General features: G+C 39.8%; 45 protein-coding genes and 1 riboswitch (2 of these 46 running past the window's edge). Of the genes, 37 read left to right on the forward strand and 8 right to left on the reverse strand.

What is annotated here, in order from left to right; all coding sequences use genetic code 11:
* The 7 genes from LC455_RS07590 to LC455_RS07620 form a co-directional block, all read left to right on the forward strand.
* Nucleotides 1-376, forward strand: the 3' portion of a protein-coding gene (locus LC455_RS07590) for an SIS domain-containing protein (protein WP_223589535.1). It extends 791 nt beyond the left edge of the window; 376 of the gene's 1,167 nt are visible here — the last part of the coding sequence; its start codon lies beyond the left edge, outside the window; it ends in the stop codon at nucleotides 374-376.
* 51 nt (nucleotides 377-427) lie between these two features.
* Nucleotides 428-1,606: an N-acetylglucosamine-6-phosphate deacetylase gene (gene nagA, locus LC455_RS07595; RefSeq protein WP_223589536.1), complete on the forward strand. Its 1,179-nt coding sequence runs from the start codon at nucleotides 428-430 to the stop codon at nucleotides 1,604-1,606.
* Nucleotides 1,603-2,538 carry a tagatose-6-phosphate kinase gene (lacC, locus tag LC455_RS07600; protein WP_223589538.1) on the forward strand — a complete coding sequence of 312 codons (936 nt, stop codon included), beginning with the start codon at nucleotides 1,603-1,605 and terminating at the stop codon, nucleotides 2,536-2,538. The genes nagA and lacC overlap by 4 nt, the downstream gene beginning before the upstream one ends.
* Before the next feature lie 15 nt (nucleotides 2,539-2,553).
* Nucleotides 2,554-3,540, forward strand: a complete 987-nt coding sequence (lacD, locus tag LC455_RS07605) for a tagatose-bisphosphate aldolase (RefSeq protein WP_223589540.1) — start codon at nucleotides 2,554-2,556, stop codon at nucleotides 3,538-3,540.
* Nucleotides 3,541-3,775: 235 nt separating this feature from the next.
* The gene (locus LC455_RS07610) at nucleotides 3,776-8,179 is read left to right on the forward strand and encodes an endo-alpha-N-acetylgalactosaminidase family protein (RefSeq protein ID WP_223589541.1); all 4,404 of its coding nucleotides are present in this window, start codon (nucleotides 3,776-3,778) and stop codon (nucleotides 8,177-8,179) included.
* 301 nt (nucleotides 8,180-8,480) lie between these two features.
* On the forward strand, nucleotides 8,481-11,237 hold the full coding sequence (locus LC455_RS07615) for a dynamin family protein (protein ID WP_223589543.1): 2,757 nt from the start codon (nucleotides 8,481-8,483) through the stop codon (nucleotides 11,235-11,237).
* A gap of 168 nt (nucleotides 11,238-11,405) precedes the next feature.
* Nucleotides 11,406-12,632: an RtcB family protein gene (locus LC455_RS07620; RefSeq protein WP_223589544.1), complete on the forward strand. Its 1,227-nt coding sequence runs from the start codon at nucleotides 11,406-11,408 to the stop codon at nucleotides 12,630-12,632.
* Nucleotides 12,633-12,666: 34 nt separating this feature from the next.
* Here the strand turns inward: LC455_RS07620 and LC455_RS07625 are convergent, their stop codons facing one another.
* Nucleotides 12,667-13,599: a glycerophosphodiester phosphodiesterase gene (locus tag LC455_RS07625; protein WP_223589546.1), complete on the reverse strand. Its 933-nt coding sequence runs from the start codon at nucleotides 13,597-13,599 to the stop codon at nucleotides 12,667-12,669.
* A gap of 15 nt (nucleotides 13,600-13,614) precedes the next feature.
* Nucleotides 13,615-14,571: a D-2-hydroxyacid dehydrogenase gene (locus LC455_RS07630; protein WP_223589855.1), complete on the reverse strand. Its 957-nt coding sequence runs from the start codon at nucleotides 14,569-14,571 to the stop codon at nucleotides 13,615-13,617.
* Between the two features lie 207 nt (nucleotides 14,572-14,778).
* Here LC455_RS07630 and LC455_RS07635 point away from each other — a divergent pair, with 207 nt between their 5' ends.
* The 10 genes from LC455_RS07635 (at nucleotide 14,779) to LC455_RS07680 (ending at nucleotide 29,071) form a co-directional block, all read left to right on the forward strand.
* Nucleotides 14,779-15,546, forward strand: coding sequence for a 3-hydroxyacyl-CoA dehydrogenase (locus tag LC455_RS07635; RefSeq protein ID WP_223589547.1), 768 nt, complete (start codon nucleotides 14,779-14,781; stop codon nucleotides 15,544-15,546).
* A gap of 114 nt (nucleotides 15,547-15,660) precedes the next feature.
* A complete protein-coding gene (locus tag LC455_RS07640; protein WP_223589549.1) occupies nucleotides 15,661-17,406 on the forward strand; it encodes a sigma-54-dependent Fis family transcriptional regulator in 1,746 nt (581 codons plus the stop codon).
* Between the two features lie 155 nt (nucleotides 17,407-17,561).
* The gene (locus LC455_RS07645; RefSeq protein ID WP_223589551.1) at nucleotides 17,562-19,085 is read left to right on the forward strand and encodes an acyl-CoA synthetase; all 1,524 of its coding nucleotides are present in this window, start codon (nucleotides 17,562-17,564) and stop codon (nucleotides 19,083-19,085) included.
* Nucleotides 19,086-19,123: 38 nt separating this feature from the next.
* A complete protein-coding gene (locus LC455_RS07650; RefSeq protein ID WP_223589553.1) occupies nucleotides 19,124-20,269 on the forward strand; it encodes an acyl-CoA dehydrogenase family protein in 1,146 nt (381 codons plus the stop codon).
* 18 nt (nucleotides 20,270-20,287) lie between these two features.
* Nucleotides 20,288-21,445, forward strand: a complete 1,158-nt coding sequence (locus LC455_RS07655) for a thiolase family protein (protein ID WP_223589555.1) — start codon at nucleotides 20,288-20,290, stop codon at nucleotides 21,443-21,445.
* 171 nt (nucleotides 21,446-21,616) lie between these two features.
* On the forward strand, nucleotides 21,617-23,191 hold the full coding sequence (locus LC455_RS07660) for a fatty acid--CoA ligase (protein ID WP_223589557.1): 1,575 nt from the start codon (nucleotides 21,617-21,619) through the stop codon (nucleotides 23,189-23,191).
* 15 nt (nucleotides 23,192-23,206) lie between these two features.
* On the forward strand, nucleotides 23,207-24,301 hold the full coding sequence (locus tag LC455_RS07665) for a CaiB/BaiF CoA transferase family protein (protein ID WP_223589558.1): 1,095 nt from the start codon (nucleotides 23,207-23,209) through the stop codon (nucleotides 24,299-24,301).
* Nucleotides 24,302-24,520: 219 nt separating this feature from the next.
* Complete coding sequence (gene recQ, locus LC455_RS07670) at nucleotides 24,521-26,650, forward strand: DNA helicase RecQ (RefSeq protein WP_223589560.1); 2,130 nt, start codon at nucleotides 24,521-24,523, stop codon at nucleotides 26,648-26,650.
* Nucleotides 26,651-26,951: 301 nt separating this feature from the next.
* On the forward strand, nucleotides 26,952-28,070 hold the full coding sequence (gene yfkAB, locus LC455_RS07675; protein ID WP_223589562.1) for a radical SAM/CxCxxxxC motif protein YfkAB: 1,119 nt from the start codon (nucleotides 26,952-26,954) through the stop codon (nucleotides 28,068-28,070).
* Between the two features lie 83 nt (nucleotides 28,071-28,153).
* Nucleotides 28,154-29,071 (forward strand): ketopantoate reductase family protein, encoded by a 918-nt coding sequence (locus LC455_RS07680; RefSeq protein ID WP_223589564.1) that lies wholly within the window; start codon nucleotides 28,154-28,156, stop codon nucleotides 29,069-29,071.
* A 40-nt stretch (nucleotides 29,072-29,111) separates the two neighbouring features.
* Here the strand turns inward: LC455_RS07680 and LC455_RS07685 are convergent, their stop codons facing one another.
* Entirely contained in the window at nucleotides 29,112-30,326 is a 1,215-nt protein-coding gene (locus LC455_RS07685) for an MFS transporter (RefSeq protein WP_223589566.1), read from the reverse strand.
* Between the two features lie 194 nt (nucleotides 30,327-30,520).
* A riboswitch (SAM riboswitch) is annotated at nucleotides 30,521-30,628 on the forward strand.
* Between the two features lie 122 nt (nucleotides 30,629-30,750).
* Between LC455_RS07685 and LC455_RS07690 the strand changes: the two genes are divergently transcribed.
* The 8 genes from LC455_RS07690 (at nucleotide 30,751) to LC455_RS07725 (ending at nucleotide 38,041) form a co-directional block, all read left to right on the forward strand.
* A complete protein-coding gene (locus LC455_RS07690) occupies nucleotides 30,751-31,866 on the forward strand; it encodes a sugar ABC transporter substrate-binding protein (protein ID WP_223589568.1) in 1,116 nt (371 codons plus the stop codon).
* Between the two features lie 83 nt (nucleotides 31,867-31,949).
* Entirely contained in the window at nucleotides 31,950-33,434 is a 1,485-nt protein-coding gene (locus LC455_RS07695; RefSeq protein WP_223589857.1) for a sugar ABC transporter ATP-binding protein, read from the forward strand.
* A 1-nt stretch (nucleotide 33,435) separates the two neighbouring features.
* Nucleotides 33,436-34,437: an ABC transporter permease gene (locus LC455_RS07700; protein ID WP_223589569.1), complete on the forward strand. Its 1,002-nt coding sequence runs from the start codon at nucleotides 33,436-33,438 to the stop codon at nucleotides 34,435-34,437.
* 505 nt (nucleotides 34,438-34,942) lie between these two features.
* Nucleotides 34,943-35,686 carry an alpha/beta hydrolase gene (locus LC455_RS07705; protein ID WP_223589571.1) on the forward strand — a complete coding sequence of 248 codons (744 nt, stop codon included), beginning with the start codon at nucleotides 34,943-34,945 and terminating at the stop codon, nucleotides 35,684-35,686.
* Nucleotides 35,687-35,750: 64 nt separating this feature from the next.
* Nucleotides 35,751-35,981, forward strand: coding sequence for a hypothetical protein (locus LC455_RS07710; RefSeq protein ID WP_223589572.1), 231 nt, complete (start codon nucleotides 35,751-35,753; stop codon nucleotides 35,979-35,981).
* 150 nt (nucleotides 35,982-36,131) lie between these two features.
* A complete protein-coding gene (locus tag LC455_RS07715; protein ID WP_223589574.1) occupies nucleotides 36,132-36,737 on the forward strand; it encodes a TetR/AcrR family transcriptional regulator in 606 nt (201 codons plus the stop codon).
* A 14-nt stretch (nucleotides 36,738-36,751) separates the two neighbouring features.
* Nucleotides 36,752-37,411 carry a DUF2306 domain-containing protein gene (locus tag LC455_RS07720; RefSeq protein ID WP_223589576.1) on the forward strand — a complete coding sequence of 220 codons (660 nt, stop codon included), beginning with the start codon at nucleotides 36,752-36,754 and terminating at the stop codon, nucleotides 37,409-37,411.
* A 291-nt stretch (nucleotides 37,412-37,702) separates the two neighbouring features.
* Nucleotides 37,703-38,041: a YrdB family protein gene (locus LC455_RS07725; protein ID WP_223589578.1), complete on the forward strand. Its 339-nt coding sequence runs from the start codon at nucleotides 37,703-37,705 to the stop codon at nucleotides 38,039-38,041.
* A 42-nt stretch (nucleotides 38,042-38,083) separates the two neighbouring features.
* Here LC455_RS07725 and LC455_RS07730 read toward each other — a convergent pair whose 3' ends face one another.
* Both LC455_RS07730 and LC455_RS07735 read right to left on the reverse strand, forming a co-directional pair.
* Nucleotides 38,084-38,287, reverse strand: coding sequence for a YbdD/YjiX family protein (locus tag LC455_RS07730; RefSeq protein ID WP_223589579.1), 204 nt, complete (start codon nucleotides 38,285-38,287; stop codon nucleotides 38,084-38,086).
* Nucleotides 38,280-40,355 (reverse strand): carbon starvation CstA family protein, encoded by a 2,076-nt coding sequence (locus tag LC455_RS07735; RefSeq protein WP_223589581.1) that lies wholly within the window; start codon nucleotides 40,353-40,355, stop codon nucleotides 38,280-38,282. Before LC455_RS07735 ends, LC455_RS07730 begins: the two co-directional genes overlap by 8 nt.
* 179 nt (nucleotides 40,356-40,534) lie before the next feature.
* On the opposite strand from LC455_RS07735, the gene LC455_RS07740 reads away from it, so the two are divergent.
* The 4 genes from LC455_RS07740 to LC455_RS07755 all read left to right on the forward strand — a co-directional run bounded on the left by LC455_RS07740 (nucleotide 40,535) and on the right by LC455_RS07755 (nucleotide 44,411).
* A complete protein-coding gene (locus LC455_RS07740; RefSeq protein WP_223589583.1) occupies nucleotides 40,535-41,296 on the forward strand; it encodes a threonine/serine exporter family protein in 762 nt (253 codons plus the stop codon).
* A 12-nt stretch (nucleotides 41,297-41,308) separates the two neighbouring features.
* Nucleotides 41,309-41,755 carry a threonine/serine exporter family protein gene (locus LC455_RS07745; protein WP_223589585.1) on the forward strand — a complete coding sequence of 149 codons (447 nt, stop codon included), beginning with the start codon at nucleotides 41,309-41,311 and terminating at the stop codon, nucleotides 41,753-41,755.
* Nucleotides 41,756-41,944: 189 nt separating this feature from the next.
* Nucleotides 41,945-42,691 (forward strand): C39 family peptidase, encoded by a 747-nt coding sequence (locus LC455_RS07750; RefSeq protein ID WP_223589587.1) that lies wholly within the window; start codon nucleotides 41,945-41,947, stop codon nucleotides 42,689-42,691.
* A 691-nt stretch (nucleotides 42,692-43,382) separates the two neighbouring features.
* Complete coding sequence (locus tag LC455_RS07755; protein WP_223589858.1) at nucleotides 43,383-44,411, forward strand: potassium channel family protein; 1,029 nt, start codon at nucleotides 43,383-43,385, stop codon at nucleotides 44,409-44,411.
* Between the two features lie 375 nt (nucleotides 44,412-44,786).
* Here LC455_RS07755 and LC455_RS07760 read toward each other — a convergent pair whose 3' ends face one another.
* From LC455_RS07760 to LC455_RS07770, 3 genes are read right to left on the reverse strand one after another with little or no spacing between them, the layout of a single operon-like run.
* On the reverse strand, nucleotides 44,787-45,173 hold the full coding sequence (locus tag LC455_RS07760) for a DUF350 domain-containing protein (protein WP_223589589.1): 387 nt from the start codon (nucleotides 45,171-45,173) through the stop codon (nucleotides 44,787-44,789).
* 12 nt (nucleotides 45,174-45,185) lie between these two features.
* Nucleotides 45,186-46,406 carry a glutathionylspermidine synthase family protein gene (locus LC455_RS07765; RefSeq protein ID WP_223589590.1) on the reverse strand — a complete coding sequence of 407 codons (1,221 nt, stop codon included), beginning with the start codon at nucleotides 46,404-46,406 and terminating at the stop codon, nucleotides 45,186-45,188.
* 2 nt (nucleotides 46,407-46,408) lie between these two features.
* Nucleotides 46,409-46,675, reverse strand: coding sequence for a hypothetical protein (locus LC455_RS07770; RefSeq protein ID WP_263297723.1), 267 nt, complete (start codon nucleotides 46,673-46,675; stop codon nucleotides 46,409-46,411).
* A gap of 137 nt (nucleotides 46,676-46,812) precedes the next feature.
* On the opposite strand from LC455_RS07770, the gene LC455_RS07775 reads away from it, so the two are divergent.
* The 8 genes from LC455_RS07775 to LC455_RS07810 all read left to right on the forward strand — a co-directional run.
* Complete coding sequence (locus LC455_RS07775) at nucleotides 46,813-47,259, forward strand: hypothetical protein (protein ID WP_223589593.1); 447 nt, start codon at nucleotides 46,813-46,815, stop codon at nucleotides 47,257-47,259.
* A gap of 94 nt (nucleotides 47,260-47,353) precedes the next feature.
* Nucleotides 47,354-48,625 carry an ATP-binding protein gene (locus LC455_RS07780; RefSeq protein WP_223589595.1) on the forward strand — a complete coding sequence of 424 codons (1,272 nt, stop codon included), beginning with the start codon at nucleotides 47,354-47,356 and terminating at the stop codon, nucleotides 48,623-48,625.
* Between the two features lie 90 nt (nucleotides 48,626-48,715).
* Nucleotides 48,716-50,491, forward strand: coding sequence for a sensor histidine kinase (locus LC455_RS07785; RefSeq protein WP_223589597.1), 1,776 nt, complete (start codon nucleotides 48,716-48,718; stop codon nucleotides 50,489-50,491).
* On the forward strand, nucleotides 50,469-51,215 hold the full coding sequence (locus LC455_RS07790; RefSeq protein ID WP_223589599.1) for a LytR/AlgR family response regulator transcription factor: 747 nt from the start codon (nucleotides 50,469-50,471) through the stop codon (nucleotides 51,213-51,215). Before LC455_RS07785 ends, LC455_RS07790 begins: the two co-directional genes overlap by 23 nt.
* A gap of 136 nt (nucleotides 51,216-51,351) precedes the next feature.
* Nucleotides 51,352-53,145 carry a carbon starvation protein CstA gene (cstA, locus tag LC455_RS07795; protein ID WP_223589601.1) on the forward strand — a complete coding sequence of 598 codons (1,794 nt, stop codon included), beginning with the start codon at nucleotides 51,352-51,354 and terminating at the stop codon, nucleotides 53,143-53,145.
* 310 nt (nucleotides 53,146-53,455) lie between these two features.
* Entirely contained in the window at nucleotides 53,456-54,871 is a 1,416-nt protein-coding gene (locus tag LC455_RS07800) for an amino acid permease (RefSeq protein WP_223589603.1), read from the forward strand.
* A 174-nt stretch (nucleotides 54,872-55,045) separates the two neighbouring features.
* A complete protein-coding gene (locus LC455_RS07805) occupies nucleotides 55,046-56,281 on the forward strand; it encodes an ATP-binding protein (protein ID WP_223589604.1) in 1,236 nt (411 codons plus the stop codon).
* 216 nt (nucleotides 56,282-56,497) lie between these two features.
* A protein-coding gene (locus LC455_RS07810; RefSeq protein WP_223589606.1) for an HD-GYP domain-containing protein crosses the window boundary here: on the forward strand, nucleotides 56,498-57,671 show its 5' portion. It continues 14 nt past the right edge of the window; only the first 1,174 of its 1,188 coding nucleotides appear in the window; it begins with the start codon at nucleotides 56,498-56,500; the stop codon falls past the right edge of the window.

Here is a 57,671-nt window from a genome sequence, read left to right on the forward strand (position 1 = left end):
TTCATCACTTGGATTCCGCCATGGCCCTAAATCATTTGTGAACGAAAAAGCCATTGTATTTGTGTTTGTTTCGAACCAACCGTATACACGCCAATATGATTTGGATATGTTAAATGAATTGCGACAGGATCAAATTGCCGGCTATATTTGTGCAATCGCCGTGGACGGAGAGACCAATTATGCTGGTGATACGTTCTTATTCGACAGCGACGCCCGCAACATACCGGATGCCTACTTATCACTGCCGTATGTCATGGTTGGACAAACGCTCGCTCTTTTATCTTCAATTAAGGTAGGAAATAAACCGGATACCCCTTCACCTAGTGGAACGGTAAATCGTGTTGTACAGGGTGTAACGATACATGAATACAAGTAAATTAAGGGATAGGAATGCATCTGATTCCCATTCCTAAACAGAGGTGCAGCTATGGAGCAATTTGTGTTTGCAGACAGATTTTTTCTTGAAGATGGGGTGTCAGGCCCCGGTTATTTGGAAATCACAAAGGGAAAGTTTGGTTCCTTTTTTGTGACCTTGCCGACTGAATCGGCTGATGTCATCGATTATGCGGGAAAATGGATTGCCCCTGGTTTAGTTGACACTCACATTCATGGCTTTAAAAATCACGATATCATGGACAACGACCTTGAGGGTTTGATGGAGATTTCTGAAGGGCTGCTTTCGTGCGGCGTGACTTCTTTTTTGCCAACCACGCTAACTTCTTCGCCCAATCTATTAAACGAAGTAGTGGCGATGATTGGGAAAAATTATACAAAAGTGAAAGGTGCCAAAATAAAAGGAATCTTTTTAGAAGGCCCATTTTTTACAGAAAAACACAAAGGTGCCCAAAACACAAAGTATTTTTGTGATCCTTCAATAGAAATGCTGGAATCGTGGCAAAAGTATTCCAATCATTTTATTAAAAAGATTGCACTAGCTCCCGAAAGGAAAGGGGCAATGGAATTTATTGAACATGCAGTTAACGATCAGGTAACGGTGGCACTGGCGCATAGTGATGCGACGTATGCTGTGGCGAAAGATGCTGTCGAGAAGGGTGCTTCGATTTTTGTCCATACATTTAATGGCATGAGCGGGCTGCATCATCGTGAGCCAGGTATGGTTGGAGCCGCGATGAGTCTGCCGGAAGTGTTTGCCGAAATCATTTGTGACGGTCACCATGTTCATCCTGCTGCCGCTAATATTTTAATGAATGCCCGCGGCAGGAAGGAGACGGTTATGGTAACTGATTGCATGATGGCAGGCGGTATGCCGGAAGGCCGCTATCAGCTCGGAGAATTCCCTGTCGAGGTGAAGAACGGGGCTGCCCGGTTGGAGACTGGCAGTTTAGCAGGAAGTATTTTGCAATTAAAAGAGGCTGTCAAAAATGCCGTTGATTGGGGAATTGCGGCACCCGAGGAAGCCATCTATATGGCCAGTACAGCGCCAGCTAAAAGTGTTGGGATCGATGGGGAATGCGGCATGATTGCGACTGGATATGATGCCGATTTTATCGTTCTGACACCTGAGCTTGAATTAACGGCCACGTATCTTGATGGTGTTTGCCGGTTTCAAGCTGAAAACTTTATGGGAAAAGAGGGAGTCCGATGATTTTAGCAGTCACGATGAATCCTTCCGTTGATATTTCCTATCCTATTCATGATTTCAAGCTGGATGATGTTAATCGTGTTGAAAATGTTCGTAAAACCGCCGGTGGAAAAGGATTAAATGTGGCCAGAGTCGTCAAACAGATGGGGGAGGATGTTTTGGCGACAGGAGTAATTGGCGGAACCATTGGCGATTACATTATTCAGGAATTGACGAAAAGTGATATCAGGAATCATTTTTTTAAAATTAATCAAGAATCAAGAAACTGTATCGCGATCCTCCATGATGGCAAGCAGACAGAAATCCTTGAATCCGGACCAATCTTATCGGAGGAAGAAGGAGCCAACTTTTTAAAAGTTTATCGGGAACTACTGTCCGAAGTTTCCCTTGTTACCCTTTCGGGGAGCCTGCCGAAAGGGCTTGAATCTGGATTTTACCGGCAGATGGTTGAAATTTCCTGGGAGAAGGGAATTCCCGTGATTGTGGATACATCAGGGGAGCCGCTCCGCCAAGTTTTGACTCATGATGTAAAACCTTTCGCTATCAAACCGAATATCTCTGAGTTATCCCAGCTTCTTGGCATAGAAGCGGAAGAGAGCATAAGCAGCTTAAAGCTATTGCTAACAAATGAGTTATTTCATGGAATTGAATGGATTGTCGTTTCGATGGGCGGGACCGGCGCGTTTATAAAGAATGGTGGAGATTTTTACCGGGTTACCATTCCTGCTATCAACGTCGTGAACCCTGTTGGCTCCGGTGATGCCGCTGTTGCAGGATTAGCGTTTGCCCTGAAACGAAAGCAACCCGTTTCGGACATCCTGAAAACCGCAATGACGACGGGAATGCTCAATGCGATGGGGGCGGAAACCGGTTATATAGATCATAAGAAGTTCGGTCAATTTTTTGAAATGGTAGAAGTTATCAAAATAGATTAATAGAGGTGATTTTCGTTGTTAGAATTAACAGAAAGTAAAGTAGCAGCTCTAAAGCGTTTGTCGGATGAAAATGGGATTATCGGGGCTTTAGCAATTGATCAGCGCGGTTCATTAAAGAAAATGATTGCAGCAGGAAGTTCTAGTTCTATTGGAGATGAAGGCATCATCCGCTTTAAAGAATTGGTTTCTGAAGAATTGACACCCTATTCAACTGCTATTCTATTAGATCCAGAATATGGACTGCCCGCTGCAAAGGTTCGCAGCAAGGAGGCTGGTTTATTGGTTGCTTATGAAAAGACCGGGTACGATGCAAAAGCACTAGGACGTTTGCCTGATTTATTGCCAGAGTGGTCCGTGAAACGATTGAAGAACGCCGGTGCAGATGCCGTTAAATTTTTACTGTACTATGATGTGGATGAAGACGAAAAAATTAACGAATATAAGCATGTTTATATGGAACGAGTCGGGTCCGAGTGTGTGGCAGAAGACATTCCATTCTTCCTTGAAATTGTGTCTTACGATGCCAAAAATGATAATGTGAAAAGTAAAGAGTATGCAAAAGTGAAACCGCATAAAGTAATTGAAGCAATGAAGGAATTCTCCCAACCAAAGTATCATGTCGATGTATTAAAAGTAGAAGTTCCAGTGGATATGAAATTTGTTGAAGGCTTCACGGAAGGAGAGATAGTCTATAGTAAGGAAGAGGCAGCTTCCTTTTTCAAAAAGCAAAGTGAAGCTACTGAGCTGCCGTTTATCTTCTTGAGTGCGGGAGTAAGCGCGAAACTATTCCAAGAAACATTGAAGTTTGCCAAAGAATCTGGCTCTACCTTTAATGGCGTGTTATGTGGAAGGGCAACTTGGAAAGACGGCGTCGCACCTTTTGCTGAAAATGGGGAACAAGCGGGTCGTGACTGGTTAAAAGATACAGGTATAAGGAATATTGAAGAATTGAATGCTGTGTTGAAAGAGACCGCCAGCTCCTGGTTCGCTAAAGCGAATTGACAAGACTGCTATTTTTGAAAATTACCAAAATTGGATAATCTTTTTAAGCGAACAGTGCCGGGTTCTGTTCGTTTTTTTTATGCAATTCACTAAAAAACAATATAACTAAAAATTTGGACAATATCTTTGTTGTGGAAGCGTTTTAATAAAAGTAAGCTAGATTACATGTAGAGGGTGGTGTTTTATGTTAGTCATCTTCTTCTATAAAAATAGTAAATTCAAAGGAGGAGAGGAATTGAGCAGGAACAATTACAAGAGATTTAGCTATACACTGCTTGCAATTGTGTTATTTTTGCCAACGTTCTTGACGGGATTTATTCCGCCGTTACATGCGATTGCAGAGGTGACGAATCCATGGGTCACGATTTCTGCTGGCGGAAATGAAGTAAATGAAATGACCGCCCAGAATGGGAAGGCCTATGCAAGGCTTGGAGCTGGTGCAGGAAATGACAACGGTGCAAAAGCTGCCATTTTTCAAGAAAAAAATAAGACAGCTCTAGAAAAAGGAACGATGGAATATACCTTTATTCCACAATTGCAAGGAGCAGATACCAGATTTGGATTCTATCCTCATTATATTGACCCTAACAACTTTGTATTTGTAGGTTATGACTCATTTGGGTGGTTCTATGAATACAAATATAAAGGCACCGGAACCTGGTTAAACACTAGACCAAGCGTATCATTACCTGAAGCAGGATCTAAACATTCTATTAAAATTGATTATAGCGGAACCACTTTCAATGTTACTTTAGATGGCCAAGATTTATTTGGACCTGTTACTTTACCAAATGATGTAAATAATCTGCTTGCAGGTAAGGAAGCGGTTAAACTTGGTGCTTTTGGAGGAAAAAACAGCCAAGTCCTCATTGAATTGGGAGATGCTCCAGGAGAAGCAGGACCAAGCCCAGGTGACCGTGAACTTGTTGACATTACGGATAACCAACTGACAGAAGGAGATTTTAAAATTATCTCTGGTGACGGAGGTATTACCTATAATGAAGATGGTTCAGCAACCTTCAAGGTTACCTCAACCCAAAAGAATCGAATTGTCTACAATAAAATGGATGGAATAAAGAATGGTATTTTTGAAGCGGATATTACTCCAGCAACTAGCACCATGAACCGCTTTGGTCTCATCTACCGTGTTCAAAATCCATCTGCCTACACGTATGTGGGAACGGGAGATCAGAACAATCAGTATTTTGGCGAGATCTTTGGCCCTGCTAACCGTTGGACGGATATGACCTCAGATGTGCCATTGGAAGCCAATAAAACTTATCATCTACGCCTGAAATTCATAGATGATTCAGCAACCCTTTACATTAATGATAAAAAGGTAAATACTTGGTCATTGGCAGGCGGTGTCGATAAAGCAGGTTTACTTGGATTTGAAAAAAGCCGCGGGGCAGCTAACATTACGATTTCAAACATTAAAATTAAGGAATATGTTCCACCTAAAGCACCAAATACTCCACCAGTTGAAGATACTATAAAGTCAGACTATTTGGATGTCATAATTGACCAAGTATTCCCACGTGTCATCGAATACCGGGTTGGCAATAAGGTTATGGGAGGACAGAAATCCCCTGTTTACGGATTGAAAGTGAACGGTACGCTTTACTATCCTGAAGTAAGTTTTGAAAAACTGAGCGAAAGTGAAGCACTGTATACTTTAAAAGTGAAGGATGAAATTGAAAACCTTGATGCTGTTTTCAAAGTTTCATTAAAAGTCAACAAAAATAAAGTAATTTATACTTTTGAGGATATTACCAATGACGGAAGTGCAAAAATTGAAACGGTGGAATTTGCTGATCTAAACTTTATCTCCGTCAATTCTTCTCAACCGAATGCGAAAGCAAAATTAACAAATCTTAGCGGTGATGTTACGAAACCGGGGGATGTTGATGTCACTGTCGATTCATCGATGGGGGGCATTGGGTCATCAGAAAGCTACTATACTGGTTTCCTATCAACGGATCAATTGAGTGCAGGTGTATGGTCCAGTTCCGAAGTCAATGGCTACCGCAACCTAGTAGCTAATCGTTATCAAAATGAAGATGGCACGAAATCGATTGGGATTGGTTCAAGTTTGCTTTATTATCAAAGAGAATTTATGCCGAAACCGCAAGTAGTAAAACCTACTGTGAAAATTGCAATTGCTGACGATTTGAATCACGACAATGAAATTGACTGGCAGGACGGTGCGATTGCTTACCGTGAAATCATGCAGGACATAAAAGGATCAGAAAATGTAAACAACCTTGTCGGCACACGCATTGCCATGAATTTTGGATCACAAGCACAGCAGCCATTCTTAAAAACATTGGATAATGTTAAAAAGGTAGCACTCGCTACAGATGGATTGGGTCAGTCCGTTCTGTTAAAAGGATATTCGAATGAAGGTCATGATAGTGGGCACCCGGATTATGGCGATGCAGGTGAACGGATTGGCGGCGCTGAAGATTTAAAAACTCTTATTCGTGAAGGCCATAAGTACAATTCTGAATTTGGTGTCCATATAAATGCCCAAGAAACGTATCCTGAAGCCAAAGCTTTTAATGAGGATTTTATTGATAGTCCAAATTCCAAGGGCTGGGGTTGGTTAGATCAATCCTATACTATTAATAAATTAAAAGATTTATATTCTGGGACGCGTGCCAAAAGGCTGGATGAATTAAAAACTGCTGCACCAGGTCTTGACTTTATTTATTTGGATGTATGGTATCAAGATCAGTGGGAATCAGATCGAATTGCAGAGCAATTTATGAATAGAGGCTGGCGAGTCTCAACTGAGTTTGGTACTTCAGTGGCCAATTATTCTACTTGGCAGCACTGGGCTACAGATAAGAACTACGGTGGACCAACAAGCAAAGGAATCAACTCTGAAGTCCTTCGCTTTATAAGTAATCACCAAAAAGATTCCTGGGTGTTGAATTGGCCTGAAGCAGGCGGAACGGCTGATCACCCACTACTTGGTGGTTTTGAATTAGCCGGTTTCGAAGGATGGCAGTCGGATAAGAACTTTGACCAGTTTATCCGCATGACCTTCGATACCAATCTGCCGACTAAATTTTTACAAAAGTATTATGTTACCGATTGGACGGATGTACAAGGTGACAAAACCAAAACCAACTTGGAAAAGGAAATTAAATTGGAAGACCCAAGTAATGGGGATGAAGTTGTTGTAACTAGAAAAGACAATTCTAGAGAACGAGTGATTACACTTAATGGAAATGTGGTCCTTGATGAACATTCGTATTTAATTCCTTGGGTGGAACAGGATTTTGAAAATCCTACTCCTGCTGCTGAAAAATTGTATCATTGGAATTTGGAAGGTGGTACTACAACCTGGACATTGCCTGATGGATATGTTGGTCCATCTAAAAAGGTTTACGTGTACAAAGTGACTGATAAAGGCCGAACTGATGTGCAGAAAGTCGAAGTGGTCAACAATCAGGTAACCTTAACAGCTGAGGCAGCAACGCCATATGTAGTTATTCCGGACAAAAAGGGGAAGGGCTTACAGGTCGACGATTGGAGCAAGGGAGCTCATATCTATGACACAGGATTCAATTCTGGAACAGTCAAAGATGAAAATACAAAAGTTGCTGGAGACAAGGATGCCGTCAGTGTTATGAGAACGAATCAAACTAGAAATGCCCGTAATTTGAGCAGCGGTGACTATTATTTGAATATGGAAAGTCCATCAAAGAATACAACCGTTTCCCGTACCATTACTAACCTGGTGCCAGGTAAAGATTATGTGGCAGAAGTCTACGTAGAAAACAATAGTGATGTAAAAGCCGGAATCAAAGTAACCGACGGGGAAAAGGATGCAAGCAATTACACATTACGCAGCCTGCAAAAGAATTATGTAAAAGCAGACTCACATGCTTCAAATGATGGCTACACTAGCAAAATGCAAAGAATGCAAGTAAGCTTTACGGCTGCATCTAAAAAGGCTGAACTCATTCTCAGCCGCGAGGCCGGAGAAGGAATAACCAAATTTGACGATATTCGCATCGTTCAAAAATCCGTGAATAATAAAGTATCGTCTAACGTATTTGAGCAGAATTTTGAATCGGTCGTGCAAGGAATTTACCCATTTGTTATAGGGAATACGGAAGGGGTAGAAGACAACCGAATTCACTTGTCTGAATTACATGCACCGTATACACAAAAAGGATGGGCCGGCAAAAAATTAGTAGATGATGTTATCGCAGGAAATTGGTCTGTTAAAGTCAATACTGGAAACAACGGCTTAGTGTATCGCACCATTCCTCAGCACTTTCGCTTTGAACCGGGAGTAACCTATAGAGTAACCTTTGACTATCAAACCACTGCTTATGCTTATCGCTTTATCTCAGGTGATCAAGAAATTGATTATCATGATATTGCGGATGCAAAGGGACTGAGTTTGAATAATACACTTCCAGCTTCTACCGATACAAAAAGGGCTGAGTTTACTATTACTGGTTCGGCGAACGGGCAAACATATATTGGAATTTTTAGTGATGGAACGAGTTTGAATGGAGATACTGGAGCAGGAACATTTATTTTAGATAACCTACGGATTGAACAGGTCAGCAACGGAACATTGCCTAAGATTGATAGTCCGTATACTATGGAAAAATAGAAAAGAGAAGAGAAACCAGCACGGATTAATTTAAAGTCAATCCAAGCTGGTTTATTTTATTTTAAGGAATTCGGAGGTAGATGTGCAGGAAAAAAACTCCATGTGAAGTGATGCCCCCTGAACAAATCCCCTAAAGTTGTCTCCAAACTGAAATACAATTGACATCTTATTAAAAAATTCCTTTGATAAAATTGTAACAATTGGGACTTAAATTCAAACTTATATTCGAATCGTATGAGGAATAATTATGCCTCTTTACCATATGAATGACATAGAGTGGTTGCCATTGGAGGGAATTTTAATGACGTTAGAGAAGCAATTGAAACAAAAGAAATACTATGAAATGTTCATTAATGAGCATGAAACTATTCATCCGATTCAGGTTCTTGGAGAAGCCTTTCAGGAGGAAGCACAAAAGGATTTACCCGACCTATCTTACATACGCTTTGCACAAGGGGAAGTGTATTTTCACCATAAAGATTATGAAACGGCGATTTTTAAGTGGGAAAACATTGTCAATGAACTGGAACAGTGGGCGAAGAAAAATACGGCAGATGCCTACTATGAGCTGGGAATGTTATCAACGGCGGAAGATCTTTATAGTGCCATAGAAACAGAAGATCTTACATTAAAAACGGAAGTAGCCTTACAGCTATTTTCACTCTATCTTGAACGCGGAAAGCTGGAGGCGGCTGTTGCGATTATCAAAAGAACAATCAACTCTAACCCTGATTATCCGAATGTGACCGAAATCGCCCGGGCATTCTTCGAAGAGCAGGGGGACTGGAACAATGCCGTTGAACTGGCGGTGAATGAAGCCAAGCGGACGGAAGCGTTAGAATGGTTTGAAATTCTGCATACATATGTAGAAAATGGTGTAACGAAAAACTTTGATCCAAGTTATTTTTCGCATGCCTTAAGCATCTTGTTTAATCTGAATAAAAAAAGCTTTGAACAGCTTGTTTCTTCATTGTGGAATAGCTATCAGGATGAAGAATCTTATTTTGTTTGGTTGAGGGAAATCAATCACTTGCTCCTCAATCTTGATTTAAATCGTAATGAAAACTATCAAGAGCTTTCAAAACGACATAAAGAAACGTATTTCACCTTTATTGATGGCAGGTATTATATAAATCAGCTTCAGGATATCATTCCAGACTTGCTGACGAATTGGCACCGGTTGGCTGACAATGCGAACAGTGTATTGGCGTCTGCAGCTGTCCTTTCTTGGAATGAACTTTTTCCAGCGAGCATCAGCCAGTCCATCGTTAGTGAAGCTGAAAAATTAATCAGTATAACCGAAACGGATATGGATGAGCTTGACGAGTGTCTGTCACTCTTTGATTCCATATTGAATTGGGCTCAGGAGCATGACATGGGTGAGAATAATCGTGTCAAGTGGCTTGCCCAGCAGTTGGTTGATTTTGATACCCAGCATATCCTTCTTGCCGGGTTTAAAGGAAGCGGAAAATCTTCCTTTATAAACACGGTTCTCGGTGCCGAATTACAGGATGGGTCAACATCGTCTGTTGTTCTGTTCAAAGACGCTGAGGAAATGGCCATAACCGAAATCACTGACAGGGAGATTAACAATCTAAATGGTTTAGAGGAATTCCAGGAAAAAATGGATCGAAGACGAAATGCGTTAGAATCCATCATAGAATTAAAGCGTCCAATGCCATTTTTTAAAGATAATAAGGTTGCGTTCCTGGATACTCCTGGGCTTACCGGGTCGCTCCATTATGACCGCTATGAAGTGCTGAAGAACCTGCAGATTGCCGACACAATTCTTTTTGTGGTAGATGCCAATGCTTCGTTTACGGATAAAGAGTGGGCAGCACTTGGGCAAATACAAGAGATTGCACCGGATATTCCAATTCATTTCTTGATTAGCAAAATGGAGACTATTCCTAATGAACAGGAAGCACATAAAATTTATGATGACATAAAAGCCATGGTCAACTCCTATTTACATGATGCTAAGGTATTTGCATTTTCTACACAATATGAACAAAATCAGCAAATGAAAGAATTAAAAGTGTTTATTCAGTCCATTAAAAATACTAGAAATCTAGCGGATAAACGCCTTGCAAAGCTGTTGTATTTTATTCGGACAACAATCGCCAGTCTTTTGCAAAAACGGATTGATGTTGAAAATCAGTTAATAGAATCGATTCGCTGGAACGAAGAAATGCTGATCAAGCTAACTGGTGCGGTGAACCAACTAAATGATGCCGAAATACAAAGAACCAAATCAGCCATAAAATCGTATCGGGCAATAAAGGAATCCATTGAGACAGAAATTTCAGTGGCTGTGCCAAAAATGCTCCGAGAGTGCTCTTCTCTAATCAAGGAAGACAGTGATTTTAGTAAAATTCATCTTATGCTCAATGATGAGATGAATAATAGGCTGCAGGATTATTTGGAGCAAAAGGTAATGCCGAAATATTACAGATCACTTCAAGATTGGATTGAGCGTTCAGATGACGAGTTTAAGGAAAACCAAGAATTTCTTGTTGAGATGAGAGATGGATTTAATCAGATGTACGGGGAAGAGCGGTTGGAGCTTGAGTGTGATTTTAGGGTGCTCGATGATTGGCGCCGCGATACAGATAGGATGACAACCAGGTTCCAGTTGGAAACAGTCAATATCCTGCTGCGCCGAACTCCTTCACAATTTTTATTAAAAAGTGCAGGGAAGCTTCTGGGGGCAATTTCGCAAAATAAAGCCATGCTTTTCAACAAATACCAATCCTTTATAGAAAATGAAGACTATTCTGAAGCAATCGCTGCCGTGAATAAGCAGTTTTTCCAGCCATTTGAGATGTTTGAAAAATCATTAGAGCGCGATGTTACCTTATTTTTCAAGGGTCCAAAGGCCATTTTAAACCGTTCTGTTGAAGAAGCACGTTCAGAGATTCAGAAGAAAAAAGAAATGCAAGAAAAGATGAATGAGAATCCAGAAATGTTCCGCGACCCTTTAACCTTATTTGACGTAAGGCTGCGCCAATTCGAATGGATGACCGTTGCGGGAAAGGGAATGCAAACAATCTATTAATATGATTAAACTGGGGGATGCCTTAAGGGCATCCTCCTTTTATTTATTTACAAGACTGGTATTTTGTTTCCTGTACGTAATATAGATTACTTATGGAAAATCCATTGCTCATTCGGATTTCCCGTGATAGCCTATTGATAATTGTTTCTACAAAAGGAGGGAAAACTCGTGATAAAAATAACCGGTTCTCAAACAGAAGCAAAAGTATTTTCTAATTATCCTCAGGAGACGGCGCTTGAACAAATACACGAGCTGTGTAATCAAGCTTTCTTAAAGGATACAAAGATTAGTATTATGCCAGACTATCATGCTGGAAAAGGATGTGTGATTGGAACCACCATCCAGCTTAAGGATAAGGTAGTCCCGAACCTAGTAGGTGTTGATGTCGGATGCGGCGTATTAACGGTTAAGCTGCAGGATAAAAAGGTTGATTTTAATAAGCTGGATCAGGTCATTCGGACCTATGTGCCAAGCGGCATGGAGATACATTCTGATGAGACTGCTCAGTTTATTAACACGAGTTTTCCATCTGAGGAAGAATTTAAAGCTCAACACATTCTAAGCCAGAATAAAAGCCGATATAGCCTAGGAACTCTTGGCGGCGGCAACCATTTTATCGAAGTCTCAGTCGATACCGATGGCTACCACTATTTAACGATTCATACTGGCAGCCGCTATGTGGGCGCTAAGATTGCCACCTATTATCAAAAAGTAGCGATTTCCAAGCTCAGGAACCATGATTTAACGGACATGATTGAAAAATTAAAGGCTGCTGGGCGTCAGAAAGAAATTCAAGCTGCCATTCAGGGCTACAAAGAAATCAATCCTGTCATTCCAAATGATTTAGCCTATTTGGAGGGCGAGGATTTTGACCATTATATTCATGACATGAAATTGGCACAGGCGTTTGCGAAGGCAAACCGTGAAGAAATTGCCAGAGCAATAACGAAGAATATGGGCTTTGAGGAGCAAGACCGTTACGATACCGTCCACAACTATATTGATACAGATAACTTGATTTTACGAAAGGGAGCTGTTTCAGCGCAGAAGGGAGAACGTCTTATCATTCCAATCAACATGAGAGATGGGTCGATTTTAGCTGTCGGAAAGGGCAACGAAGATTGGAATTATTCAGCGCCGCATGGCGCGGGCCGTGTCCTTAGCAGGACAAAAGCGATGAAAACGCTAATTATGGATGATTTCCACAATACGATGAAGGGCATTTGGACGACATCTGTCTCGGAAGAAACATTGGATGAAGCACCGATGGCTTATAAATCGATGAAAGAAATTTTAGAAAAAGTGGAAGAAACAGTTGAAATTGCAAGCATTATTAAACCAGTTTATAACTTCAAAGCCAGCGAAAAATACAGTCCGGCAAGATATAAGAAATAACTAAAGGGCTGCTTCGATTGAAGCAGCCCTTAAATTATTTTTCATGAAGTAATTTCAGAAGCAAATCTGGCCGATTCGTTAAAATACCGTCCGCACCTGCGTCAATTAGTCTCTTCATTTCCTTCGGATTATCAATCGTCCAATAATGCATTTGCATTCCCCGGCGATGCGCTCCGTCAATTAGCTTATTGTCTGTTAAGTCAAATCCGCTATCTTCGGAAGGGAGCTGGAAAGCATCCACATGGGGCTGATAAAGGTTGCGTAAAAAGAATTTATGAAAAATCACAAAGCTTTTGACTTCTTGCCTGCCTGCTGTGGTAGCAACCCGGCCTTTTGCATATTTTTCAAACGAATTGAGGATCTCTTGATCGAAAGATGCGACCAAGATTTTATCCTCCATATGATACTTCTTTATTAATGCCCAAAGCTTGGAGGCTATTTCGTCAATCCGTTCAGGTGGATTATCATCTTTAATCTCCATTTCGATTCGCATATTGCCAAAGGTTTGGAACATTTCTTCGGCAGTCGGGATATAAACTCCTTTGCCACGGTAACGATATTGATCATTCAGATCTTTAAATTGATAGCCCGCATCAAGTATTTGAATTTCTTCTAATGTCAGGTCAGCTACCTTACCGTGTCCATTGGTTGTTCGGTCCACAGTTGGATCGTGGATGGCAACCAAATATCCATCTTTTGTAATATGGAGGTCTGTTTCAAGGGCATCCACCCCCATGTCGGCAGCGTTCGTGAATGCTGCCATCGTGTTAGAAGGGGCAAGCAGCTCACCGCCTTGATGGGCAATCACCAATGGCCGGCCATTTTTGAAAAAGCTTTTTTCTTTAATCGGGCTTACAGGCAAAAAATTTACTGCCAATAGAAAAACAAGAAGCGCAGGAAGGCCCCACTTTAAAGCGTTTAACCTGCGTTTCTTCTTTTTTTTTTTTTCGAGTGTAACTTGCTGCATGAAAAAACCCCTTTGTTAATACCCTTTTAAAAAATCGACAAGATTTTTGGATGGTTTTTTACCAGAAAGATAGTCTTTTAGGTTTGGAATCAAAATATTTTCTACTACCCTCTTGTTGTAATGCTCCGTTGAGCCTGAAGTGTGAGGGGTGATGATTACATTATCCATTTCCCATAAAGGACTATCAGGACTTAATGGTTCTTTTTCAAATACATCCAGTCCCGCTCCTGCAATGGTACTTTCTTTAAGCGCGTGTACGAGGTCCGCTTCAACGACAATCTCACCACGGCCGATATTAATGAAAAAGGCTGATGATTTCATTTTCTTAAATTGTTTCGCTCCAAATAACTGACGAGTTTTCTTTGTAAGAGGTAAGGTTACCACCACATAATCGCAATTTGGCAGAACGAGGTCTAATTGATCTGAACTGTACATTTCATCAACAAATTCCTCAGGCATTCCTGAGTGCCTGACACCAAGTACCTTCATTCCAAATGCTTTGGCAATTTTCGCCGCTTCTTTTCCGATCGCTCCAACACCAATGATTCCAACGGTCTTTTCATGCAGTTCTAAATTCATATTGGCATGATGCCATGTTTTTGTTTGTTGATTTTTTACATATGTATGGATTTTTCTCGTTAATCCAAGCATTAGGGCAAAGATGGATTCTGAAATCGGAAAGGCGTGCACACCATTTGCGCTTGTTAACAAAATATTTTTTGCTTCTAATTCTTCTAGAGGCATAGAATTAACGCCTGCACTCCAGGATTGCAGCCACTTTAGATTTGACTCTGGTGCAAGGCAATCATCTTTTAAACCCTGCTTCCACCCTGCAATGATTTCTGCATCCTTTACATGGTTTTGCCAAACTTCTTTATCTTTACCAGCAATTAGTTCCCAATCGGGAATAATCTGTTTAATTTGATCAAGCAGTTTTTGTTCAAGATTATGAGTAACCACTAATTTTCTCATCATGCCATTCCTCCGTTCAAATAGTCATTCTCTGTTTTATGATAACAGCTTTTTATTCCAAAAGGTGTACAATTATTGGTCACTATGCATGTTAAACTGTCCAGTCGAAATACAGTAGGGAATTGGAAAGGCTTTGCTAGCTATTCATTTTTAATGGCACAGAAATTGCACTTAGACTATTAGTAACTTTTATTGGAGGGATTGAATATGCAAATTCAAGATTGCCGTGCGATTGTAACTGGTGGAGCCTCTGGATTGGGAGAAGCAACGGTACGGAATATCGTTGGAAATGGAGGAAAGGCAGTCATTTTTGACCAATCAGAAGAAAATGGCCTTCATCTTCAAGAAGAACTAGGTGAAGCCGTTTTATTTTTAAAAACAGATGTTACAAAGGAAGAGGACATTCAAAGGGCGGTTAGTAAAGCGGCGGATTTTATGGGGGCCGTGAATGCCGTTGTGAATTGTGCAGGTATTGGAATTGCCGAGAAAGTCCTTGGCCGAAATGGTACACACAATCTATCACTTTTTTCTAGAGTAATAAATGTAAATTTAGTAGGAACGTTTAATGTGATTCGCCTTGCTGCCGAGAAGATGATCACGAATGAGGTAAATGATAAAAATGAAAGAGGGGTAATCATCAATACCGCCTCTGTTGCAGCTTTTGACGGCCAAATTGGCCAGGCGGCATATAGCGCATCTAAAGGAGGAATTGTTGGGATGACGCTGCCGATCGCGAGGGAGCTTGCCCGATACGGTATCCGCGTTATGACCATTGCTCCAGGTCTTTTTCATACTCCGATGTTTGACACACTTCCTCAAGATGCGCGGGATTCACTTGGAAAAATGGTGCCGTTCCCGCCAAGGCTAGGGTACCCTGCTGAATACGCACAACTGGTTCAAAGCATTATTGAAAACCCAATGCTTAATGGTGAAACGATCCGCCTCGATGGCGCGATAAGAATGCAGCCGAAATAATGATATTTTCCGAGAAGGCCTTTGGGTCTTCTTTTTATATAAATAGTTAAAAAATTCTAATAAAAATGTATTTTTGTTACAATATAAGTATCTGAAAAAGTGAGGAGTGAAAAAATGCTCCAATTTAAAGAAATTATTACCCCAGTTGATTGTTTTGTAACGGAAGAAACAACTTTAAAAGAAGCTATCAGACTCATTGATAAAAAGAAATGGAACCTGCTTCCTGTAACAGACCCCTCCAGAAGATTAGTGGGAGTTTTTACTCGTAGCAGCCTTTATCAAATGGTTGTACAAGAATGTCCTCTATCCACTCCTATTCAAAATTACATAAAAAAGCAGGTTGAAACTGTTTCGGTCGATACTCCTTATGCAAAGATTGAAGAAATGGTTAAAAACAGCAAGGTTGGAACCGGTATTGTCGTGGATGAAATGAACCGCGTTGTCGGTATTCTGACGAAAACGGATATGGTCATGTCCCTGCTCCAAACCTCACAAGAATTACAAACGATAAAAAACTTAAAAAGAACATTAGAAACAGCATTCAAACACGCATTTGACGGAATTGTGATGACGGATGAAAAGAAAATCATTCAAATGGTCAGCCCGCCGCTGCTGGAATTATTCAATCTTTCGTTAGAGCAGGTATTGCACAAGCCAGTATCGAAAGCGCTGCCACAGCTTCAATTAGACCATGTCTACGAATCGGAAACAGCTGAAGTAGGCGGCTTTTTAGAAGTGAGCGGCATTAAGTATATCGTCCACCGTATTCCGATTATTGAAGATGGAAATGTCATCGGAGTAATTGGCAAGGTGGTATTCCGGCAATTAAATGAGGTAAGCGAACTATTCAAAAAGCTGCAGAAGGCGGAAAATAAAGCTAATTTTTATCATCAGGAATACCAGAAATCTGAATCAGCTAAGTTTACCTGGGACCATCTTTTGACTATTGACCCCTATATGGAAAAACTGAAAAAAAGCGGAGCTAAAGCAGCAAAAGGGCGGTCAACGGTGCTTATCCGCGGGGAAAGCGGGACAGGGAAAGAGCTGTTTGCGCACGCTATTCACAACAGTAGTGCCAGAAGTACCGGCAAGTTCGTCATAGTCAATTGTGCAGCCATACCGGAGGATTTACTAGAATCAGAGTTTTTTGGTTATGAAGAAGGTGCCTTTACCGGTGCCAAACTAAAGGGGAAAATCGGCAAATTTGATTTAGCTAACGGTGGAACACTTTTTCTCGATGAAATTGGTGACATGTCTCTATCCTTGCAGGCAAAATTGCTGCGCGTCCTCCAAGAGAGGGAATTCTACAGGGTAGGAGGGACTGCAAGAATTCAAGTGGACGTTAGAATTATTGCAGCCACTAATCGAAATCTGGAAGAAATGGTCAAAGAGGGCCTTTTTAGGGAGGATTTATACTACCGCCTAAATGTAATTTCCTTAAATGTCCCGCCGCTTCGGGATCGTCTTTATGATACGGATTTCTTAGTAGGGAAGATTATGATTGACTTTAACCAAATATTAGGAACAAGTATTACCGGAATCGAGGACCACGCTAGAGCTGCCCTTCTTAGTTACGATTGGCCCGGGAATGTCCGCGAATTACGAAATGTGATGGAGCGCGCGATGACCTTTGCGGAAAGTGGAAAAATCAAATACGAGGATCTTCCAGAGTATTTAATAAAGCAGGTCGGTAAACCTGAAGCGGCTATAAAGGTTTCAATGGTTGAAAATGCGGAACTAGAAGCGATTAAAAAGGCACTGGTCCAAGTACAAGGAAATAAAGTCCAGGCTGCAAGATTACTAGGGATCAGCCGGTCAGGTTTGTATGAAAAAATTAAAAAGTATCAATTGACGATTTAAAAGAATGTCCAATTAATGGACACTCATTTGTTCCTTATGTATAGAAGAACAACATTCAAAGAACCATGTGGGGCGATATATCTATTTTTCTGAATAATGGCACAATAATTGCATATTTAAGGATGGAGTACATTTTTTCTAGGGGGTCCCTTATTATGAAGATTGGCAGCCTATTATCTCAAAGTGCCCGCAAGTTTCCAGAATTATTGGCGATAGAATGTGAGGGAAGAAGCTATACATATCGCCAATTTAATGAGGAAGTGAACAGGTTTGCTCATGGCTTGATTTCCTTAGGATTTAAAAAGGGCGAAAAGCTTGCCTTGATGATGAAAAATTCGGATCACTTTGTGTTCACTTTTTTTGCCGCTGCAAAAATTGGCGCAGTGGCCGTCCCAGTTAACTTCCGTTTAACCGCTTCGGAGGTCGAATACATTTTAGGGCAATCAGACGCATCCTTTGTTGTGTGTGACAAGGAGTTTGAAAAAACCATTTCTGAAGCAAAACAAGGTACGGCTGTCCGCTCGGTTATCGTGGTGGGTGAACCGGAAACAGAAGATTTTTATTCCTTTGAAAAAGTGTTATCCGAAAACCCAAACGAGCCAGAAATAGAGGTTTTCGAAAAGGATGATGTAGAAATTTTGTACACCTCAGGGACAACTGGCCGCCCTAAGGGTGCCCTTTTTGATCATAGTCAAATTTTTAAAGTTGGAATCTCTGTTACCATCAATATGGGGCTTAGGCAGCATGAAAGTATTCTCCATTTAGCACCATTATTCCATTCAGCCCAGTTAAATCTTTTCCTTATTTCAGGTGTCGCACTAGGCGCGACACACATTATCCATCGAGATTTTCATCCAGTCAAAACACTTCAAGCAATTCAAGAGCATAAAATTACCCATCTATTTGCCGTTCCTGCGATGTTTACCTTTCTTCTTCAAGTACCGAATGCAGCCGAATACGATTTATCATCCATTAAGAGATGCGGGTATGGTGCTGCCCCAATGGCCCCGGAACTCGTCAAAAAAAGTATGGAACTTTTTAAAACCGATCAATTTTACAATTTGTGCGGGTTAACGGAGGGAGGCCCAGGCGGAATTCTTCTTGATCCTGAAGGTCATAGGAAGCATCTAGGGAAGGGTGGAAAACCAATTTTCATGACCGAAACAAGGGTTGTCAATGAGGAAGGCAAAGATGTGCTTCCAGGCGTAGTAGGTGAATTTATTCTTCGAAGCCCAATGGTCATGAAGGAATATTATAAAAAGCCGGAAGAAACGAAGAGTACTTTTAAAGATGGCTGGCTTTATACAGGTGATCTAGCAACGATTGATGGGGAAGGCTATATCACGCTAGTTGACCGGAAAAAAGACATGATTATTTCTGGCGGGGAAAATGTTTATTCAGTCGAGGTAGAAAGTGTTCTTTATGAGCATCCAGCTGTTCTCGAAGCAGCAATTATCGGACTTCCAGATGAAGTCTGGGGGGAAGCTGTGTGCGCTGTCATTGTACCCAAAGATGGGGCAGTGATTGATGAACAGGAATTACGCTGCTTCTGCCGTCAAAAGCTTGCAGGATATAAGGTCCCTAGGAGGATTTTAATCGAAAAGCGGCTGCCGCGGAACGCATCTGGAAAAATATTAAAATATCAGCTGCGTCAAAAAATGAATCAAATTAACGTTTGAATCGGAAGCGTTTTCATATTAAGAAAGGAGTTTTTCAAATGAAACATCCATACTTAAACGAAGATCACGAAATTTTCCGGGCGTCATTGAGAAAGTTTTTAGAGCGTGAAGCATATCCCTTTTATGACCAGTGGGAGGAGAACAGGATGATTCCCCGCTCCTTTTGGAGGAAGATGGGGGAGCAGGGATTTCTTTGCCCTGATATTGATGAAAAGTATGGGGGCAGTGAAGTCGACTGGGGTTTCTCCGTTGTCATTAATGAGGAATTAGAGAAGGTCGGCACTGGTTTAGTCGGGATAGGTCTGCATAATGATATTGTTGTTCCCTACATTACCTCCTACGGAACTGAAGAGCAAAAACAGCGCTGGCTTCCGAAATGTGTCACTGGAGATATCATAACCGCGATTGCGATGACTGAGCCGGGGACGGGTTCTGACCTGGCCAACATTAAAACGACGGCTAAACTGGATGGGGACCACTATATTGTCAATGGACAAAAAACGTTTATCACTAATGGAATTCAATCGGATCTAATCGTTGTTGCTGTGAAGACTGACATCCATGCTGTTCCGAAGCATAAAGGGGTTTCCCTGCTTGTTATTGAAAGGGATTCACCAGGATTTTCAAGAGGCAGAAAGCTGAACAAAGTCGGTCTGCACTCTCAGGATACAGCAGAATTGATTTTTGAGGATTGCCGAGTTCCGAAGGAGAATTTACTCGGAGAAGAGGGCAAGGGCTTTCTTTATTTAATGGAAAAGCTCCAGCAGGAACGCCTGCTTACCGCAATCGGGGCGCAAACGGCTTCAGAGGTCATGCTTAAAATAACCATTGATTATGTAAAAAGTCGAGAAGCGTTTGGAAAACCGATTAGCAAGTTCCAAAATACGCAGTTTAAAATTGTTGAAATGGCTGCAGACAATCAAATGGGGCGTTCCTTTTTAGATCAGTTAATTGCTGAGCATATCGAGGGGCAAAACATCGTGACCAAAGTGTCGATGGCGAAATGGAAGCTGACGGAAAACGCCAAGAAAGTGGCGACCGAATGCATGCAGCTCCACGGCGGATATGGGTATATGGAAGAATACGAGATTGCGAGACGATTTCGTGATATTCAGGTCGCAAGCATTTACGCCGGCACAAATGAAATTATGAAAACAATTGTTGCTAAAAATTTAGGATTATAGAAAGAGGGGAAAATGATCATGCGTGAAGTAGTAATTGTAGAAGGTGTACGTACACCGGTAGGAAGAAGAAACGGCGTTTTAAAAGATATCCGTCCTGACGACTTAGCGGCGTTAACCTTAAAGGAATTAGTGAACCGCGCTGGAATTGATCCAGCCATTATTGATGATGTCATTTTAGGTTGTGTTACTCAATCCGGTGAACAGGCGGGAGATATTGCCAGGGTTGCTGCTTTAATTGCCGGCCTTCCAATTGAGGTGCCAGGTACCACGATTGACCGCCAATGCGGATCAAGCCAGCAAGCTGTCCATTTTGCAGCACAGGCTATTTTAGCAGGCGATATGGATGTAGTGATTGCCGGCGGTGTAGAGAGCATGTCTCGTGTTCCAATGGGATCAAACTATAAAGGTGCCGAAGAGCCTTTTAGCCCTAATTTAAGGTCGAAGTACGAAATGATCCACCAAGGGCTGTCTGCTGAGAGAATCGCCGAAAACTATGGTTTTACTCGTGAGGAACTTGATCAATTTTCACTTGAAAGCCATCAAAAAGCATTAAAGGCCCAAGAGGAAGGTTATTTTGCTAGAGAAATTTTTCCTTTAGAAGTGACGCTTCCGGATGGAACGACGGCAGTCATCAAGGAAGATTCGGGTCCTCGAAAAGGGACTTCACTTGAAGCATTGGCAGGACTCAAGACATCGTTCAAAGAAGACGGCGTGATTCATGCCGGAAATTCCAGCCAAATAAGCGACGGGGCTGCTGCGGTACTGCTTATGTCCCGTGAAAAAGCAGATGAACTCGGTCTTAAACCGCGTTTCCGTGTTCATACCCGAGTAGTGGTTGGGTCTGATCCAACGTTAATGCTGACAGGACCAATTCCGGCTACCAAAAAAGCGCTCGAAAAGGCTGGCTTATCAATTAACGATATTGATGTATTTGAAGTGAATGAAGCATTCGCTCCGGTTGCGATGGCATGGCTGAGGGACACCGGTGCAAATCCAGCTAAACTTAATCCTAATGGAGGTGCCATTGCCCTTGGTCACCCTCTAGGCGGCAGCGGCGCGCGCCTAATGGTGACAATGATGCATGAGCTCGAGCGTTCAGGAGGCCGTTTCGGCTTACAAACAATGTGCGAGGGCCATGGAATGGCAAATGCGACGATAATTGAACGCTTAGATTAATTCGTGAATTCGGATTCACAAATAAATTCGGGTTTTCCCCAAATAAACAATGAAGATTCGTAAAGAAAAGGGCTTAATTCGCAAATAACCCCCAATTTATAGCAAATAAAAGTCCGTAAAAGGCAATCGGTTCCGCCGATTGCCTAAAAAAATACTGGTGGAGGCGATTGAATGAGCATTACGATTGGAAAAGTCTTCGATTTAACGGTGAAAAAGTTTCCAAACAAGGAAGCCATTTATGATGTCAGAAAAAATGTCAGGTACTCCTATAAGGAATGGAACGAACAAGTAAATCGTCTTGCCAATGCCCTTCTCAAAGAAGGAGTAAAAAAAGGCGACCGTGTCTCCACGTTCATGTTTAATACGGAAGAATTAGGAACTGCCTTTTTTGCCTGCTCTAAAATCGGAGCCATTTTTAACCCGATCAATTTCCGCCTAATGCCTGAAGAAGTAGCTTATATCCTTTCAGATGCCGCTCCCAAAGTAGTCCTTTTTGAGCAAGCTTTAGAGCCTATTATTGCGGCAATAGAAAAACGTTTTGAAAAAATGTCCTTCTGGTTTATTGACAACGATGCCCCGTCTTATGCGGCCAGCTACCGAGATAAACTAGCTGCTTCAACAACAGAAGACGTTCAAATCGAAGTAAATGAGAACGATTTGTATGCTTTTATCTATACGAGCGGGACAACAGGCAGGCCAAAAGGTGTCATGCATAGCCACCGCAATATGCTTGAACAAAGCATCCTTTGCATAGCATCCTGCAAACTTGAGGCAAATGATGTAGGTCTAGTGACAGCACCGATGTTTCATTGTGCGGAACTCCATTGCAACTTTCTTCCAAGGGTACATGTAGGTGCAAGAAATGTCATTCTGCACCAATTTAATCCACCAAAAATTCTTCAATTAATGGAACAAGAAAAAATAACTAAGCTATTTGCGGCCCCTACGATGTGGAATATGCTGCTTCAAGAAGATTTAAGTCAGTACAACCTATCAAGTCTGAAGCTCGGCTTATATGGTGCGGCCCCAATGGCTCCATCACTCGTACATGCTCTTCATGACCGCTTAGGAATCTCCTTAGTTCAGGCCTATGGGATGACGGAGATGGGCCCGGCGATTACTTTCCTGTCTGAGACTGATCAGCTGAGAAAAGCAGGATCTGCAGGCCAGGCCGCAATCAGCCATGATATTCGGATTGTTCGGACAAGAGAGGACGGACCATCCGACCCAGACGATGTTGTTCCAGCGGGTGAAACAGGGGAAATCATTGTTCAGGGTCCTAGTATGATGATCGGTTATTACAATCGTGAAGAAGCAACAGTAAAAGCGTTGTATAAGGGCTGGTACCATTCAGGAGATATTGGGTATCTCGATGAAGAAGGCTACCTTTATGTCAATGACCGTGTTGATGATATGATTATCAGCGGCGGTGAAAACATTTACCCGCGTGAAGTTGAGGATGTATTGCATGCCCATCCTGGCGTTCTGGATGTTGCCATTGTGGGACAGCCTGATGACAGGTGGGGGGAAACCGTGACAGCTTTTGTTGTAAAAAAGGACCCGAATGTGACTGAACAAGAGCTGGATGAATTCTGTAAAACTAGTGATAAGCTGGCGAACTACAAGCGCCCTCGGAAATATATTTTCATAGAAGTTTTACCGCGCAATGCCAGCGGTAAAATCCAAAAATTTGTACTGCGTAAACAGCTGGAGGAGCTTTTCGCACCAAGATCACCGAATTCGTAGGAAAGGATTTTGAGTATGCTGGAAGGAATTAGAGTCATTGATTTTACCAATTATCTGCCTGGACCCTTCGCCACATTACGGTTAGCTGACCTGGGCGCGGAAATTATCAAGGTGGAGCCGCCAGGAGGTGACCCAGCCCGCCACACTGGAATGTCTCAAAATAGAGACGGGATTGTTTTTCAAGCCAATAACCGGCAGAAGAAAAGCATCACCTTAAACTTGAAGGAGAAAGACGGGCTGGAAACAGCTTTAAAACTAATTTCCAATTCTGATGTCGTCATCGAAAGCTTTAGACCGGGGGTAATGGGAAAACTCGGACTAGGTTTAGAAGATGTACAAAAGGTGAAGCCTGATATCGTATACTGTTCAATTTCCGGGTATGGACAAAAGGGGCTATTAAGCGGGCTTGGAAACCACGATATCAATTATATGGCGTTAAGCGGTGTGCTTGCTCAGTTGAAAGATAAACAAGGAAGGCCGGTCCACCCTTCTATCACATTCGCAGATTATTTAGGCGGGTATGCAGCAAATGAACGGATTTTAGCAGGACTTGTTTCTCGGTTTTTGACTGGAAAGGGAAGCTATCATTCTATTTCTATCACCGATCAATTGGTTTCATTACTTGGGAATCATGTCATGGTTGAAAAAGAAATGAGTGAGGGAACCGGCATATCTGTTTTGAATGGCAGTATTATTGCATACGCTTTATATGAAACAATGGACGGCCGCTTTATGAGCATGGGGGCACTGGAGCCGAAGTTTTGGGAGAATTTTTGTATGGCACACGGGCGGGAAGATTGGATTAGAGCCCATTTTTCAAAAACGGATGAGTCCAACCCAGTTTATCAAGAAGTCAAAGCGATTTTTAAAAGTAAGCCTTTTTTCGAGTGGATTGAATTTGCCCAAAAGGTTGATTGCTGTATGGCGCCTGTACTGGAAATCGGGGAGCTTCAAAATAACCCATATTTTAAAGAGAAGGAACTTATTTTCACTTCCTCTTGGGGTGACTGCCAAGTAAAAATGCATAGTGACCTTGTTCAAGAGCATGTGGCAGGTCCACCTAAAATTGGTGAGCATAAAAACGAGATTTTAAATAGTATATTAATATAGCTAGAGAATAGGCCTGCGAGAATAATGAACTCGTCGGCCTATTTAGTTTTGATAGTTTTAATCGAGGTTCAGAGTGCCTGCGAAGGTGAAAAAAGAAAATCCGCGGTCACTGTGAGACCCACCAGGTGTTGAAGCTGGACCCAAACTTATTACTAATTTTTCAAATTGTATTAAGCCGCGTTATAATAGAGTTACAAACATTTGAAAGGAGCCACTATCTTGATTGCTCAAACACTCCCCTTACTACAGTCTCATTTCGGCTACAACTCTTTTCGCAAAGGCCAAGAACAGGCAATCCAATCGGTGCTGGATGGCCATAATACCATTTGCGTCATGCCGACTGGCGGCGGAAAGTCAATTTGCTATCAAATTCCAGCGCTTGCTCTTCAAGGCACCACGATTGTTATATCCCCATTGATTTCCTTAATGAAGGATCAGGTCGATGCTCTCAATCAAGTCGGAATTCCAGCCACATTTATTAATAGCTCCCTTAACTTCAATGAAGCCAATGAACGGATGCGCAATGCACAACTTGGGAAATACAAATTACTTTACGTAGCTCCAGAACGGTTAGAGTCACGAGAATTTATCGAAGATCTTTTAAATATGGAAATCCCATTAGTAGCTGTCGATGAAGCCCACTGTATTTCCCAATGGGGGCACGATTTCCGTCCCAGCTACCGCCACATTCAGCAAATGGTTCGAACCCTGCCCCAAAAGCCAATTGTTATGGCGCTTACTGCAACAGCAACCCCAAGGGTACGGGAGGATATTTGCCGCCTGCTGGATATCGATGAAGAAAATACCGTTATTACTGGATTTGAACGAGAAAACCTGTCTTTCTCAGTAATTAAAGGACAAGACCGGCTAAAATTCCTTTTTGATTTTCTTAAAAAGAACGAAACAGAAGCGGGAATTATTTATGCTGCGACAAGGAAAAATGTTGACCAGCTTTATGAACGACTGCGTAAAGAAAATATAAATGTTGCCAGGTACCATGCCGGGATGGGGGATGCAGAACGTGCACGGGAACAGGATCGTTTTTTAGAAGACAAAGCATCCGTCATGGTTGCAACATCAGCCTTTGGGATGGGGATTGATAAAAGTAATATTCGCTACGTTCTCCACTTTCAGATGCCGAAAAACATGGAAAGCTACTACCAAGAAGCTGGGCGTGCTGGTCGTGACGGACTCCCAAGTGAATGTACCCTATTATATTCTCCACAGGATGTGCAAATTCAGCGCTTCTTGATCGATCAATCCATTGACCGAGGACGAATTCACGCAGAGCTGGAAAAACTGCAGCAGATGGTAGATTACTGTCACACGGAGAACTGTCTGCAGGAATTTATTTTAAAATATTTCGGTGAAACAGAAACAGAGCCCTGCGGAAGATGTGGAAACTGTACGGATTCACGGACCCGTATTGATGTAACCAAAGAAGCACAAATGGTAATGTCCTGCATCATTCGGATGGGCCAGCGTTTCGGAAAAACACTTATTGCCCAAGTATTAACAGGTTCAAAGAATAAAAAAGTAACAGAGCTTGGATTTGAAAGACTTCCAACCTATGGAATTATGAAGGACAAGGGAGCAAAGGAGGTCAGTGATTTTATTGAATTCCTCATTTCACAGGAGTTAATTGCCATTGAGCAGGGCCAATTCCCTACACTCTATGTTTCCTCAAAAGGTAAGGATGTCTTGCTGGGAAGAATTCAGGTATACCGGCGTGAGACTGTCCAAGTGAAACAAGTTTCAAAGAGCGATCCATTATTCGAAGCATTGAGGGAAGTAAGGAGGCAAATTGCTGAGACTGAAAAAGTACCGCCATTTGTCATTTTTTCTGATGCTGCTCTAAAGGATATGTGCGCCAAGCAGCCGAAAACGAACCAAGAGTTTTTACAGGTGAGCGGTGTGGGTGAACATAAATTGCAAAAATATGGACTTGAATTTATACAAGCAATCCGAAATTTTTTACAAGATCATACGGATTATCAAAGTGAAATTCAATCTTTCGTTACAGCACCGAAAAAAACAGCCAAAAAGGCGGTTGGGGAATCCCATTTGGAGACATTGACTTTAAACCAAAATCACCTATCGATAGAAGAAATTGCGGAAAAGCGTGAGCTTGCAATCAGCACAGTGGAAAGCCATTTGCTTCAATGTGCCCAGCAAGGGTTGGATGTTGACTTTTCTAAGCATGTTCCAAGTGAATATATTCCTCTATTAGAAAAGGCCGTCGCTGAAGTGGGACGGGATCGATTAAAGCCAATCAAGGAGCTTCTTCCGGAAGAAGTGAGCTATTTCATGATAAAAGTGTATGTATATTTTTTAAGTAAGAATAAATAGGTTATTTTTAAGTCCTGATGGCTGTCATTAGGGGAATACCTTGATGACAGCCACTTTTTTGGTGATGATAATTTTTATTTTTAGAATATTCATAATACTTGTCGATATGAATCTGATCTTGTTGATATTTCCCTGGGAATTTGTCGATTGAGAGAAATAAACTAGAAAAATAGCATTGTTCAATTGAATAATCGCGTTTTCGTATACATAAGCTTTTGTAACAGTTAGAAATAGCAATTGTATTCCCAAATCAGCTATAATGAAATGGTTTTGTGAAGACTGATTCGTTAAGGAGTATACTATGTTAAATATGAAAAAAATTACCCAGTCCTATGATCCTTGGGAAGCATACCTAGATATTAAGGAATATGGAAAACCACAGCTTACAAATATTGAATTCACCACGACAACCCTTTGTAATATGCGCTGTGAACATTGCGCTGTCGGATATACGCTGCAGACAAAGGACCCAGATGCCCTACCTTTGGAGCTTATCTTAAAAAGATTAGATGAAATTCCAACCCTTCGCTCTTTAAGCATTACTGGCGGAGAACCGATGCTGTCATTATCCTCCGTGAAAAAATATGTTGCACCGATTTTAAAATATGCTCACGAACGTGGGATACGGACTCAAATAAATTCAAATTTAACCCTGGATTTGGCACGATATGAATTAATCATCCCCTATTTAGATGTCTTACATATCTCCCATAACTGGGGCACGGTGGACGATTTTGTTGAAGGCGGCTTCGCGAGAATGGAAAAGCAGCCGGATTACAAACAGCGGGAAAAATATTTTATGAGAATGATAGAAAATAGCCGCGGGCTTGTGAAAGCGGGAGTGATGGTGTCTGCAGAAACCATGTTAAATAAACGGACATTGCCTTATTTGGAAAAAATCCACCGCCAAATCGTTGATGAAATGCTTTGTCAGCGCCATGAAGTGCATCCAATGTACCCAAGTGATTTCGCCAGCAATCTTGAAACACTTACCCTAAATGAGATCAGAGATGCGATTCATCACTTGCTCGATATAAGAAATGAAGAGGTTTGGATGCTGTTTGGTACACTTCCGTTCTATGCCTGCAGCAGTAAACAGGAGGATTTAAATCTATTAAAACGTTTATATAAGAGTAAAAATGTGACAGTTAGAAATGACCCTGATGGGCGCTCACGCCTGAATGTTAATATTTTTAACGGTGATATCATAGTAACGGATTTTGGCGATACTCCAGCGTTAGGAAATATTCAAAGGACTAAATTGCTAGATGCGTATGACACATGGCAAGCCACTAATATTGCCAAGGAATTAAGCTGTCATTGCCCGGCCGTTTCATGCCTCGGCCCTAATATCCTGGTCAAAAATAGTTACTATCAGGACACGGATTTTACAAAGCTGAAAAGCAATTTAGAAATATAGCAGGAATTTCCTGCTTATTTATTTTAAGTGAAAAAAATTTCCCTTATACTAGATATGTAGATATTGATGAAGGGAGAATTCACATGAGATTTCTAGTCGTTGGGGCAGGTGCGGTTGGCGGTTATTTTGGCGGACGGTTACAAGAAAAGGGAGAAGATGTTACCTTTTTAGTTCGTGAAGGCAGAAAAAACCAGTTGAAAGAAACAGGGCTTATCATTGAGAGTGTCCATGGAAATGTGACCGTAAATCCAAAAACTATTATTGCTGGGGAGGAAGCAGGTTCATTCGATGTAATTTTAATTTCAACTAAAGCCTATCACCTAGAAGGGGCTATGGAGAGCATAACACAGTATGTTGGCGAAGAAACAATCATTCTTCCTTTATTAAACGGTATTTTACATATTGATAAATTGGTAGAAATGTTCGGGGAAGAGCGTGTTATTGGTGGTCTTTGCTTTATAGAAACCACACTTGATAAAAATGGCAGGGTCATTCAAACAAGTGAAAAACACGATTTAGTATTTGGAGAACGCACAGGGGAACGGTCTGAGCGAGTATTAAAAATGGAAGACTCCTTTAGTGGTTCGAACATTGCCTATCGCTTAAGTGAAAAGATCAATAAGGATTTGTGGAATAAGTATTTATTTATTTCGACGATGTCTGGTATTACCACTTTAATGAGAGCTCCAATTGGACCTATTCTAGAACAGGCAAGCGGACGAGCAACAATTACTCAGTTATTAAAAGAGATTGTTTCTGTGATGAATCGTATCGAGGCACCACTTCCAAATGCTATTGAAACACAATTAATGAATCAAATCGACGGTCTTGGCTATTCGATGAAATCCTCAATGCAAAGGGATATGGAAAAATCATTGCCTGTTGAAGCAGACCATTTGCACGGCTATTTACTGGAGATAGCACGGAAGGAAAAGATTTCAGTCCCAGTTTTAGAATCTGTATATGCTAATTTAAAAGTTTATGAACAACAGCTTAAATAAAGAAAAGTCCCATTTTAGTGGGACTTTTCTTTTGAAGTTTTTAGGCGGTATGTTTTATAAGTTTAGGATTACGCTGCATGGATACGAGCAAGATAACGCCGCTGATAATTAATAATGCACTAGTGCTGATAAAAACTGTGGAAAATCCAAAGTAACCGGATAGGAAGCCGCCTAGCATTGGACCGATTATATTGCCTAGGAATCTTAAACTATTGTTATAGCCCAGCACCTCACCCTGCATCGCAATCGGGGCTTCCTGGCGGATGTAAGCAATTCGAACCGGAATAATTCCGCCAATCGTGACGCCGAGGGCGAACCGGATAATAACAAGCTGCCAAAGGCTCGTAACAGCTGCTCCTGGCAGGTAAACAATTCCTGCTAAGAATAAGAGGATGACAAGAATTTTGATATAACCGTATTTGTCAGCAATCTTTCCCCATTTTCGAGACATCATTAGATTCCCAAGTCCGGCTGCAGAAAAAGCAATTCCTGAATAAAAGGCGACATTTGCTTTTCCATGCAAATCACTAACAAATAAAGACAATATAGGCTGAATGCTAAAGTGGGCAATTTGTACTAAAGCAGAAATAAGGAGAACTGTTAATAAAACTGGATTACGTAAAATATGCTTAAAGACTTCCTTGCTTGAATAATAGGCTTTTGCTCCCTGTTTGATTTCAACACGAAATTCTTTTGCAGCAATAACCAGGATAGCCGAAATGAAAATGGAAATGGATGTCCACTTAAATGTGGTGGCATAGCCAAGCGAATCTGCTAATATTCCGCCGAGCATCGGTCCAAGTAAAGAACCGGTAATACTGCCTGTTTGCAATGTGCCAAGGACACGCCCGGCAATCTGTTTCGGCGTTTGTGTAGAAATAAATGCCTGTGACATCGGAATAAAGCCTGAAAAGAAACCCATGAAAAAGCGCAGCAGGAATAAATGCCAGACGGAATGGACGAAGCTGATTAGGAAAATGGATGCCGCCATTCCAATTCCTGAAATGATAAGAATTTTCTTCCTTCCATATCGGTCGCCGAATTTTCCCCAGATGGGCGAGAAAAGGAAGGCAGATACAAACGTAATTCCAAACGTGACTCCAGACCAATGTTGTACATATTTCTCTGAAAAATTTCCAAACGTCTCAATATAAAGTGAAATAAAGGGCATGACCATTGTCATACTTCCAGCAACAAAGAAGTTGGCAAACCACATGATCACTAAATTACGTTTAGCACTTTCCTGTTGGTTCATCGTTCATAACACTTCTTTCTTGAAAGTATTTCGTCTATCTAAATATCATAATACCGAAATTAGGTGATCAATGAAATGGTGGTGCTGTAATTTTAAAAAAAGTAATTTATTAAAAATATTCATAATACTATTGACAACTTGTTAATAGGAGTTTAAAGTATGTTTAATACTTAATCAATTAAATCATTTACGTTCTCTTATCAAGAGTGGCAGAGGGACTGGCCCGATGACGCCCAGCAACCGTTCCGATTGGAATTGGTGCTAAATCCTGCAAAACAAGAAATTGTTTTGAGAGATAAGAGAGGAGTAGTCCATTTATTTGCGATGAAACCTCTCTTTTCTGGAGAGGTTTTTTATTTTATATTAAATCAAACTTTTCCAATAGGAGTAAAAAGAATTACGTAAAAAAAGGGGAGCTCACATCATGAAGAGAAATTTATTTAAAAGTACACTTGTTTCAGCATTAGCCGCCACACTCCTTTTAACTGGCTGTGCCTCAAATGGAGAAACAAAGCAAGCCAGCGGCAATAAAAATGTGTCATTAGAAGGGGTTCCAGAACGATTTGCCAAAGGGGATCCGGTTAAAATTAAGGTTATCCGTAAAATTGGCGGTGACGATCATACGGCTCAATTCTTAGCGGGTGCAAAAGAAGAAGGACAAGCATTAGGTTTTCAGGTGGATGTGTTTACTGCAAATGGGGACACAGCGAAATTCCATGATGCAATCAATCAAGCACTAGATCAGAATTATGACGGATTTGTCATTTCTCATGGAGACGATGATGCAACTGTTAATGATGTGAAGAAGATTGTAGAAAAAGGCAAAAGCGTTGTTGCTTTTGACTCTAATCCAAAGCTTGCTGACATAGATGGAGTTACTTTAACTTCTCAGGATGATGAAGCATTAGCAACATTAGCTCTTGATCAGCTTGTAAAAGAAACAAAAGGAAAAGCCAATATTGCCTACCTTTGGGTGGATGGCTTCCCGCCAATGGTAAGAAGAAATAAAGTCTATCAGGATGCTCTTGCGAAAAACCCTGGAATTAAAGAAGTCGAGCGCTTCGGGGTAGCTGCTGCAGACACAAGTGTTCAAACTCAAAATGCGGTTGCAGCGATGCTGAATAAATATCCTAAAGGAAAATTGGATGCCATTTTTGCGACTTGGGATGCGTTTGCGATTGGTGCCGCTCGTGCTCTGAAGGAAGCAGGACGGGAAGAAGTAAAAATCTATGGAATTGATGTTTCCAATGCTGACCTTCAGGAAATCCAAAGAACAGGCAGTGCATGGAAATACACAGCCGCAGTTGACCCTAAGCTAATTGGTGCTGTAGATATGAGATTACTAGCGAAAAAACTAGCTGGGGAAGAAACGCCAAAAACCTACGACTTAGAAGCTTCACTCGTGACGCAGAAAAACGTTCAGGATTCTAAAGAGGCAGTTAATATGGTAAACCTAGCGACAATCATTCCAGGCTGGGGCCAATCTACTGCCTTTGAAGAAGATTGGATGAAAACATTAAAGAAGCACTATAAGAAATAATTGGCATTACACTCTCTTTTTCACAAGATTAAGAGAGTGTTTGCTTAATAGGAGGTGGCATTTTGACGACTACAACATTAGAAATGAAAAACATCTCAATAGAATTTCCTGGTGTAAAAGCACTGAATCAGGTTCATTTTTCCACGGAAACAGGAAAAATTCAGGCACTGATAGGGGCAAACGGCGCGGGGAAATCGACCTTAATGAAGGTTCTTTCAGGCGCGTATGATCACTATACTGGCGAAATAAGCTTATCTGGACAAAGTCTAAAAATCCGTTCCCCTAAAAATGCTCAGGACGCGGGAATACAAATCGTTTACCAAGAAGTCGATACTGCCTTGATTCCCTATTTAACTGTCGCAGAAAATATTATGCTGCTAGACACCGTTCATAACATGGGGAAAAAACAATGGGTGAAATGGAAGGAGATACATAATCAAGCAAAAAAAATACTGGCAGAAATGAATATTCATCTTTCCACAAAAAAACTGGTTAGCGATTTGACTCTGGCTGAAAAACAAATGGTTTTAATTGCGAGGGCCATTTCTAGGCAGTGTAAGTTTCTCATTTTAGATGAACCGACTGCACCGTTAAGTCATACCGAAACAACAGAACTATTTCGTATCGTCAAGGACTTAATAAAGCAAAATGTAGGAATTATTTTTATCTCACATCGTCTGCCGGAAATCTTTGAAGTTTGTGATGAGATAACTGTAATGCGCAATGGTGAAATTGTTGTAAAAGAGAAGATTTCAGAAACCACTCCAAGCAAAGTGGTCGAGCAAATGCTTGGGCAAAAGCTGGAGGAGCAGTTTCCAGAGAAAAGGACAACGTTCGGGAATACAGTCCTCGAGGTAAAAGGGCTTTCCGACGAGGATAAACTTAGAAACCTGCAAATTCAGGTTAAAGCTGGAGAAATCGTGGGAATCGCCGGGCTTGTAGGAGCTGGAAAAACGGAATTGTGTAAGGCTCTTTTTGGAGCAGTGAAAATTTCTGCGGGAGAAATTATCCTTAATGGTAAGAAGTTAAAAAGTAAAAGTCCTTACGATGCTGTTAAAAATGGGCTTGCATTAGTTCCTGAAGAGCGGCGAAAGGAAGGAATACTCGTTCTAGAATCGGTAGAATCCAATTTGACAGCGGCCAATTTAGGAGTCTTTTCAAAGGCATTGAATTTTTTAGACCGGAAAAAGGAAAAAGAAACAGCCAAACAAATGATTCGCGCACTTGGGATTAAGACTCCATCGGAAGAAACGAAGGTTCAAAACTTATCAGGCGGAAATCAGCAGAAGGTAGCGATTGGAAAATGGCTAGTGGCTGAAGCCGATGTATATCTTTTTGATGAGCCGACAAAAGGTGTTGACGTTGGAGCAAAGAGGGATATCTTTAATTTAATTTCAGATTTAGCTAAGCAAGGTAAAGGAATTATTTATGCATCATCAGAGCTTTCCGAAATCATAGGAATAACCGATCGAGTCTATGTTTTGTATGACGGTAAGTCAGTTAAGGAATTGAAAACAAACGAAACGAATGAAGAAGAACTATTATTCTATTCAACAGGGGGCAGATAAGATGGAAGCAAATATATCAACAAGCAAACAGACCCCAGCGAAAAAGCCAATTGAACTTTTTCAGATTTTTTATAAATACGGGACCATTATTACGATTGTCGCACTTATTGTTATTTTTTCTCTGGCGAATCCAACCTTTATTCAAGGAAGCAATATCGTCAATATTTTACGTTCCATATCGATTGTGACCATTATTGCGATTGGGATCACGATATCATTATCTGTGAATGGATTTGATCTTTCGGTTGGTTCCGTTGCCTCCCTTTCAAACGCGATTGTCATTTCCATGTTTGTTTGGTTCTCGCAAAACACCTTGATTGCAGTTATTTCAGCGATTGCAGCATCATTAGTGGTTGGCGCCATCAACTCCTTCATGATTGTAAAGCTTCGAATTCCTGATATGCTGTTAACGCTTGCTACGATGTTTATCATCCAAGGGACAGCGCTAACCTATACAAAGGGTGCAACTGTTTCACAAAACATGGTTATGCCGGATGGCTCCATGGCAGCCGGCCTCATCAGTCCATTTTTTGCAAAAATTGGCGAGGTACCATGGATTATTATCATCATGGCAGTGACTGTCATTTTGGTACATGTCTTTTTGACTTATACCAAACATGGGCGTTATATGTACGTTATTGGTGGCAATAAAGAAGCAGCAAGACTTTCTGGTATTCCGGTAAATAAGTATAAGGTGGCAGCATACTTGCTTTCTGCTCTTTTTGCATCTATCGGAGGCATTGTTCTTGCATCACGGGTTATGACTTCAGAAATTAATTCAGGTGCACCTTATTTAATGGATTCTGTGGCAGCCGCATTTATTGGGTTTTCAGTCCTTGGAGCAGGAAAGCCAAATGCGTTTGGTACGTTTATAGGTGCGGTACTGATTGGAATTTTACAAAACGGTCTTGTGATGATGTCGGTACCATATTATGCAATGGACATTGTTAAGGGAGCAGTTTTGGCGTTTGCTTTAGCAATTACCTATTATAAACAGAAATAAATTAAAATAGAGGTCCTTCCCATATTGATGGAGAGGATTTTTGCCTTTTATTGGTGCAAAAATTATCTAAAAAGGAGTTAGGTGGTAATTAAGAAAAGTCCCAAATGCCTATTAAGGTGAAAAAGAAGCGCATCGGTAATTAGAAGGTCTCTAAATACCCGTTAAGGTGGAGAAAAGGGCGAATCGGTAATTAGGAAGGTCTCCAAATGCCCGTTAAAGTGGAAAAAGGTGCGAAGCGGTAATTAGGAGGGTCTCCAAATGCCCGTTAAGGTGGAAAACGGAGCGAAGCGGTAATTAGGAAGGTCTCCAAAAGCCCGTTAAGGTGGAAAAAAGAGCAGAGCGGAAATTAGGATAGTCTGCAAATGGACATCAAAGTTAATAAAGAAACTCCACGATCGTTAAGAAAGTTCTATAGAATCTCAATTAGTAATTTTTGAACAGGCAGGTTTTTTATCCATGAAAGTGAATACATATTGAATAAGACAAGTTTGGAGGGATAATAAAGATGACTGAAAAATATCCTGTTTTAGAAGGGGCAGAGCCGTTTTATTTTGAAGGGAATCAAGTCGGAATTTTAATATCACATGGCTTTACCGGATCAACCCAGAGTATGTTCCCGATTGGTGAGGCCTACGCCAGAGCAGGTTACACGGTGTGCGGACCGCGCCTTAAAGGACATGGTACCCACTATAAGGATATGGAGAAAACCACTTATCAGGATTGGATTGGGTCAATTGAAGAGGGTTTCCAATGGTTAAAAGAGCGGTGTGATACCATATTTGTCACGGGGCTTTCAATGGGCGGGACGCTGACACTTTATATGGCGGAAAATCACCCGGAAATTCGCGCGATTATCCCAATCAATGCAGCAGTGGATATTCCTGAAATGAATCCTGTCCGCCAGTTAGAAGGGGTTAGATTCTTAGATGGCGTTGGTTCAGATATTAAAAAGCCAGACGTAAAAGAGCTTGCCTATGAAAAAACACCTGTTCAATCAGTTAAGGAAATCCTAAACTTTATGGATAAGGTTAGGGCTGACCTTCACAAGATTAACTGCCCATCATTAATATTTGTTTCCAATGAGGACCATGTCGTTCCTCCTAATAATTCGCAAATAATCTTTGATGAAATCAGTTCTGAGGAAAAAGAAATTCATCACATGAAAGACAGCTACCATGTGGCTACACTTGATAATGATCAACAGATCATAATCGAAAAGACATTACAATTTATCGAAAAAAATCTTTAGGAGACAATTTAGTTGTCTTCTTTTTTTATGTTATTGGAACAATATAGTGAAAGGAGGAAGTTGAATGGAACATTACGAAGCATTTTTGCGAAGCAAGAACTGGACTGATAATGACTTAGATGCAAGGTACATAAATGTGGATCATCCCTATGCTATCTTAATTTCAGGTGATGAAGGTCAAATTACTTTAAGAGGTAACGCTGGCTTTGATAACGGTCAAAACGGCGAAGAAATTTTCTCTTTTACTTCCTTGAAAGATCTTCAGGAGTGGTTTGAAAACAATATTGGGGAGTAATGCTCTACACGACGGGTTGAATGAAACTCGTCCTTTTTTATTTTTTCCAAAAAAAGTATTTACAAATTTTTCATCCATTGTATAATTAACACTGTAATATTAGTTAACGGTGTTAACTGCGTTAAAAACGACTTGGAGTGTGAAGTAAAAATGGGCACCAAAGAAAGACGAAAACGTGAAATTGAGGAGATGAGGCTCGAGATCATTGAAGCGGCGGTCCAGTTGTTTCTTACAGACGGGTATGAAAATGTATCGATGAGAAAAATCGCCCAGCAAATCGATTATTCAGCAACAGCTATTTATAAATATTTTGCCAACAAAGAGGAAATTTTGATTCATTTATTAAAACACGGCTATGCCATCTTTCTCACATACTTAAAAGAAGGTGTAGCTAATTGTAAATCTAGTGATCCTGGGGAAAGATTGAAAGCGTCGTTATATGCCTATATCGATTTTGGATTAAAGCATCCTGAATATTACCGGTTAATCTTCATCGAAAATCTGCATCAGCTTCAAAAGGTGATGACAGAAGAAGATGACCGGGTAAGAGGGTTTGTATTACTAACCGAAATGGTAATGGCTGCAATGAATGAAGGAGTGCTTAAGAAACACGATGCACATATGGCTGCACAGTCATTATGGGCGTCACTTCATGGCATTACAAGTCTTTTAATAACCTTCCCGGACTTTCATTGGCATGAAAAAGAAGGATTTATTGATTTTCAGGTCAATTCGATGATCAAGGGATTAACGTAAGGAGGAAGAGGCAGATGGCAAACCCCAAAATAAATTGGAAAGTTTGGTTAAGTTATTTTGTTGTCTTTGGTTTCATTGGATATATTTTAGTGATGTATGGTTTGAATGATCCGCACAAGGCTGGAATTGTTTCCGGAAAGTTAGAAAATCCTCATTTCCATTATGATACATGGAAAGTCTTATTTTTCTTTCATATTACAACAGGATCGATTGCTCTAATTCTCGGGCCATTTCAGTTATTAAAGGCAAGCCGGAAAAATATAAAAATACATCGCACTCTTGGAAAAATATATGCAACGTCTATTCTTCTAAGCGTTCCTGCAGGAATTTACCTTGCGTTTTATGCAACAGGCGGGATCGGTGCAACAATTGGATTTCTCATTCTTGATGCAGTGTGGTTTTTAACCACGTTCATGGGACTTAAAAGAATACGGGAACGAAAGATTCAAAGCCACCTAGAATGGATGCTTCGGAGTTATGCCATTACACTTGTCTTTGTCACCTTCCGTTTCCTTGTGCCAATCTTCATGTTTATTCTCCATCTAGGATTCGCCATTAGTTTTCCACTTGCAGTCATTGTTGGGATCATCATTAATCTATTTTTGAGTGAACGATATCTAAAAAAGATCCGTAAAGGAAACATAAAAACTAGTCCCATTATCATCAAGGGATAAAGAATTTTTCGATTCACTGATAAATAGGTTAAATTCGCTGATAAACTCCTCGAATTCGCTGATAAATCATATAAATTCGCTGATAAAATTTGATTCGCAAATAAAACCAGAGTTTTCGCAAATAAAACCTATAAATTCGCAAATAAACTGTAATTAAACTTGATTATTAATCGTTTTTGGCCCGAAAATTGATTATTTTTTGTAATAAATAATAAAAATTTTGATATTCGAATACTACTGCTCTGAAGTGAATATCAAATAATAGATTAGGTCATAAAAAGGGAGAAAAGGATGGAGGCATTAAAAGATATTAATCTTGGTATTCGATTCCTTTTAGAAATTATGGTGCTTGTGATATTAGGCTATTGGGGATTTCATGTTTCACAAGGAACAATAATCAAAATCCTCCTTGGTTTTGGAACACCTTTACTTGCAGCAGTCATATGGGGAATGTTTGGGGCACCGAAGGCACCATTCACACTAAGTGGGTTCTCGTTTTTAGTATTAGAGATTATCATTTTTGGATTACCAGCAGTCGCTTTGTTTTTTGCTGAAAAACAAACGTTAGCTTTCATTTATGGTTTGATTGTAGTTGTAAATCTAGTTTTAATGAAAATTTGGCACCAATAAAAAAACAGCCTGCACCTAAATAGGTGTCAGGCTGTTTTCGCTTTAACAGCATCTTGATACTTTTCCGCCCTTTGCGTTGTAACGGGCTTCCTGTGCCTCACAGAAAAATTCTTTTCGTGATTTTATGGACTCACCAGGGTGATGCAATTCCATATGCTTAACGTAGGTTTCATAGCTGGGAACACCAACTAGCAGACTAATAAATTGCTTTCTGAAGGAGTTAAGTTCCTTTAATTTATTAAGCATATTTTTGGAAATCTCCTTTGTCACGAGGCACATATGGCGATTCGTGCAGCGGTAATTTGTGGTTAAAGATTACTTTAAACCAAATACGAATTGCTGAGATTAATACAACAATGACAACTGCCATGAATATTCCTGTAAGGGTGGCATCAACATAATCATTAATTAAAACTTGTTTCATTTGCACAGCAGTCGTTGCTGGAGCAAGTACCTTGCCGCCATCATATGCCTCTTTAAAAATTTTCGCATGTGACAAGAAGCCGATTTTTGGATTGTCATGGAATAATTTTTGCCATCCTGCTGTCAACGTGACGATTAGCAGCCAGGTTGTTGGCAGTAAAGTAACCCACACATATGCTTTTTTGCCCATCTTATAAAGAATAGTTGTACCGAGAAGAAGGGCAATAGCTGCCAGCATTTGATTGGCAATACCGAATAACGGCCAAAGAGTATTGATTCCGCCGAGCGGGTCAATGACACCTTGATACAAGAAGTAACCCCAGAAGAGAACGCATAGCGCCGTGGCAATTATGTTTGGAATGAGCGCTTCAGTTTTGGCAAATGGTTTATAAGCAGATCCAATCAAGTCCTGAATCATAAAGCGTCCAACACGAGTTCCCGCATCAATAGTTGTTAAGATGAATAACGCTTCAAAAAGGATGGCGAAATGGTACCAAAACGCCATTAAGGCCTTTCCGCCAATTACTTTTGAGAAAATAACAGCCATCCCAATCGCAAGTGTTGGTGCACCGCCAGTTCTAGAGAGGATGGTTTGTTCTCCAACATTGCTGGCGATTGTTTTTAAATCATCAGGAGTGACCGTAAAACCCCAGCTTGATACGGTAGTGGCAGCTTGAACAACATCTGTCCCAATTAAGGCAGCTGGACTGTTTATTGCAAAATAAACCCCAGGATGGAGCACACATGCTGCAATCATCGCCATGACGGCTACAAACGATTCAGTCAGCATGGCACCATAGCCAATCGGGCGGGCATGTGATTCCCTTTCAATCATTTTTGGCGTAGTACCGGAAGAGACCAGTGCATGGAATCCAGAAACAGATCCACAGGCAATAGTAATAAATAAGAAAGGAAAAAGGTTTCCAGCAAACACCGGGCCTGTTCCATCAATAAACTTTGTAACGCCAGACATTTCAAGGTTTGGGGCAACAATAATAATGCCCAAGGCAAGTGCAAGGATAGTCCCAACCTTTAAAAAAGTACTTAGATAATCACGAGGAGCGAGCAGCAGCCAAACAGGTAAGACGGATGCCACAAATCCATAGATAATCATCATGATGGCAATCGTTTCACCTTTAAAGGTAAACATCGCTGCAAGTGTTGGATTTTCAGCAACTGTTTGCCCAAAGAATAAAGAAAGGAGCAAAAGCACAATACCAATCACTGATGCCTCACCCACACGGCCTGGGCGAATAAAGCGCATATAAATACCCATAAAAATGGCAATCGGAATCGTTGCGGCGATCGTGAACATTCCCCATGGACTGCCTACAAGCGCTTTCACAACTACCAATGCTAAAACGGCTAATAAAATAATCATAATGCCTAAAATACCAATCATGGAAACAATGCCTGTAAATTTACCCATCTCATCCTTGATCATTTCACCAAGAGATTTACCGTTTCGGCGTATGGATCCAAACAGAATAATAAAGTCCTGAACAGCTCCTGCTAATACAACACCGACAACAATCCAAAGGGTTCCGGGCAAATAGCCCATTTGAGCTGCTAAGATTGGACCTACTAATGGACCGGCACCGGCAATTGCTGCGAAGTGGTGTCCAAATAGCACCCATTTGTTGGTGGGAACATAGTCTTTACCATCGTTATGTATTTCTGCTGGTGTCTTCCTTGAATCATCAAGCTGGAAAACCTTTTGGGCAATAAACTTGCTGTAAAAACGGTAAGCAATCGCATAGACGCAGACAGCAGCTGTTAACAGCCAAATGGCATTGATGCTTTCGCCATTATTTAAGGCCATCACTGCAAATCCTGCCGCACCCAAGGCTGCAATTACACCCCAGATTAAAATGGATTTTATTGCTTTCAAACATATCGCCACCTTTTGCTAAAATATGACAATAGTATAATTTATTTTTTCGAAAATTTAAATAATTATTTTCTCCTAAATTAAACATTTTGGTGAATCTTTAAATCAAAGATAATTGCTTCAAATCTTTGTTTTGATTAAACTAAGAAACAAATGTTGAAATATGTGGTGAAAAATTAATGGAAAAACAAGTTGAACAAACCTATGACATTATGGAGGTCTGCCTGCTAGCTGGAAAAGTCATGCTTCAAAGCGGCGGGGAAACGTATCGTGTTGAGGATACGATGATGCGGATTGCCGCCTCCTTTGGCATTGAAAAAACACATAGTTATGTTACTCCGACCGGTATCATTTTTTCTGCTGAAGGAGCGGAGCCAACAAAGACTAAGCTAATCAGGATTTCCGAACGGTCCACTGATTTGAAGAAGGTCGCTATGGTAAACAGCGTTTCGCGAAGAATTAGCAGCGGCGAATTAAAACTTGAAGAAGCATTAGATCAATTAAAAGAAATTGACTCCTTAAATCTTACTTTTCCTTTTATGGTGCAAGTGGCTGCTGCATCTTTGGCAAGCGGCTGTTTTATGATTATGTTTAATGGGGGCTGGAATGATTTTATCCCCTCGCTCATTTCTGGTGGGATTGGCTATCTTAGTTTTATTTATTTTCACCGGTTCGTCCCAATTAAGTTTTTCTCGGAATTTTTAGCTTCGTTCATAATTGGGTTGATGTCTTTTATTTTTGTGAAAATTGGTATTGGCCACCAATTGGATAAAATCATTATCGGTTCGGTCATGACCTTAGTTCCGGGGCTTTTAGTAACGAATGCAATCAGGGATTTAATGGCAGGACATTTAGTTTCCGGACTGTCAAAAGGGGCAGAAGCATTTTTGACTGCCTTTGCCATCGGTGCAGGAATTGCAGTAGTCCTATCATTTTTGTAAGGGTGGATAAAATTGGCTATACTAGCACAGTTAATCACGAGCTTTATTGCAACAGGTGCATTTGGCATAATTTTTAATGCACCAAAAGAATCTTTAGTAAAATGTGGACTTATAGGTAGTGGCGGCTGGCTCATTTACTATCTTCTCGAGGATTTTTCAGGTGATGCCGTTTTTGCTACTTTGACCGCGACTGTTTTTGTGGCTGTCATTAGTCAGGAGCTGGCAAAGTTTTATAAAATGCCTGTCATCATTTTTAGTGTAGCTGGGATTATTCCTTTAGTGCCTGGCGGTCTAGCATATGATGCAATGAGGAATTTTGTTGAGAACGATTATAATTCTGCTTTAGGCTCTGCTGCAAAAGTACTTATGCTTGCCGGATCGATTGCCTTCGGTTTAGTTTTTTCTGAAGTAATTAACCAGTTATTAAAAAAGTTTCATCTAAATAAAACACGAACTTAATAAAAATGCTCTTTTGCTTGTTCTGCAAAAGAGCATTTTTATTAAGGAAAACTTAAGGTAATCCGATTAATATGTAATTGGAAATGATTTTCCTTTATCGTTTAGAGATTTTTTGGTATGGTAAATAAATAGTATATTACTAGTATGAATTTTCAGCCAAGTCAATAACAAGGATGGAATTAATCGGATATGAAAAAAATGTTGATTATCGGTATTATTTTATTAATAACCTTTTTTAGCGCCAAAAGTATTTTGGCGGTGAAGTCGAGCGAGGCTTTACCAGAATTTAAGGCTGTTAATACTCCATTGATTACGAGAGAGGTAGCTTTACAGAAAGAAAGCCCTATTTTACCTGATAGTAAACTATTAGATATACCCTTGTTAAATCAAATGGATAAACCGCTGTTATATAATGGGTGCGAGGTTACTAGCCTAGCGATGATTTTGAATTACAATGGGGTAAAAGTGACGAAAAACGAATTGGCGAAAAATATTAAAACGGTTCCGTTAACCTACAGTAATGGCAAGAAGGGAAATCCAAATGCTGGGTTTGTTGGAGATATGGCACACGGTCCTGGTTTAGGTGTTTATAATGGTCCTGTATATGAGCTGGCGCAGAAATATGCAGGTGATAAAGCAGTCAATTTAACTGGCAGTCCGTTTACGGATTTATTAAAGAAGGTAAGCCAGGGTCATCCAGTTTGGATTATTACTACAACTAGCTTCGCTCCCGTTTCTGTCTTTCAAACATGGGATACCCCACAAGGAAAAATCGACATTACCTTCAGTGAACACAGCGTCGTTATCACAGGCTACGATGAAAATTATATCTATATTAACGATCCATATGGAACCAAAAATAAAAAATTGGATCGAGACAATTTCATTAAAGCTTGGGAGCAAATGGGAAAACAAGCAATTATTATAGAAAACTAAAGTGCATGACCTGATTGGAAAATCAGGTCATTTTTTCTTGCAAAATTGGACGAAGGCAGAGGAAATTTCCTCTGCCTTCTTAGCTTTTGATTCAAATTTTATTGAATCCTATTGTAACTTGTGAATGGTTGTGTTTTTCCAAATCAGCCATCGCAAGGTAAAAATTTATATATAATAGTTGTTTATAAAAAACAAGCTTGCCGCGGTTATTCTTCCACCCGATGGTTTATACCTAAACGACGTAAGCCCTACCTCTCTTACATCCTAACGGCTCCGAGGCCGATCCAGTGTGAATAAGTTTTTTATTTTAAAACATAAGCAGAATGCCAGAAAAATTCTTACATTGCGTTTTTTTTTCTATTACAAGTTACTAATTGTTAAGCACGAAATTATATTATATATTCTTTATGTTGTTTTGTCAAATTATTATTTTTAGGAGGATTTGTATGTGAGTATGAAGTACCAACTTATTTTGGACTAATCTGTGCAAAATCTTAGGATGAACTTCAAAAAGTGGATTGCAGCCTAAGGAGGTACTTGACGAAGGAATTAAAACTTGTATTCCATTAAATCATTTTTTTTAATTCTCCGCCTCTAATTAACTGTATGATAAAATTAGAAAAATAAGGTTTAGGAGAAATTTTATGGATATTATAAAAGTTGTGTTAAGCACTAGGGGAGTGGGGCATTGATGATATTTTTTCGGAAATTATTTTTAACGGCGTCCCGGTACCGCTACAGAACGGTGTTGTTGTTTACAATCTTATATATTGTTATAAATGCCGAAATTATGAGGATTCTCGAGCCAAAGACCTTTGAAAATACCTTCCATGCCGTATGGTGGATTTTAACGACTATGACAACGGTAGGCTATGGGGATGTTTTTCCTACGACACCGCTTGGAAGAATTTGGGCTATGCTCATTGTTTATACACTGGGGATTGGAGTGTTTGGTACGGTGATTGGCATGATTGTCGATGGTGTTTCCCAGTATAAACGGATGAAGGAGGAAGGGAAAATGACTTTTAGAGGAGAAAATCATTTTGTTATTGTCGGCTGGACGGCTAAAAGTAAGAATACCATAAAGGAATTGTTTATAGCAGAACCTAAAACTGAAATTGTTCTGATAGATGAATTAGAGAAGACCCCTTATGAACATGAAAGGTTTCTTTATATTCAAGGGAGTCCGACTGATGAAGACATTTTGAGGAAAGCAAAGATTGAAAAAGCAAAAGCGGTTCTGTTGTTTGCTCCAGATGGTATCGACAATCCGGATCTGGCGGATGGAAAAACACTTTTAGTAGCTTCCTCGATTGAACGATACGATGACGGCACGGAAAAAGAGATTTATACGATTGCTGAGATATTAAATGAAAAACATGTTGGTAATTTTAAGCATGTTAAAATTGATGAATTTATCCTTTCGCACGAATCTGTATCTAATCTAATGGCAAAATCTGCTCAGACGAAAGGAGCCAGCCACCTCTTCACGCAATTATTAAGCCGCAAAGACGGTGAGGATGGAAGTGACCTATGGGAGGTTGAAGTTAACCCTGAATGGAAAACATATGGGGAGGCATATGAAAGTCTTAAGCAAAAAGGGGCGCAATTAATTGCAGATCGAAGCGATTTGAACATATTGAAAAAATGGCATGAACCAATTCCTCAGGAAGCAAGGTTATTTGTTATTTGCGACAAGAAAACCTACCAGGCCATCTAAAAAACTCCATTTTCTATAAGAATGAGTTAAGGGGGACTATGAGGACAAAGTCCAGGGCAGAAAAGCAAATTCTGTACTCATGGTGCTTTCATGAGGACAAAAACCCCGGCAGAAGAGCAAAACCTGTCTTCATGAAGCGTTTATGAGGACAAAAACCTCGGCAGAAGAGCAAAACCTGTCCTCATGAAGCGTTTATGAGGACAAAATCCCTGCAGAAAAGCAAAACCTGTCCTCATGAAGCGTTTATGAGGACAAAAACCTCGGCAGAAAAAGCAAATTCTGTCCTCATGGGGCCTTCATAAAAACAGCTCAAGAAAGGTGAACCTGATGTCCTCATAAAAAGCCTACATGCGAAAGCATGTAGGCATTTAGAAACTAATAGGTTAAACAGCCAGCAATCACAACGCCGATTGAAATCGATAAAAACATAAGAAAAAGTCCGACTGCCTGGTTATCTTCCTCGATGCTTTGGTTGACATTAAATCGTGGTGTCAGCCATTCTGCCAGGTAAAAAACTATAATCTGCGCGAGAATGCCAATCGCTCCCCAAATTACCATGTCCATGAGGGAAATCGAATTGGCAGCGGTTGAATACAAAACGATTGCAAGACCAAGGAGACGGCCCCCTAGTACATAGCTCGCTGCTTTATTTCCTTTCGCCATTAAAGAAAATTCCTTTACTTTTGTTGTTACTTCCATAAGAAAAAGTCCCACTAGTAAAAGCCCAAGCGATACGGCCAAGTATAATAAGAAATTTGCCATTTACGTTCCCCCTTATTTTTTAATTCCCACCGGTAAAAAGTAAGATTCATTCCCTGTGATTTTCCCGCCAGCACGAATTCCAATGCTGCTTGGCCTGCCGGCAATAAGAAATGAACCGAACACGTAGGATAGGTCCTCCATTCCTTTTTCTGTTTCCAGTGAAACAGTTGGAAGAGGTTCATAGGTCTGAAAGACAGGAAGTTCTTGTTCATATGTTTGATATGGATTTTGCTCAGTGATCTCGGAATGTTGATTCCAAATCTTAATAGAATCTCCTTCTCTGCCAAAGGATGGTTTTTGGACAAATGCACAAGTGCCTATAAATGAATCTGGCTCAAGATAGGTAGGAAGCATATATTCCTTTATCCATTTCTGTTCTTCTGCTGAATAAAAAGCTCCTTGCTCGGCTAATCCCCAAATTAGACTTTGAATGGATTTAGGCTGGAGAAGAAAAGCAGAAACAGGATTTACAATCGAGATTTTCCCTTCCTTTGCAAGCTTTAGTAATTCGATTCCAACAAGGTCGCCTGATTCAGAGTCCCTGTCTTCGATAAGATGCTCAAGTGGATAAGTTTGGCGGTACAAAACATCTATGACCTCGCCGTCTGGATCGAATAAAGCATGATTTGTGATGCGAAGATCACTTAAAGGAACCGTTTTATTTTTCACCTGACAAAGCTGGCTTAAATATAGAGTAGTGTTCCAATCCTCCATATGATCCTCGTGGGCAGTGAACACCACGTTCGGTGACATTTTTCCGGCTGACGCCTCTATTACGGCTTTTGTAATACCAGAGGAAAGGAGCCGTTCCCCGTCATTATTTGGATTTAGAATATCGAATTCCGCACAAACCAGTCCGTTCATTTGAAAACACTCTACAATAAAGGTTGGTGTATCGCTATTGAATTCAAGTAATTTAACGCCATTTTCCGTCAGCGCGAAATCGAAACGGGAAATAACCGATTCCGGAAAAAGAGCTTTTTCTCTAATAAATGGAAGGCTCCCTTTTGGATATCCGAATTCAAGAAGCTGTTCATCCGTCAGATTTCGAAGCAGACCGGCTGTCTTAAAAAAAATCTGTCCCATTCGCTCTGTTGCTTGTTTAATTCTAAGGTAGATTTCCTGCGTTATTGTAAATACGTGAAAAAGACTGTACTCACTCCCATATAAATCCGACCAAAAGAATGGATATCGTGCATAAAAGTCTTTGCGTTTTTCAACATAATCAGACATTTCTAACCTCCAAATCCACCTTTCGATCCGCTCCCAAATCCTCCCTTAAAGCTTGAGGAAGATTTATAGGATTTATAGGAGGAGGATTTCAAGAGGGAGGATTTATTTCGATAATAGCTTCCCCCGTAAAAATAATGTCCATAATGACTTGAATGGCTGTCATCGCATTGCCACACACCTTGATCATCGTCCCATTCCCAATCTCTGCAGCTGCTGTCATTGGGCTTGGGCGGAAGATCATCTGAACAGCCTGAAAGCGTTCCGGCCATAAGAGAAGTAAGAACACCAGTTATTAACCATTGGGTTTTCTTCACCTTACCACTCTCCTTCTTTGTTATATATTTTAATTATAAAAGTAAAATTGAGGAAAACAATGGTAAAATTAGTGGAAAAGGAGTGATAACCTGTGAGACTGGAATATCGGCTTGATGATGACCACCAGTACCCAGCCCTTTGGAATTACATGAATGTTTCTGGCGCAGAAGCAGTGGCAAGGATGTCCTGTGAATTTTTTGTGAAAGAAGGAGAGACATATATTGTCACTGCAACTGCTATGGACCCGGATGGTACTGCTGTCATATATATCAAAAAAGAAAGATTTACGAATGATTCAACGGAAATCCACTATTCCCATATTGGCTTTGAAATAAAAGAACTTAACAGAAGCGGTTCAAACCTAATCGAGCATAGAGAAGTCTGGGACCATGAAGAAGTGCTCCCAACCCTCCATTCGGAGTTTATTTATATACAAAGGAATGGGAAATTTGTTGAGTTTGCTTTGGACTCTAGGGAGATAGACGAAGATCGGAAATGTTATGTATACTATGGGAATTTTACGGGAAAAAACAGATGATTTTTTCCTAATAAAAATTTTTGAAAATTTGAAGGAAAGTGACGATTTTTGTCGTATTGTTTACGATATATATGGTTAAATGTGGGGGAATACAATGCTGGCAGAAAAACTTCTTTTGAATTTGTTAATCACTATCGCACCAGTCCTGCTTTGTAGCGCTCTTGCTGATAATAAACAAAGATTAAATAATCCCTTTATTTGTGGTTTGTTGCAAAGTACTTCGGCGCTTGCTTGTATGATTTTCTCGTATTCCAATTATGGCTTCAATTGGGATCTTCGCTATGTTCCGCTTATTTTAGCATTTTTATATGCCGGCCCGATTGCCGGAGGAATGGTTTTATCCGCCATTATTTGTGCACGCATATTAATGGGGGGAGACACTGTCTTATTTGGCCTGGTAAATAGCTTATTGACCGCCTTGGTTCCATTGTTATTCATGAAAAAGTTTTGGAACTATCCCCCAAATAAAAGGGTACTCCTCTCCACATTAATTGGCGGCTGGTCCTTAATTCTATGTTATTCTTCGCTTACAACTTTCCGCTATTTTGAGGGGGATATCTTCAAACTGGATTTTAATGTTCCAGATTTGCTTTTGGTTGGATTAATCGATACCATTGCTATTGCTTTAGCCGCAAAGCTCAATGAAGGAATGATTGAAAAAAATAAAATGAAGGAAGAGATTCAGCGTGCCGAAAAGCTTAATACGCTTGGAGAACTTGCTGCTTCCATTGCACATGAGGTCCGCAATCCATTAACGGTTGTCAAGGGATTTCTTCAGTTAATGCAGCAGCAAGAGGCAGGGAAGAATTATGAATATCTTTCACTAGTATTGAGTGAATTAGCTCGTGCGGAATCGATTATCAATGACTACCTAAATTTTGCAAAACCGAAATTTGAAAAAATAGAAGAATTTCTATTAACCGAGGTTTTATCAGAAGTAATGATGCTTCTAGCTCCACTAGCAGCCAAACAAAGTGTGCAGCTGGAAAGCCAGCTTGATTATTCGGGATTTATTCTTTTTACTGATCGTAATCAATTAAAGCAAGCGCTCGTTAATTTGATTAAAAATGCAATTGAAGCAACCCCAGAAGGCGGTAAAGTAACCATACATAACAAATCAGACCAAACCTCGGCCTCCATATTAATCTCTGATACTGGAAAAGGAATGACACCTGAACAATTATCACGGATTGGAACGTTATTTTATACGACAAAAGATAAAGGTACTGGTCTAGGCACGTCTGTTTCTTTAAGAATTATAGAGACAATGAGCGGAAAAGTTTCCTATCAAAGTAAACCAGGGGTAGGGACAATTGTGACGATGGTTCTTCCTGCAGGAAGAAAAGAGGAACTAGTAAATATTTAACTATTAAAACTAACCGCTCGTTTGACCGGTTAGTTTATTTTTTTGATATAGTTATATTATCAAAGAAAGTCTTTTAAAAAGGAGAGTACCATGATTGAATTATTGCCGCTTATGTTAGAGCGTGTTGGAATCCTAATCATTGTTGCATTCCTTCTCTCGAGAATGAAATCTTTTCGTGAGATTATCCATAATGAGCATGGCATTCGGGCAAAGATAGTCATGATTGCCATTTTTGGTGTATTTGGAATTATTAGTAATTATACAGGAGTAAAGATTGGACACGGTACCATTACCTCCCAGGAATGGCTGTCAGATATGGATAGTGAAAGTGCCATTGCAAATACGAGAATAATGGGTGTAACGATGGGAGGATTGCTGGGCGGTCCAATAGTCGGTGTTGGTGTAGGGTTAATCGCGGGTTTGCATAGATTGACATTGGGTGGTTTTACAGGAATTGCTTGTGCATTCTCCACCATTTTGGCTGGTATAGTTACTGGTAGTTTAAGCAAGCGCTTTAAAATTCAAGATGGAAATTCCATTTGGAAAGCAGTCATCATGGGAGTTTTAATGGAATGTGTCCAAATGGGAATTATTCTTCTTTTAGCAAAGCCATATGATGAAGCGTTGCATCTTGTCGAATTAATTGCTTTCCCGATGATTGTAATTAACGGATTTGGTACATTATTATTCCTGCTCATTATACAGGAAATTCTTCAAGAGCAGGAGCGGACACGCGCACTTCAAACGCATAAAGCTTTATATATTGCGAACCAAACACTTCCGTTCTTTCGTCAAGGATTGAATGTTGATTCGTGCAAGAAAGCAGCTGAAATTATTCTGAAATGGACACATGCGGATGCGATTTCGATCACTGACCAAACACAGGTTTTAGCCCATGTCGGGGCTGCTTCCGATCATCATGTCCCGCTTGGAAATATGTCAACAGAATTAACGAAAAAAGTATTGGACGAGGGCAGGATTATTATTGCAAAATCCCCTGAAGAAATTAAGTGCTTTGACTCAAACTGCCCTTTAAAGGCGGCCATCGTCTTGCCATTAAAGGCCCACGAAAAAACCGTTGGTACGTTAAAGCTTTATTTTACGGATGTCAGTAAGCTTGATCTTGTTGAACAAGAACTTGCGGGTGGATTAGGCCAATTGTTTTCAGGACAGCTGGAAATGGCTGAGCTCGAAATGCAAAGAAGGTTATTAAAGGATGCTGAGATAAAGGCTTTACAAGCTCAAGTTCATCCCCATTTTTTGTTTAATGCTATAAATACAATCTCCAGCCTAATTCGTACGGATGCAGATAAAGCACGGAGCCTTCTGATTAAATTAAGTACTTTCTTTCGCAGCAATCTTCAGGGATCAAGGCAAATGCTAATACCACTTGAAAAAGAGCTTGAACATGTTGATGCCTATTTAACGATCGAGCAGGCACGTTTTCCGAACCGTTATAAGGTTGAGCTAGATATAGATGAATCATTAGAAAAGGTGCTGATTCCTCCTTTTACCTTACAGCCGCTTGTCGAAAACGCCATTCGTTATGCATTCCCAAAAGCTCAAAATGGCACAGTAAAGGTCCGATGCTTTAGAGAAGGTGAGAAAATAGTTCTGCTTACGGAGGACGACGGAAAAGGAATCTCACAAGAATTACTCTCTTCACTAGGAAATCAGACGGTGGATTCAGTGGGTGGAACTGGTACGGCCTTATGGAATATCAAAAAACGGATTGAAGAAATCTACGGGCAAACCGCCTCTTTTCAAATAAACAGTTGGCCTAATAAAGGAACCAAGGTTTTCATTACATTACCTGAAAATCAACAAAAATGGGGTGAGGTTGTTGCTAAAGGCATTTATCGTTGATGATGAGCCGCTTGCAAGAGATGAACTGGTCTTTCTACTTAAAAGGAGCAAACAGGTTGAAATAGCCGGTGAGGCAGATTCTGTTGAGGCGGCTTTTGAAAAAATTGCGAACCTTGAGATTGATGTTATTTTTTTAGATATCCAGCTTGCAGATGAAAGCGGAATGGAAATTGCCGCGCGAATTAATGAATTGGAATATCCTCCATTAATAGTATTTGCAACAGCTTTTGATGAGTATGCTTTAAAGGCTTTTGAATTAAATGCGGCTGATTATATTCTGAAACCTTTTGATGAGAAGAGAGTCCAGCAGACGATTGAAAAACTTTATAGGATTGTTGGAAACAAGGAACCAAACATTACTCTTTCATCAAGAAAAAAATCTCTTTCTCATGAGAGGACAGAAAAGCTGGCTGTTACTGTTGATGAAAAAATTGTCTTGATAAATCTTAATGAAATTCATTATATAGGTTCAATCGAGGGGAAAACTGTCATAGCCGCAGATAAACAGAAACACATTGTAAATGATCCACTTGTCATGTTTGAAAGGAAGCTTCACCATTCTTCCTTCCTTCGAGTTCATAGGGCTTATCTAGTAAATATTGATGCGATTAACGAGATTGAGCCGTGGTTTAATTCAACCTATAATTTAATCATGAAGGATGGAGAAAAAGTTCCGGTCAGCAGAACTTATACAAAAGAGCTAAAACAGCTGCTCGGTTTTTGAGCAGCTGTTTTTGTATTTCATACTATTATTCTTGTTTTTCATCCGAAAAATCCTGCATTTCAGCCTGAAAACCTAATGGTAACGTTTTCTTTCGATATGATAGAGATAAGAAAAAGGAATCGGGGGTTGAAATAAAATGAATGCGGTTTCAATTGTAATAGGTTCAATTTGTATTTTGATGATTGCTTATCGCTTATATGGAACATTCATGGCTGTAAAAGTGTTAAAATTAGATGATTCAAAACCGACACCAGCTCATGAATTAAATGATGGAAAGGATTATGTGCCAACTAATAAGTGGGTAACATTTGGTCATCATTTTGCTGCAATCGCAGCAGCAGGGCCTCTTGTAGGTCCTATCCTTGCAGCACAATTTGGCTATTTGCCAGGATTATTATGGCTCTTGATTGGGGCGGTAATAGGCGGAGCGGTTCATGATGCAGTAGTTCTCTTTGCATCTATGCGAAAAAAAGGAAAATCCTTATCTGAGGTTGCAAAAGAGGAACTTGGACCAGTTGCAGGTTTTTGTACAGGTCTAGCGATGCTGTTCATAATAACGATAACGATGGCAGGTCTATCCATGGTTGTACTTCATGCACTCGAAAACAATCCATGGGGAACGTTTTCGGTCGGAATCACGATTCCAATTGCAATGTTTGTAGGACTTGCTTATAAAAAAACGGGCAACTTGAAATTAACCTCAACAATTGGCTTTATTCTTGTCATGGTTGGAGTTTTTGTTGGTCCTTCTATACAAGATACGGCCTTAGGTGATTGGTTGACATTAGACACAAAAACATTGGCTATCATTCTGCCAATCTATGCATTTTTTGCAGCAGCCCTACCAGTTTGGCTTTTACTTGCACCACGCGATTATTTAAGCAGCTTTATGAAAATAGGGGTATTTATTGCTTTAATTATTGGAGTATTTATTATTAATCCTACTATTGAGATGCCGGCTTTTACAAAATTCACTCAAGGGGGCGGGCCGGTTTTAGGTGGACCAGTATGGCCGTTTATCTCCATAACCATTGCCTGCGGTGCAATTTCCGGCTTCCATGCATTTGTTGGCTCAGGTACAACACCAAAAATGCTAGATCGTTGGTCAGATATTAAGGTTGTTGGTTTTGGAGCAATGTTAGTTGAATGTGTTGTGGGAATCATGGCGTTAATTGCTGCAACTGCTCTCCAGCCTGCAGATTACTTTGCTATTAACTCAACACCTGAAGTATTCAAGACTTTGGGCATGAATGTGGTGGAGTTACCGAAACTTGCGAAGGAAATTGGGATTGATCTAGAAGGCAGAACCGGTGGCGCAGTTACCTTAGCGGTTGGGATGACCTACATTTTTACTGGTATTCCATGGTTTGCAAAGCTATCATCTTATTTCTTCCAATTTGTCATTATGTTTGAAGCGGTGTTTATCCTCACAGCGATTGACTCCGGAACACGTGTAGCGCGTTATTTAATACAAGACTTTTTTGGTGAATTTTATAAACCTTTGAAAAAAACTGATTGGCTTCCAGGGTCAATTCTTGCAAGTGCTTTAGCATGCTTTATGTGGGGATATTTACTATTCTCGGGCGACATAGGTTCTGTATGGGCTCTATTTGGAGTTTCAAACCAGTTAATGGCTTCCATTGGTCTAATAGTAGGTGCCACTGTTATTCTCAAAATTGCAGATAAACGACGCTATATGCTTACTTGCCTTGTCCCGCTTTCGTATTTGTTCGTGACGGTAAACTATGCAGGATACTGGATGGTGAAAAACGTTTATCTCAATACCGCTGCAACTGGCTATAGTGTTCTTAATGGAATATTATCAATCATCATGTTAATACTTGGTATGGTAATTATGGTGAGTGCAATTAAGAAATGGATTAGTATGTGGAATTCACCACGAGTTCAGCTGGAATCAAAAGTGGCATAAATAAAAACAAATAAAAAGATGACATCAATCTTGCTAGTGATGTCATCTTTTTTTGTTCAATAAACAGAATTATAAAATAATTTTACTTTTTTGATATAGTGTAAAGTGCATTTATATATTTTATGTGTATTTATATATTCATAGAAGGATGTGCTAATTTCCAGCATATATCCATTGGTATTATTTCCAAATAATTTTATTTTTCAAAAAATATTGCTTTTTATAGAAAAAAATTATATTATCTGTATATAATTTTTTTATGAGTTATTTTGTCAGAACATTACGACAATATAACAAGGAGGTTTACAAAATGGATTTATTTAGAAAGAAATCGATTCAGGCACTGATACAAGAAATAGGAAAAAAAGATGTTAACTTAAAGAAGGATTTAGGTGCCTTTGACTTATCAATGCTGGGAATTGGTGCAATTATAGGAACAGGAATCTTTGTTGTAACAGGAGTTGCAGCAGCAGAACTTGCAGGTCCGGCACTTATTCTATCATTTATTATATCAGGGTTGGCATGTGTGTTTGCCGCACTTTGTTATGCTGAGTTTGCTTCCACCGTCCCGGTATCAGGAAGTGCCTATACTTACAGCTATGCAACGTTTGGTGAGTTGATCGCTTGGATTTTAGGCTGGGATTTAATCCTGGAATACGGACTAGCATCTTCAGCAGTTGCCAGCGGATGGTCTGGATATTTTCAAGGATTGCTTGCAGGGTTTGGAATTCATTTTCCCAAAGCATTAACAAGTGCATATGATCCTGCGAATGGTACGTATATTGATGTTCCAGCTATTCTTATCGTTTTATTGATTACATTATTGTTAACACAAGGTGTTAAAAAATCAGCTCGTTTTAATACAATTATGGTTATTATTAAACTAGCAGTTGTTTTATTATTTATTGGTGTAGGGGTATGGTATGTAAAGCCAAGTAACTGGACACCATTTATGCCATTCGGTTTCTCTGGTGTAACTGCCGGTGCCGCTACCGTTTTCTTTGCTTATATCGGTTTTGATGCCGTTTCTTCGGCAGCAGAGGAAGTAAAAAATCCACAGCGCAATATGCCGATTGGGATTATGGCTTCACTTGCTGTTTGTACCGTTTTATATATTGCGGTTTCCGCAATTCTTACAGGAGTTGTTCCTTACACTAAGCTTGGCGTGAAAAATCCAGTTGCTTTTGCTCTTACCTATATTCATCAGGATTGGGTAGCTGGCTTTATTTCAATAGGTGCGATTATTGGTATCACAACCGTATTACTAGTTATGCTTTATGGACAAACTCGTTTATTCTACGCTATCAGCCGTGATGGCTTATTACCAAAAATATTTTCAAAGGTAGATAAGAAGAAGCAGACTCCAATGTTCAATTCTTGGATTACTTGTTTACTAGTTTCCATTTTTGCCGGTTTAGTACCATTAAATAAGCTTGCTCATTTAGTAAACATGGGAACATTATTTGCCTTTATGACTGTTGCAGTGGGGATTCTGTTTCTTCGCAAGAATAATGTGGCACCAAAATCTGGTTTCCGTGTTCCATTTGTGCCATATATCCCAATTCTTGCTTTCGCATTCTGCGGCTATTTAATCCTTCAGCTTCCAGCAGAATCATGGATTAGCTTCGGTATTTGGTTAGTAATTGGATTAGGAGTATACTTCGGATACGGCCGAAAGCATTCTACATTGAATACTCAAGTGGAACAGTTGAAAAAAGTAAGTTAATGAATTTCACAAAGGGCTTGCATCTGCAAGCCCTTTTTACATATTCGCGAAAAATGTCGAAAATAATCATTAATACACAATAATTGTCTGTTCTTATTAGAGAAAAATGATAAAATAGTAGCATAATTAATTTACTTATTTCTTTCAAAGAACTTCATTGAGGGAGAAGCAAACATGAACGAAGGCATCAAGAGTCCTAAACTGATATTTGAAGAGAAAAAGGCGATAATTTTATTTTTGTGGCTGTTTAATTTAATATTTTTTTCTTGGGATATTTACTACTATGGTTTTAGAGCATATACCAATGGCGAGGCTGTGAATATTGCAAGGGATGGTATGGGAATTTGGCTATATGTATTGGTTCTAGGAGTTCTATCTATAGCAATATTCCTTATTAAAAAGGGAAGTATTTACAAAGTTAAATATTTATACATATATAGCTACCTGTGTATAGACTTAATAGATAACTTAATGAGATATCTAGGGACTACAAAGGATTTTGCTACTGGCAATATTGTCGAACTCTTATTTATACTTTTTTCCCCTATTTTTGTAAATAAAAAATACTTTTGGGTTGTTTCGTTAGGTTTCATAGGTAAAGATGTATTGCTAGGTCTTACTTTACGAGACTTAAATCTATTGTTTCCAATAATATCCTATATAGTTTTATCAGCGATTGCTTATATATTATTAAATCGGTTTTACTCTTATATTCTTTCATTGACAAGTGCATATGAAGAGTTGCGCCAGAAAGAGAAGCTGGCAGTAATAGGTCAAATGGCTGCTGCCATAGGTCATGAAATTCGAAATCCTTTGTCTGCACTAAAAGGCTTTACACAGTTACAGCAGGAACGATACCCAAATACTAATGAATTTTATCCTATTATGATTCAGGAAATTGACCGGATTAATTCAATTGTCGAGGATTTGTTATATTTAGGAAAACCACGTGCACTTAACTTTGAAAAACAAAGTATTGAAGAGATAATTGCTTACACACTATCCATTACGCAGCAACTGGCGGAAAGGCAAAATATAAAAGTAGAAACCAAAATGGCTGGTCCTTTACCACCCATATATTGCGATGAAAAGCAATTGAAGCAGGTTTTTATCAACTTGATAAAAAATGCAATAGAATCAATGCCAGATGGTGGCAGGATTAAAATCCAAGTTAAAATTATAGAAAACCTCAGACTTAATATCTCAATAGAGGATGAAGGATATGGTATTTCAGATGAAATTATTCTAAATCTAGGGGAACCTTTCTTTACCACGAAAAAGGATGGAACAGGACTTGGTTTAATGGTCACTAATCATATTATTAAAGATCACAATGGTGAACTAAACATCAACAGTGTCCTTAAACAAGGTACAATAGTCGAAGTCATTTTACCTATTAATCAAAGGTAATAATTCATTATCACAAAAAATACTTCTATTTTATTCACAAATCATCCTAGTTTTCTCTATTTCTCATTTAACAAATGATTTATAATGTAGAAAAGTGTAGTAATTTGTGTAATTTTCGTATCTTTTGGGATATTTGTATCACTTTTTGATAAACTACTAATTTTTTTGTCAAATTAATGAGACTGAGAGCTTTTATTTCTAACGTGAGGTAAGCAAATGAAAACGAAAATAATAGATCCAAATATAAGAAATGAAGAAGGTCGGACAATAAAGTGGTTTATAGTTTTATTTTATATAATTTCCATTGCCTATGATTTATTTTATAAAATTATTTCAATTTATAATCCTAAATTAAATTCCGATACTCCAGACGTACTAGGTTATTGGATTTATCTATTTATGTTTGCGCTAATTCCAGTTGCGCTTTATTTATATAAACACCAAAAACAACATCAAATAAAATATATTTATTTTATTTCTTACACTACTTTGACATTTATTAATGATATTATTTCCTTTTTTGGTAAAGACGTTGAATACAAAAGTGGTAATGCTGTAGAAATCCTTTGGTTATTACTATCCCCAATATTTGTAAGCAATACTTTCTTTAAAGTCGTTTCAATCGGCTTATTATTAAAGTATATTCTTGCTGGATTAATTTTAAAATCTCCTGATGTTTTGTCAGCTTTATTACTTTTAGCCGTTTTATGGATTTTTTCATTCATCATTCTTAATAGATTTCAATCTTATGTAAAAGCAATTAAAACTTCATATGATCAACAATTAGTAGGCATTGTTAAAGGGGTAATTGCAACCTTAGAATTAAAAGATCCTTATACTAGAGGACATAGTGAACGTGTCGCTAGCTATGCACTTGAATTAGCTAAAATGAGTGGTGAATTTTCTACTGATGAGCTTAAAGATTTTAACTATGCTTGCTTACTTCATGATATCGGAAAGATTCATATCCCAGACCAAATATTAATGAAATCAGGAAAACTGAGTAGTGAAGAATATGAAACAATCAAGTCACATACTGTAGTTGGTGCAGAGGCGGTTTCAAAAGTAGTTAGATTTCAAAATAATATTGAAGTCATCCGCTCTCATCATGAGCGCTGGGACGGTAAAGGTTACCCAGACCAATTAAAAGGGGAGGAAATCCCTTATCTCGCTCGAATTGCGGCGATTGCAGATGCCTTTGATGCTATGACCTCAACAAGGTCATACAGAGCCGCTTTACCTGTTGAAGAAGCATATAAACGGATTTTAGAAGGTAAGGGCACTCAATTTGATCCGAATTTAGTTGAGAAATTCAAATTGATTTACCCATCATGGATCGCAATTCATGATAGTTCCAATAAAAAAATAGAACAAAATTATGAAAGCTTAA

The sequence above is a fragment of the Neobacillus bataviensis genome (genome assembly GCF_019969725.1).

Bases quoted from the DNA above. Each gene is read 5' to 3' on its own strand.
- nagA (WP_223589536.1), top strand. From the start codon at position 428: ATGGAGCAATTTGTGTTTGCAGACAGATTTTTTCTTGAAGATGGGGTG.
- lacC (WP_223589538.1), top strand. From the start codon at position 1,603: ATGATTTTAGCAGTCACGATGAATCCTTCCGTTGATATTTCCTATCCT.
- LC455_RS07615 (WP_223589543.1), top strand. From the start codon at position 8,481: ATGACGTTAGAGAAGCAATTGAAACAAAAGAAATACTATGAAATGTTC.
- LC455_RS07625 (WP_223589546.1), bottom strand. From the start codon at position 13,599: ATGCAGCAAGTTACACTCGAAAAAAAAAAAAAGAAGAAACGCAGGTTA.
- LC455_RS07630 (WP_223589855.1), bottom strand. From the start codon at position 14,571: ATGAGAAAATTAGTGGTTACTCATAATCTTGAACAAAAACTGCTTGAT.
- LC455_RS07635 (WP_223589547.1), top strand. From the start codon at position 14,779: ATGCAAATTCAAGATTGCCGTGCGATTGTAACTGGTGGAGCCTCTGGA.
- LC455_RS07640 (WP_223589549.1), top strand. From the start codon at position 15,661: ATGCTCCAATTTAAAGAAATTATTACCCCAGTTGATTGTTTTGTAACG.
- LC455_RS07645 (WP_223589551.1), top strand. From the start codon at position 17,562: ATGAAGATTGGCAGCCTATTATCTCAAAGTGCCCGCAAGTTTCCAGAA.
- LC455_RS07650 (WP_223589553.1), top strand. From the start codon at position 19,124: ATGAAACATCCATACTTAAACGAAGATCACGAAATTTTCCGGGCGTCA.
- LC455_RS07655 (WP_223589555.1), top strand. From the start codon at position 20,288: ATGCGTGAAGTAGTAATTGTAGAAGGTGTACGTACACCGGTAGGAAGA.
- LC455_RS07660 (WP_223589557.1), top strand. From the start codon at position 21,617: ATGAGCATTACGATTGGAAAAGTCTTCGATTTAACGGTGAAAAAGTTT.
- LC455_RS07665 (WP_223589558.1), top strand. From the start codon at position 23,207: ATGCTGGAAGGAATTAGAGTCATTGATTTTACCAATTATCTGCCTGGA.
- yfkAB (WP_223589562.1), top strand. From the start codon at position 26,952: ATGTTAAATATGAAAAAAATTACCCAGTCCTATGATCCTTGGGAAGCA.
- LC455_RS07680 (WP_223589564.1), top strand. From the start codon at position 28,154: ATGAGATTTCTAGTCGTTGGGGCAGGTGCGGTTGGCGGTTATTTTGGC.
- LC455_RS07685 (WP_223589566.1), bottom strand. From the start codon at position 30,326: ATGAACCAACAGGAAAGTGCTAAACGTAATTTAGTGATCATGTGGTTT.
- LC455_RS07690 (WP_223589568.1), top strand. From the start codon at position 30,751: ATGAAGAGAAATTTATTTAAAAGTACACTTGTTTCAGCATTAGCCGCC.
- LC455_RS07695 (WP_223589857.1), top strand. From the start codon at position 31,950: ATGAAAAACATCTCAATAGAATTTCCTGGTGTAAAAGCACTGAATCAG.
- LC455_RS07700 (WP_223589569.1), top strand. From the start codon at position 33,436: ATGGAAGCAAATATATCAACAAGCAAACAGACCCCAGCGAAAAAGCCA.
- LC455_RS07705 (WP_223589571.1), top strand. From the start codon at position 34,943: ATGACTGAAAAATATCCTGTTTTAGAAGGGGCAGAGCCGTTTTATTTT.
- LC455_RS07710 (WP_223589572.1), top strand. From the start codon at position 35,751: ATGGAACATTACGAAGCATTTTTGCGAAGCAAGAACTGGACTGATAAT.
- LC455_RS07715 (WP_223589574.1), top strand. From the start codon at position 36,132: ATGGGCACCAAAGAAAGACGAAAACGTGAAATTGAGGAGATGAGGCTC.
- LC455_RS07720 (WP_223589576.1), top strand. From the start codon at position 36,752: ATGGCAAACCCCAAAATAAATTGGAAAGTTTGGTTAAGTTATTTTGTT.
- LC455_RS07725 (WP_223589578.1), top strand. From the start codon at position 37,703: ATGGAGGCATTAAAAGATATTAATCTTGGTATTCGATTCCTTTTAGAA.
- LC455_RS07730 (WP_223589579.1), bottom strand. From the start codon at position 38,287: ATGCTTAATAAATTAAAGGAACTTAACTCCTTCAGAAAGCAATTTATT.
- LC455_RS07740 (WP_223589583.1), top strand. From the start codon at position 40,535: ATGGAAAAACAAGTTGAACAAACCTATGACATTATGGAGGTCTGCCTG.
- LC455_RS07750 (WP_223589587.1), top strand. From the start codon at position 41,945: ATGAAAAAAATGTTGATTATCGGTATTATTTTATTAATAACCTTTTTT.
- LC455_RS07755 (WP_223589858.1), top strand. From the start codon at position 43,383: ATGATATTTTTTCGGAAATTATTTTTAACGGCGTCCCGGTACCGCTAC.
- LC455_RS07760 (WP_223589589.1), bottom strand. From the start codon at position 45,173: ATGGCAAATTTCTTATTATACTTGGCCGTATCGCTTGGGCTTTTACTA.
- LC455_RS07765 (WP_223589590.1), bottom strand. From the start codon at position 46,406: ATGTCTGATTATGTTGAAAAACGCAAAGACTTTTATGCACGATATCCA.
- LC455_RS07770 (WP_263297723.1), bottom strand. From the start codon at position 46,675: ATGGCCGGAACGCTTTCAGGCTGTTCAGATGATCTTCCGCCCAAGCCC.
- LC455_RS07780 (WP_223589595.1), top strand. From the start codon at position 47,354: ATGCTGGCAGAAAAACTTCTTTTGAATTTGTTAATCACTATCGCACCA.
- LC455_RS07785 (WP_223589597.1), top strand. From the start codon at position 48,716: ATGATTGAATTATTGCCGCTTATGTTAGAGCGTGTTGGAATCCTAATC.
- cstA (WP_223589601.1), top strand. From the start codon at position 51,352: ATGAATGCGGTTTCAATTGTAATAGGTTCAATTTGTATTTTGATGATT.
- LC455_RS07800 (WP_223589603.1), top strand. From the start codon at position 53,456: ATGGATTTATTTAGAAAGAAATCGATTCAGGCACTGATACAAGAAATA.
- LC455_RS07805 (WP_223589604.1), top strand. From the start codon at position 55,046: ATGAACGAAGGCATCAAGAGTCCTAAACTGATATTTGAAGAGAAAAAG.